Raw genomic sequence first — 45,643 nt, 5'->3', positions numbered from 1 at the left:
GTCGCCCGTGTCGGCGACCAGGGCGGCGGGGTAGCGGATCTTGGTGCGGCCCGCTTTGGTGAGGGTGACGGTCAGGGTGGCGGTCGTCGGTGTGGGGGTCGGCGTCGGCGTCGGCGTGGGGGTGGGTGTCGGTGTGGGGGTCGGCTCCGGCGGGCACGGCGGTGGAGGCGGCGGAGGGCAGTCGTGTCCGCCGTGGCCGTGGCCGTGTCCATGGCCGTGGCCGTGCCCCGGGTCGTGTCCGTGGCCGATGCCGTGGCCGTCGCCCCAGCCGACGGGTGGCCCGCCGCCGTGATGTCCGCCACCCCGGACGCTCGCGGTAGCGCCGGTTCCGGCGGTCGCGACCAGCCCGGGGGCGCTCGCGCCGTCCCCGGTGTCGATCGTCGCGTAGGCGCTGCTATCGGCCACGGCCGACGTGGCGGAGAGCGCCGCCCACAGCAGGACCGGGACCACCAGCAGGCGTCTGGTAGAGGCTCTGTTCACCCGGGGAGCATGGGCCCACGTGCGCCCGCGCACGCGGCGCTCGGCCGCGGTTCGCCTGAACGGATGGCACGAAGACCGTAGAGGTTTAAGCCACGGAATGACGAATTCCGATCATCTGCATGCGTATTGCCAAAAGCGACTTGTCGGTTTCGGTCATTCGCTGCGGGAGGGGTCTCGGAGGTCTTTGGTGTGTGATGAAGAACGGATCACCAATTTCCGCTTTTACTCGCTCCGTTGGGCAATGATCAGTACATTCGGCTCGGACAGGCGTCCGATCCCGGACGACCGCGCAGGATGACGGCTTGGAGACCCCGATGGAGCGCCCCGCCTGGGCCCCGCCAGGTATCGACATATCGGTGCCGAGCGTGTCCCGCATCTACGACTACTACCTGGGCGGCTCCCACAACTTCGAGGTCGACCGCCAGGCCGCCCGCCGCGCCATGGAGTTCCTGCCGGGCCTGCCCAAGATCATGCAGGCCAACCGGGCGTTCATGCGCCGCGCCGTCCGCTACGCCGTGGCCCAGGGCGTCACCCAGTTCCTCGACATCGGCTCCGGCATCCCGACCTTCGGCAACGTCCACGAGATCGCCCACGCCGCCAGCCCCGAGGCCCGCGTGGTCTACGTGGACCACGATCCGGTGGCCGTCGCGCACAGCCGGGCCGTCCTCGCGGGGGACGAGGGCACCGGCATCGTCGCCGCCGACCTGCGCAAGCCGCAGGACATCCTCGCCGCCCCCGAGGTCGCCCAGCTGCTCGACCTCGAACGCCCGGTCGCCCTGCTGCTCGTCGCCGTCCTGCACTTCCTGGAGGACGCGGACGATCCGTACACCGCCGTCGCCGAGCTGCGCGACGCGCTGGCCCCGGGCAGCCTCCTCGTGCTCACGCACGCCTCGTACGAGGGGATCCCGCTCTCCCAGGAGGTCGCGAGCGGCACCGTCGGCGTCTACCGGGACATCCGCAATCCGCTGGTCATGCGCAGCGGCGAGCAGATCGGCCGCTTCTTCGACGGGTTCGAGCTCGTCGAACCCGGCGTCGTGTCCATGCCGCTGTGGCGGCCCGAGGGCATCGAGGACCCGGAGGACGGCGAACAGCCCGAGGACCCGTACGCGTTCTCGGGCTTCGGCGGAGTGGGACGCAAGGCGTGAGATCCACGGCCGCGGTGCCCTCCGGCACACCGACCCCGAAGAACCAGGGGACCGCTCGGGCAGCGGAGCCCACCACTGCGCCGACAGGCCCGCCGACGACGGCGGGCCTGTCGGCGGGCGCGGGCCAGGCCGCACTGCGGACCGGGCTGGAGGACCGGATCGGGCGCTTCGCGACCATCTGGGGACGCGCGATCTTCCCCGTCACCGCGACCTCGCTGACCCGCGTCGAGTTCGAACAGCACCTCATCCCGCTCGCCCGGACCCTCGCCGAGGCACTGCACGCCCGGCCCTTCGACGCGGGCGTGGGCCAGGCGGTGGGGGCCGAACTCGTCGCCGTGCACTGCACCGACCCGGAGGCGCTCGCCGGCACGCTCGGCGTGGTCGAGTCGTACCTGGTGCTCTACTGCGGCCCGGACGGGATCGGCGTGGAAGGCACCGAGGAGTACCGCTCCCGCTGCGCCCGGCTCCAGCACGGGATCGCGGCAGGCTTCGCCCGCGCCCTGCGCGAGCGCACCCTCAAGGAGCAGGAGGCCATCGCCCGCTCCGCGCTGACCGCCCGCATCGACGCCCAGCAGGCGCTGCACGCGAGCGAGGAGCGCTTCAAGGCGGTCTTCGAGGGCGCGGCCGTCGGCATCGGCATCGCCGACCTCCAAGGCAACATCCTCGAGGTCAACGACGCGCTGCTGCAGATGTTCGGCGGCATGGGCGGGCACGTGCAGGGCCGCAACGTCAGCGAGTGGGGCCACCCCGACGACGCGCCCCACGTATGGCGGATGTACGGCGAACTCGTACGCGGGGAGCGCGAGAGCTACCGGGTGGAGAAGCCGTACTACCGCCACGACGGCACCGTGCTCTGGACCAACCTGACCGTGTCGCTGCTGCGCGACGCCGAGGGCGTGCCCCAGTACCAGCTGGCGTTGATGGAGGACACCACCGAGCGCCGGCTGCTGAACCTGCGCCTGCGCTACGAGGCCACCCACGACGCCCTGACCGGGCTGCCGAACCGGACGCTGTTCTTCGAACGCCTGGAGAAGGCCCTGAGCGGGGCCGGCGGAAGCCGCTTCGGCCTGTGCTACCTGGACCTGGACGGGTTCAAGGCGGTCAACGACAGCCTCGGCCACTCGGCGGGCGACCGGCTCCTGGTGGAGGTCGCCGACCGGCTGCAGAGCTGCGCGACGGGACCCGGCGAGGTCGTCGCACGCCTCGGCGGCGACGAGTTCGTCGCCCTGACCACCGGCTCGGACACCGAGGAGAAGGTGACCGAACTCGCCGTCCGGATCCTGTCCGCCCTGTCGGTGCCGATCCGCATCGAGGGCCGGGAGCTGTCGGTCCGCGGCAGCATCGGCATCGTGGAGGGTCCGGCCCGCGAGCGCACGCCGGCGGAGGTGCTGCGCAGCGCCGACATCACCATGTACCGGGCCAAGGCGGCCGGCGGCAACCGCTTCGAGTTCGCCGACGCCGAGGCCGACGCCCGTGCCATCACCCGGCACGGTCTCACCAACGCCCTCCCGGCGGCGCTGGAGCGCGGCGAGTTCTTCATCGAGTACCAGCCGCTGGTCCACCTCCACGACGGCAGCGTGCACGGCGCCGAGGCCCTCGTCCGCTGGTCGCACCCGCAGTACGGGGTACTCGGCCCGGACCGCTTCATCCCGCTCGCCGAACGGACCGGGCTGATCGTGCCGCTCGGCCGCTGGGTCCTGGAGGAAGCCGTCCGCCAGGCCCGCAACTGGCAGCGCCAGCACGGTGGGTCCGCCCTGCGCATCAACGTCAACCTCTCGCCGACCCAGCTGCACCACCCCGGCCTGGTCGCCGACACCGTCGCGGTGCTGGAGAACTCGGGCCTGGCCCCGGGCGCCCTGTGCCTGGAGGTCACCGAATCGGCCCTGATCGGCGCCGACGACGAACTCCTGGAACCGCTGCGCCGGCTCGCCGCCCTCGGCGTGGACATCGCGCTCGACGACTTCGGTACGGGCTACTCGAACCTGGCCAACCTGCGCCGCCTCCCGGTCAGCGTCCTGAAGCTGGACCGCTCCTTCACCAAGGGGATGCAGCAGCAGCCCGCCAACCCGGTCGACGTCAAGATCGTGGAAGGCATCGTCGCCCTGGCCCACAGCCTCGAACTCGCGGTCACCGTCGAGGGCGTGGAGACCGGCGCCCAGGCCGCCCAGCTCCGCGATCTCGGCTGCGACACCGCCCAGGGCTGGTACTACGCCCGTCCCGGCGCCCCCGACCGCATCCACACCCTCTCGCTCTCGGACGCCGTGCCCACCCCTTCCTGACGCCGGCCGTGCCGACCGCTCATTCCAGGCCGGCCTCCGTGCCGCGGCCCGGGGTCCGAACGGCGGCCAGGACCCGCTCGTAGCGCCGTGCCGTGTCGGCCACGACCTCGGCGGCCACCGGCAGCCGCTCGGCCTGGTACGCGTCGAGCACCCCGTCCCCGCCCGGCCCGGCGAGGGCGGCGGCCAGGGTGCGGCCCAGGGCGGCGGCGTCGTCGATGCCGGTGTTCATGCCCAGTCCGCCGGCTATGGGGTGGACGTGTGCCGCGTCCCCCGCGAGGAAGACCCGGCCCTCGCGCATCCGGGCGGCCACGCGCACATTGACCCGCCAGCTGGAGAGCCAGGTGGGGTCCGTGAGCCGGATCCCCGGTATCCGGGCGTAGCGGTCGAAGAGGCGTTGGAAGCCTTCCGGCGACGGCGGCAGGGGCACCCCCCGCCCGTCCAGCTCGGGTGAGGCCTGCAGCTGGAAGGAATCCGTCCCCGGCATCGGGCAGAGCATGATCCCGGTGCCTTCCGAGGTGAACCACTGGTGCCAGAACTCCCGGCTGAGCCCCTCGGCCCGGACGTCCCCGACCACCATCGCGGGCTCCTCCCGGGTGCTGCCCTCGAAGCGGATGCCGAGGAGCGTGCGGGTGGTACTGCGCCCCCCGTCGCACCCGGCGAGATAGCGGGCCTCGATCGCGGGGCCCCGCGCCGGCTCGGCTCGGACCCCGGACGCGTCCTGGGTGATCCCGGCCAGCCGGCACCCGTACTCGACCCGCACGCCCAGGCCGGCGAGCCGCTCGCGCAGCGCCTCCTCGACCTGCCACTGCCCTATCAGCAGCCCGGCGTCGGTCACGGGCGTGTCGCTGACGTGTGCCCCGTCGAAGTACTTGCGCAGGACCACCTCGCGGGCGCCGACGGCGGTCAGGGCACCGGCCACGCCGAGCCTCTCGAAGACCTCCAGGCTGCTCGGCCGCAGCCCCTTGCCCCGGGACTCGCGGTGCGGTCCGGTGCGCTGGTCGATCACGCGGACGGCGGCGCCGCGCAGGGCGAGCTCGCAGGCCAGGGTGAGCCCCGTGGGGCCTGAGCCCGCGATCAGTACGTCAGTCATCGGATGTCCCCTCCGGCCGGTCTCATGATCCGGCCGCTCTCGGTCCCGTCGATGCCTCAAGGAAAGCGTCTCCTCGAAGAAAAAGCAACCCGGTCAAGAAAATTACCCAGTCATGAATGCGTGCTATGCTCGGGACATGGGGAAGACGACGGGTCTGCGCGAGAACAAGAAGCTCCGTACGCGTCGCCAGTTGGCGGCCACGGCGCTGGAGCTCTTCATGGAGCGGGGCTTCGATGCCGTGTCGGTGGCCGATGTCGCCGCCGCGGCCGAGGTCTCCAAACCGACCCTGTTCCGGTACTTCCCGAGCAAGGAGGACCTGGTGCTCGACCGGTTCGCCGACCACCACGACGAGGCGGCGCGCATCGTGCGCGACCGGCCCGCCGGCCAGACGCCGGTGGGCGCGGTGCACGCGCACTTCCTGGGGGCCCTGGCCGATCGGGATCCGATCACCGGGCTCTGCGACCACCCCGGCGTGCTGGCGTTCCAGCGGCTGCTCTACTCCACCCCCAGCCTGGAGAGCCGGATGACCCACTACACCGACCGTGAGGTGGAGCTGCTCGCCGCCGTGCTGGAGGCGGAGTCGGTCCGGCCGCTCGCCGCGCGGCTGGCGGCCACGCACCTGGTGGCCGTCCGCCATGAGCTGGGCCGGGAGAACTACCGCCGCATGGACGGCGGCCAGAGCGCCGACGAGGCGCATCCGGCCGCCGTGGCCGACGCCGACCAGGCCTTCACGATGCTGGCCGACGGGCTCGACAGGACCCTCCCCGGAGCCCGGGCCTGACGGCCGCCCGCGCGGCCGCAGGAGCGCCCGCCGAGAGCGCCCCGCAGGAGCGGCCCCGCAAGGCCGCCCGCCCCGTAAGACGGGTCAGCCCAGGAGGATGCGCCTCAGCTCGCGGGCCGCGCGCGGGGGCGCGACGTCCGTACGGTGCGCCAGGGCGATGGTGCGGCGCAGCGGCGAGCCCGCCAGCGGAGTGGCACGCAGCCCCGGGCCGCCGTGGTCGACGACCATCGCCGGGACCACCGCCACGCCGAGCCCCGCGCGGACGAAGCCCAGTACCGCGTCCATCTCGCCGCCCTCCACCGTGAACACCGGCTCGAACCCCTCCGCGCGGCAGGCGGCCACCGTCAGATCCCGCAGGTCGTACCCGTGCCGGAACATCACCATCGGCTCGTCGCGCAGCGCGGACACCGTCAGCGGCCCGCCGCCAGCCGGCGGCGGCAGCTGCGCGGAAGAGACCACGACCAGGTCCTCCGTCAGCAGCTCCACCGTGGTCAGCGCCGGAGCCGAGGGCGGCAGCGGGAGCGCGATGAGCGCCAGGTCCAGCGCCCCGCGCGCGAGTTCCCGTACGAGGTCCAGCGAACCGCTCTCCTCGATCAGCAGCTCGATCCCCGGATGCGCCGTGTGGAAGGCGCGCAGCACGCCCGGCAGCAGACCCGTGCACACGCTCGGGGTCGCCCCCAGCCGGACCCGCCCCCGCCGCAGCTGCGCCAGCTCCTGCACCTCCAGCCGCGCCGTGTCGGCGTCCGCCAGGATCCGCCGGGCCAGCGGCAGCAGTGCCTCACCCGCGTCCGTCAGCGCGATGTTCCCCCGCGCCCGGCTGAAGAGTTCCGCCCCCAGCTCCCGTTCCAGCGCTTTGATCTGCTGTGACAGCGACGGCTGAGCGACGTGCACCCGCTCCGCGGCCCGGCTGAAGTGACGGGTTTCGGCGACGGCCACGAAGTACAGGAGCTGCTGGAACTGCATCGCCCCAGGATACGCCGCCCATAGTCAGCCCCTATTGACATAAGCGCCATCATGTCTTGGACCTCTGGGACTTTGGTCCTTACCGTCGGTGGCATGGCTCTGGCAACGCGGACGGGCCGACGGCCGTCCACCACGCGCACGCTTTGGGATTCCACCGTCGGCAAGAAGTCCGTGATGGCGGTGTCCGGGCTGATCATGCTCGGCTACCTGGTGGTCCACATGCTCGGCAACCTCAAGATCTTCTTCGGGGCGGACGAGTTCAACGGCTACGCCCACTGGCTGCGGACCCTCGGCTCGCCCTTCCTCCACCACGAGTGGGCCCTGTGGATCGTGCGCGTGGTGCTCCTCGCCGCCGTCGCCGGCCACGCCGTGTCCGCGTACCAGCTCAGCCGCCGCGACATCAAGGCCCGCCCGGTCAAGTACGCCCACAAGCGCCGCCGCGCGAGCTACGCCACGCGCACCATGCGCTGGGGCGGCATCATCCTGGCCCTGTTCATCGTCTGGCACCTGCTCGACCTCACCACGCTCACCGTCAACGAGCGCGCGTGGGCCGGCCACCCCTACCAGAACGTGCTGGCCACCTTCTCCACCTGGTACGGAAACACGATCTACATCGTGGCGATGGCCGCCGTCGGCCTGCACGTCCGGCACGGCTTCTGGAGCGCCGCCCAGACCCTCGGCGCCGGCAACGCCCGCCGCGACCGGACGCTGAAGTTCCTGGCCAACGCCCTCGCCCTCGTCCTCTTCGCGGGCTTCGTCTCCGTCCCCGTAGCCGTCATGACCGGAGTGGTGAGCTGACATGAGCACCGATTACGCCCACTACGCAACCGGCGAGCCGATCGCCGACACCAAGGCCCCCGAAGGCCCCATCGCCGAACGCTGGGACCGCCGCCGCTTCGAGGCCAAGCTCGTCAACCCGGCCAACCGCCGAAAGCACACGATCATCGTCGTCGGCACCGGCCTGGCCGGCGGGGCGGCCGGCGCCACCCTCGCCGAACAGGGCTACCACGTGGTCCAGTTCTGCTTCTCCGACTCCCCGCGCCGGGCCCACTCCATCGCCGCGCAGGGCGGCATCAACGCCGCCAAGAACTACCGCAACGACGGCGACTCCGTGCACCGCCTCTTCTACGACACCGTCAAGGGCGGCGACTTCCGCGCCCGCGAGTCCAACGTCCACCGCCTCGCCCAGATATCCGTCGAGATCATCGACCAGTGCGTGGCCCAGGGCGTCCCCTTCGCCCGCGAGTACGGAGGCCTCCTCGACACCCGCTCCTTCGGCGGTGTCCAGGTCTCCCGCACCTTCTACGCCCGCGGCCAGACGGGCCAGCAGCTCCTCCTCGGCGCCTACCAGGCACTGTCCCGGCAGATCGCCGCCGGCAACGTGGAGATGCACGCCCGCACCGAGATGCTCGACCTGATCACCGTCGACGGAGTGGCCCGCGGCATCGTCGCCCGCGACCTCGTCACCGGGAAGATCTCCACCCACTACGCGGACGCCGTCGTCCTCGCCTCCGGCGGCTACGGCAACGTCTTCTACCTCTCCACCAACGCCATGAACTCCAACGCGACCGCCGTCTGGCGGGCGCACCGGCGCGGCGCGTACTTCGCCAACCCGTGCTTCACCCAGATCCACCCCACCTGCATCCCGCGCACCGGCGAGCACCAGTCCAAGCTGACCCTGATGAGCGAGTCCCTGCGCAACGACGGCCGCATCTGGGTCCCCAAGGCCCAGGGCGACACCCGCCCCGCCGCCGAGATCCCCGAGGACGAGCGCGACTACTACCTGGAGCGGATCTACCCCTCCTTCGGCAACCTCGTGCCCCGCGACATCGCCTCCCGCGCGGCCAAGAACGTCTGCGACGAAGGCCGCGGCGTCGGCCCCGGAGGCCAGGGGGTCTACCTCGACTTCGCCGACGCCATCCGCCGCATGGGCCGGGACAAGGTCGCCGAGAAGTACGGCAACCTCTTCGAGATGTACGAGCGGATCACCGCGGAGAACCCGTACGAGGTCCCCATGCGGATCTACCCCGCCGTGCACTACACGATGGGCGGCCTGTGGGTCGACTACGACCTCCAGACCACCGTCCCCGGCCTCTTCGCGATCGGCGAGGCGAACTTCTCCGACCACGGAGCCAACCGCCTCGGCGCCTCCGCACTGATGCAGGGCCTCGGCGACGGCTACTTCGTGCTCCCCTCCACCATCAACGACTACCTGGCCCGCCACCCGCACCGGACCGCCGTCGACGACGGCCACCCCGAGGCCGCGGCCGCCGTACGGGAGGTCCGCGCCTGCCTCGCCAAGCTGCTCGCCGTCGACGGCGACCGCACCCCGGACTCCTTCCACCGCGAGATCGGCGAGCTCATGTGGGAGTACTGCGGGATGTCCCGCACCGAGGAGGGCCTGCGCAAGGCCCTCGCCCGGATCCCCGAGATCCGCGAGGAGTTCTGGCGGCGCATCAAGGTGCCGGGCCGCGGCGAGGAGTTCAACCAGTCGCTGGAGAAGGCCAACCGCATCGTCGACTACCTGGAGCTCGCCGAGCTGATGTGCCTCGACGCCCTCCACCGCGCCGAGTCCTGCGGAGGCCACTTCCGCGAGGAGTCCCAGACCCCGGACGGCGAGGCCGCCCGCCGCGACGAGGAGTTCGGCTACGCCGCCGCCTGGGAGTACCGGGGCACCGGCGCGGCCCCCGTCCTGCACAAGGAAGACCTCGTCTTCGAGTACGTCCACCCCACCCAGCGGAGCTACGCATGAGGCTCAACCTGCGCGTCTGGCGCCAGCAGAACCCCGACACCCCCGGCGCCATGGTCACGTACGAGGTCGACGGCATCTCCCGCGACATGTCGTTCCTGGAGATGCTCGACACCCTCAACGAGGACCTCATCCTGCGCGGCGAGGACCCGGTCGCCTTCGACCACGACTGCCGCGAGGGGATCTGCGGCGCGTGCAGCCTCGTGATCAACGGCGACGCCCACGGCCCCGAGCGCACCACCACCTGCCAGCTGCACATGCGGTCCTTCGCCGACGGCGACACCATCGACGTCGAGCCCTGGCGGGCGGCCGCCTTCCCGGTGGTCAAGGACCTCGTCGTGGACCGCGGCGCCTTCGACCGGATCATCCAGGCCGGCGGCTACATCACCGCCCCCACCGGCTCCGCCCCCGAGGCGCACGCCACCGCCGTGCCCAAGGCCGACGCCGACTCCGCCTTCGAACACGCCGAGTGCATCGGCTGCGGGGCCTGCGTGGCGGCCTGCCCCAACGGCTCCGCGATGCTCTTCACCTCCGCCAAGGTCAACCACCTCAACGTGCTGCCGCAGGGCTCGCCGGAGCGGGAGACCCGGGTGCTCGACATGGTGGCCGCCATGGACGACGAGGGGTTCGGCGGCTGCACCCTCACCGGCGAATGCGCCACGGCCTGTCCCAAGGGCATCCCGATGCCCTCCATCGCCGCCATGAACCGCGAATGGCTGCGGGCGGTCCGCAAGCACGGAGGAAGCTGACAAGCGCCCGGCGGGGCGAAGCTGAGAAGTGCCTGTGAGACGCGGATTACGGACTCCCGACCCTTGCGTGAAAAATGAACGAAGGGAAAGGTGGACGTGAACGAGGCATCCGCCCCTGCCTGCCGGACCGCACCGCACCCCCGCCGGGTACCGTCCGCATCCTCGGGTGCCGCACACCGGCGCCGTCTCGCGAGGTCGTATATGCAGGGCCTGTCCCGTCTCCCGCTCCCTGTCGGCCTGCGCCGGATCGTACGGACCCTGCGCAGGCCCGGCGGCGTACCGAGACAGCCGGACGCCACCCAGCGGGAGCGCACCGGGAACGGCGACGCCGCGCCACCGCCCGGCCGGGCCCGTGAGGACGAGCTCCTGGAGAACGTGCCGGGCCTGGTCCGCCACCGCGGCCGGCTCGCCCGGGTCCGCGACGACCTGCTGCCCGCCGGCGCCCGGGACGCCAACCTGAACGCGGTCGCCGACGCACTGGAGGCGGCCGCCGTCCCGTACGGGCTGGTCCCCGACGGGGAGCTGCGCCACCGGGTGGCCATCGCCCCGGGCGACCGCGAGGCCGCCCTGAAGGCCTGCGCCGCGGCCTTCACCGGGCTCCCGGTGTACGCCCGGCTCCTCGGCGACGGCGACGGCTACGACGGCGGCGGCTACGGCGGCAGCGGTCCCGCGGCGCCCTCGGAGGTCCTCGCCGCATCACTTCTCGAAGCGGTCGCGGCCCACGAGGGCCCGCCCACCGGCGCCGTCCGTCCGAAGATCAAGGGCGTCCGGCTCTTCCAGCCCGTCGTCACCTCCGGCCGGACCGTGGCCTACGGTGCCGAGAGCGGCTGCGACCTGGAGTTCTGGGAGGTCCCGGAGTCGGGCACCGGCGCGATCGCCGGACTGCGCGAGACCCCGTACGGCTGGTGGGTGCCCACCCTCGACGCCACGTCGACCACCCGCGTCGGCGATCGCGACCACCCCGTCGTCGACGCCTTCGCGGGCCGCTTCCCCGACGACATCGACTTCCCCGTCGACGCCGTGATCACCTGGGTGGACGCCGCCGACCCCGCCTGGCGCCGCCGCCGGGACCGCGCCGCGGCCTCCGAAGCTGCCGAAGCGGCCGCGGCGGGACCGGAAGCCGCCCGACGCACAGCCGTCGACCACGCCGAGAACCGCTACCGCGACCGCGGGGAACTGCGGTACTGCCTGCGCTCCATCGCCGCCCACGCGCCCTGGATCCGCCGCGTCTTCCTCGTCACCGACGACCAGATCCCGCCCTGGCTGGCCACCGACCACCCCCGGATCACCGTGGTCGACCACCGCGAACTGTTCGCCGACCCCGCCCACCCGGCCGTCTTCAACTCCCACGCCATCGAGAGCCGGCTGCACCACATCCCCGGCCTCGCCGAGCACTTCCTCTACTTCAACGACGACATCTTCCTCGGCCGCCCGCAGCGCCCCCAGAACTACTTCCTCTCCTCGGGACTGCCCAAGGTCTTCCACGACCAGCGCGCCGTGGCCCCCGGCGCCCCCGACACCGACTCCGGCGACGACGTCTTCACCGCCTCCCAGAAGGCCACCCGCCAGGCGGTGGAACAGGCCGTCGGCCGCACCTATCCGCACATCCTGGCCCACACCCCGTACCCGCTCAGCCGTTCCCTCTTCGCCCACGTCGAGGAGCGGCTGCCCGGCCGGCTGACCGGCATCAGCCGCTCGGTCTTCCGCAGCGCCGACGACCTCGCCCCCGTCACCCTGGCCTCACACCTCGCCCTCGCCGACGGCCGGGCGGTGGAGGGCGAACTGGACCACGCGTACGTCAGCACCGGCCGGACCGAGGAGATCGAACGGCTGCCGGTCCTGGCGGCCGAACGCCGCTCCGACGCGTTCTGCCTCGCCGACGACGACGCCGGAACCGGTCTGTCGCCCCAGGAGCAGCAGCGCGCGGTCGCCGCCTTCCTGGAGGCCTACTTCCCGGTGCCCTCTCCGTACGAGAGGTGAGCCCCGTACGGGGCGCGCCTCGGCCGATCGGCTGATCCGATCGGCCGACCGGGCGCTCCTGGCGGCCGTACGACGCGCCGCTGCGGGGAGCCGTCCGGCCGGTGCGCGACAGTGGGCCCCATGCCACAAGCCCCCGCCGGGTCCGGACCGCGCCGCCGCACCCTCCTGGCGGCAGCCGCCCTCACCCCGCTCGCGCTGGCCGGCTGTTCCTCGCAGGACCCGTCCGGGAACGCGGCCCGCGGCCCGCAAGCCGCCGCGAAGGACGCCCTGGTCATGGTGGTCCGGCACGCGGAGAAGCCGTACGCCGGCGACCTGGGCGAGGACGAGGACGGCAACGAGGACCCCGGATCCCTCGCCGGGCGCGGGCGCCGCCGGGCCGAGGAACTGCACCGCCTCTTCCCGCCCGCCGGTGGTTCGGCGCTGCCGCGCCCCGCCGTCGTCTTCGCGGCCGCCGGCCCGGCCGGCGCCGGAGGCCGGCCCCCCGCCCGCTGCCGCCAGACCGTCGAGCCGCTGACCACCGCCCTGCACATCCCCCTGCGCTCCGAATTCGGCATCGGCGCCGAAGAGGCCCTGGGGCGGGCCGTACTGGCCGCCCGGATGCCGGTCCTCGTCTGCTGGGAACACACCGGGATCCCCCGCCTGATCCACGCGCTCGGCGCCCACCAGGTCCTCGGCGTCCCCGCGAGCTGGCCCGACCGCTACGACCTGGTGTGGGAGTTCACCCGCCGCCAGGGCCGGTGGACCTTCCGCGAACTGGCGCAGCACCTGCTTCCCGGCGACGCGTAGCGGCCCGGAGCCCGGTCCCCGCCACGCTCGGCAGGACACGGTCCCCACCGGTGCACCGATGGACGTGTCACGCGGCTAGGACGCACCCAGCGCCCGCGCCAGGTAGCCCGCCGTCCGGCCCGCGCCCGCCGCCGCCACCTGCGCCGGGGTACCCGCCGCGACGATCCGGCCGCCGTCGGCGCCGCCGCCCGGACCCAGGTCGACGACCCAGTCCGCGCCCGCCACCACCTCCATGTCGTGCTCCACGACCACCACCGAGTGCCCGGCGTCCACCAGCCCGTGCAACTGCCGCAGCAGCACCCGCACGTCCGCCGGGTGCAGACCGGTCGTCGGCTCGTCCAGCAGGTACAGGGTGTGGTCGCGGCGCTGCCGCTGGAGCTCCGCCGCCAGCTTGATCCGCTGGGCTTCGCCGCCCGACAGCTCCGTGGCGGGCTGCCCCAGCCGCAGGTAGCCCAGCCCGATCTCCTCCAGCGCCCGCAAGCTGCGCGCCGCCGCCGGGACGGGCGCGAAGAAGGCCGCCGCGGACTCCACCGTCAGGCCCAGCACCTCGGCGATGTTCAGCCCCTCGTACCGCACCTCCAGGGTCTCCGTGTCGTACCGGGCCCCGCCGCACTCCGGGCACGGGGTGTACGTGCTCGGCAGGAACAGCAGCTCCACCGAGACGAACCCCTCGCCCTGGCAGGTCTCGCACCGGCCGTCCGTCACGTTGAAGGAGAACCGGCCCGCCTTCCAGCCGCGCGCCCGTGCCTGCGCAGTCGCCGCGAAGAGCTTGCGCACCACGTCGAACAGCCCCGTGTACGTGGCCAGGTTGGACCGCGGGGTCCGGCCGATCGGCTTCTGGTCCACCTCCACCAGCCGCCGCACGGGGAACACCGGATCCGCGATCCGCTCCCCGACCTCCTGCGCCAGCACCTGGCCCACCAGCGTGGACTTGCCCGACCCCGACACGCCGGTGACCGCCGTGAACACCCCGAGCGGGAACTCGGCGTCCACGCCCCGCAGGTTGTTCCGCTCGACCCCCGAGAGCCGCACCGATCCCCTCGCCGCCCGCACCGGGCGCCGTCCGGGCCCGGTCTGCGTCCCGGCCGGCCCGAACAGGTGCCGCGCCGTCGCCGACTCCGCGACGTCCGCCAGCCCCTGGGGCGGGCCGCTGTACAGCACCCGCCCGCCGTGCTCCCCGGCCAGCGGCCCCACGTCCACCAGCCAGTCCGCGTGCCGCACCACGTCCAGGTGGTGCTCGACCACGAACACCGTGTTCCCCGCCGCCCCCAGCCGGTCCAGCACGCCGAGCAGCGCTTCGGTGTCGGCCGGATGCAGCCCGGCCGACGGCTCGTCCAGTACGTACACCACCCCGAACAGCCCGGACCGCAGCTGCGTCGCCAGCCGCAGCCGCTGCAGCTCGCCCGCCGACAGGGTCGGCGCGGTGCGGTCCAGGCTCAGGTAGCCGAGCCCCAGCTCCACGACCGGGCCGATCCGGGCCCGCAGGTCCTCGGCGAGCACCCGCGCCGCCTCCCCGTCCAGGGGCGCGGAGGCCAGTACGGCGTCCAGGGCGGTCAGCGGCAGCGCCGCCAGCTCCGCGATCGTGCGGCCCGCGAACGTCACGGCCAGCGCCTCCGGCCGCAGCCGCCGGCCCTCGCACACCGGGCACGGGGAATGCGTGAGGAATCGCTCCGCGCGGGCCCGCAGCGTGGCGCTCCTGCTGTCCGAGAAGGTCCGCATGACATGGCGGTGGGCGCTCATGTACGTGCCCTGGTAGGGCCGTTGGATCCGGTCCGGGTCCCGCACCGGATGCACCGTGACCACCGGCTGCTCCTCGGTGAACAGGATCCACTCGCGGTCCTCCGCCGCCAGCTCCCGCCAGGGCGCGTCCACGTCGTGGCCGAGCGCCTCCAGGACGTCCCGGAGGTTCTTGCCCTGCCAGGCCCCCGGCCAGGCCGCGATGGCGCCCTGACGGATCGACAGCCCCGGGTCCGGAACCAGCAGTTCCTCGGTGGTGCGGTGGATGGTGCCGAGCCCCTGACAGGCGGGGCAGGCCCCCGCCGCGGTGTTGGGGGAGAACGCGTCGGAGTCGAGCCGCCGCTCGGCTCCCGGCGGGTAGGTGCCGGCGCGCGAGTACAGCATCCGCAGGGAGTTGGAGAGCAGGGTGACGGTGCCGACCGAGGACCGGGAGCCGGGGGAGGAGCGCCGCTGCTCCAGGGAGACCGCGGGCGGCAGCCCGGTGACTGAGTCCACCTTCGGGGCGCCGATCTGGTGGATCAGGCGGCGGGCGTACGGGGCGACCGACTCGAAGTACCGGCGCTGCGCCTCGGCGTAGAGCGTGCCGAAGGCCAGGGAGCTCTTGCCGGAGCCGGAGACGCCCGTGAACACGGTCAGGGCGTCGCGCGGGATGTCCACGTCGACCCCGCGCAGATTGTGCTCCCGGGCGCCTCTGACCCGTACGAAGGCGTCGGGCCGGGCATCGGACACGGTGGAATGGTGCATTCGCGCCAGTTTACGGGCCGCTTCCCGGGGACGCCCCCGGTCAGGGGCCGGTCAGCCCCGCCACCCGGGCCAGCCGCTCGAAGGAGTCCAGCAGCGCCGTGCGGTCGTACGTGGACGTGGTGACCAGCAGCTCGTCGGCGCCCGTCAGCTCCGCCACCTCGGCGAGCTGCGCCGCGACCTGCTCCTCGGTGCCGTGGACGTGCCCGTCGAGCCCGCGCTCGTACAGCTCCCGTTCCTTCCGCGTCATGGCGAGGGCCTCCACCTCCTGCGCCGGGCGCAGCGGCGGGAAGCTGCCTCGGGTGCGGGAGTACGCGAGGGACCAGGCCTCGGGGAGGAGGATGCGCCGGGCGGCCTCCGTGGTCTGTGCCACCGCCACCGTCCCGGAGACGATCACGTACGGCTCCGAGCGGTGCGCCGAGGGGCGGAACTGCGCGCGGTAGCGCTCGATGACCTCCGTGAGCCGGCCGCGGGAGCGCAGGTCGCCCACCACCAGCGGCAGCCCGGCCCGCGCCGCGATCCCGGCGCCCTCGCCGGTGGCCAGGACGTACGCCGGAATCCGCAGCCCCTCCGCGGGGCGGGCGTGCACCTCGGGATGGGCCTGCTGGGTGCCGTCCAGCCAGCCCAGCAGCTCCGCCAGCTGCTCCTCGAAGCGGTCGGCGTCCTCGGTGTCGCGGCCCAGCGCCCGCCGGATGCCGCCGGTGAAGCCGACCGAGCGGCCGAGGCCCATGTCGATCCGGCCGGGAAAGAGCGATTCCAGGACCCCGAACTGCTCCGCGACGACGAGCGGTTGGTGGTTGGGCAGCATGACCCCGCCCGTCCCGACGCGGATCCGCAGGGTGGCCCCGGCGACCGCCGCGGCCAGTACGGCGGGCGCGGAGCCCGCGACTCCGGGGACGCTGTGGTGCTCGGACACCCAGAAGCGGTGGTAGCCGAGCCGCTCCGCCGCGCGGGCGAGCTCCACGGTGTCCCGCAGGGCCTGCGGGGCCGGGTGCCCCTCACGGGTCCGGGACCGGTCGAGGATGGAGAGTCTGCGGATCACACAGACCTGTAACGCACGGGCGCCGAAAGGATTCCCTGCCTACTCTGGCCCGCATGAGTGACAGCAACGACCGCCGGCCGCTGGCCGTCTTCGACATCGACAACACCCTGGCCGACACCGACCACCGCCAGCACTTCCTGGAGGGCCGGCCCCGGGACTGGGACGGCTTCTTCGGCGCGGCCCCGGCCGACCCGCCGCTGGCGCGCGGGGTGGCGCTGGCGGTGGAGCAGGCGGCCGACTGCGAGGTCGTGTACCTGACCGGGCGCCCCGAGCGGTGCCGGGCCGACACGGAGGAGTGGCTGACGCGGCACGGACTGCCCGGGGGCCGGGTGTGGATGCGCGGGAACCAGGACCGCAGGCCTGCCCGGACCACCAAGCTGGAGGTGCTGCGGCGGATCGCGCGGGGGCGGGAGGTGCGGATGCTCGTGGACGACGACGAGCTCGTCTGCCAGGCGGCGCGCGCCGCGGGCTACCCGGTGGTCCTGGCGAACTGGGCGGCGGACGCGCCGGAGCTCAAGTCCGCCCAGGAGGGTGAGGGCCGCACCTGATCCGGCCCCGCCCGCCGGGCCCGTCCCCCCGCCGGGTCCCCGGCCCGTCCCCGTCCCGGCCCGGCCGGTTCAGTCCTCACCGTCGAGGCGGAACCCGACCTTGAGCCCCACCTGGTAGTGCGCCACCGTGCCGTTCTCGATGTGCCCGCGCACCTGCGTGACCTCGAACCAGTCCAGATTGCGCAGCGTCTCCCCGGCCCGGGTGATGCCGTTGCGGATGGCCTGATCGATGCCCTCGGGGGAGGTGCCGACGATCTCGGTCACGCGGTAGGTGTGGTTCGACATGGGTTCTCCCGACGCTGGGGGGCACTTGCCTCGTTCCACGGTGCCCCAGTAAGTCCGTCTCCGCGAACTTTGTGTGAACAGTCCCGAGTGAAAGGGTCTTGACCCACCCATTGGTCTATGCCAATTTCAAGCCATCTCCGAGACCGGACTCCAGAAGGTGACCTTCGTGAAGATGCGCTTCCTCGCCGTGTGCACGGCCCTCGCGGCCGCGACCGCCCTCACCGGTTGCAGTCAGCTGGCGGGATCGGCCGGAGGGGCGCAGAAGGTGACGCTGTGGCTGATGAAGGGCAGCGCCTCGGAGGACTTCATCGCGAAGTTCACCACCTCGTTCGAGAAGGAGCACCCGGGCGTCGACCTCGACGTCCGGATCCAGGAGTGGACGGGCATCGGCGAGAAGGTCAACGCGGTGCTGGCGGGCAAGGGCGCCGAGAGCGCCGACGTCATCGAGGTGGGCAACACCCAGGTCGCCCAGTACATCGAGACCGGCGGCCTGTCCGAACTCACCCTCGAGGGCCTGCGCGAATGGGGCAGCAGGGACTGGCTCAAGGGCCTCGCCGACCCGGCGAGCATCGACGGGGCCCAGTTCGGCGTCCCCTGGTACGCCGCCAACCGCGTGGTGATCTACAACAAGGACCTCTTCGCGAACGCCGGGATCAAGGCCCCGCCCAAGAACCGGCAGGAGTGGATCCAGGCCACCCAGAAGCTGGACAAGGGCGGTCGGCAGGGCATCTACCTGCCGGGCCAGAACTGGTACGTCCTCGCCGGGTTCATCTGGGACGAGGGCGGCGAGCTCGCCGTCGAGACGGGCAGCGAATGGGTCGGCACCCTCGACGACGACAAGGCCCTGGCCGGCATGGAGTTCTACAAGCAGCTCCAGGCCCTCGGCGACGGCCCCAAGAACGCCGACGAGGAGACGCCCCCGCAGTCCGAGGTCTTCGCGAGCGGCGAGGTCGCCCAGATCATCGCCCCGCCCGGCCAGGCCGCCGCCATCGAGGCCGCCAACCCGGCCCTCAAGGGCAAGCTGGGCTTCTTCCCGATCCCGGGCAAGACCTCGGACAGACCCGGAGCCGTCTTCACCGGCGGCTCCGACCTGATCATCCCGGAACGGACGGCGCACCGCCGCCAGGCCGTGGACGTGATCACCGCGCTGGTCAGCGAGACCTGGCAGACCGAGCTCGCCCGCACCATGAGCTACGTACCGAACAAGGCGTCCCTCGCGCACGTGGTCGACGGCAACGAGGGCGCGGCCAGCATGGCGCCCGGAGCCGCCCAGGGCCGCGCCACCCCGAAGTCCGCCCGCTGGGCCGAGGTCGAGGGCAAGAACCCGATCAAGCCCTACATGACCGCCGTACTCAACGGGGAGGACCCGCGCCGGGCCGCCAAGGAGGCCTCTGGCACGATCGGCAAGGTGCTCAACTCCGACCGCTGAGTCTCCGGGGCCGAGAGGCGGGGCGCGCTCCGGCACATCGAGCACCCCGGCGAGAGCCCGCGGACACCCGCGGGCGCCCCTCACGCGCCTCGGAGCCCGCCACGCTCCCCGCGAGCCCCTCGCGAGCGCCGTCCCGGCCTCCGTCGGGCAGGCGTCGAGCGGGTGTCCAGCCCCCTGCGAGCAGATGCCGAGTACCGCCGCGCCCGCCGAGTTCAGCGTTCGCACATCCAAGGGCCGCTGAGCGGTCATGTCGAATCCAGCCGGTCACGGAAGAAGTAAAGGAGCCAGGCCGCACCACCTGCCGGCCTGGCTCCCGTGCCCGGATCAGGAGCCGCCATGACCATCGCCCCCCTGTCCCCGTCCACCCTTCCCCCCACCGTGACCTCGCCCGTCACCCCCCTCCCCACCGCCGCCTCCGTCCCCGCGGCCGCACCCGTCACGGCACCCGCGCTCCTCCCCGACACCCCCCACTACACCGTCCGCCTCGCCCGCGACGAGGACGAGGTACGCGCCGCCCAGCGCCTGCGCCACCTGGTCTTCGCCGGGGAGCTCGGTGCCCGCCTCGACGGACCCGAGCCGGGTCTCGACACCGACGCCTTCGATGCCTACTGCGACCACCTCCTCGTCGTCGAGGAGGAGACCGGGCAGGTCGTCGGCACCTACCGGCTGCTGCCCCCGGAGCGCGCCGCCGTCGCCGGCCGCCTCTACTCCGAAGGCGAGTTCGACCTCCGCGCCCTCGCCCCGATCCGCCCCGACCTCGTCGAGGTCGGCCGCTCCTGCGTCCACCCCGACCACCGCAACGGCGCCGTCATCGCGCTGATCTGGGCCGGCCTCGCCCGCTACATGGACCGCTCCGGCCACAACTGGCTCGCCGGCTGCTGCTCGATCCCGCTCGCCGACGGCGGGGTCCTGGCCGCCGCCACCCGCGAGAGCGTCCTCACCCGCAACCTCGCCCCCGAGGAGTACCGGGTCACCCCGCACCTCCCCTGGAGCCCCGAGGGCATCACCTTCCCGCCGCGCGTCGAGCTGCCCCCGCTGCTGCGCGGCTACCTGCGCCTGGGCGCCTGGGTCTGCGGCGAACCCGCCCTCGACGCCGAGTTCGGCTGCGCCGACCTGTACGTCCTGCTCTCCCTGCGGCGCACCAACCCCCGCTACCTCAAGCACTTCCTCTCGCTCGTCCCGGCCGCATGAGCGTCTGGCTGCCCACCTCGCCCTGCACCCCCGAGGCCTGCGCCGGCCACGAGGGGGAGCGGGCGAGCCTCGTCCGCGCGGTGCTGCGGCTCACCGCCGCCGCCACCCTGATCCTGCTCGGGATCCTGGGCTTCCAGCCCGTACGGCTGCTCCCCGCCCGCCCCCGCCGCACCCTCGTGCGGGCCTGGGCGACCGCCCTGGTCGGGGCCTTCGGCATACGGCTCACCGTGCACGGGAGCCCCGGCCCGGCCGGCGGCCGCCTGATCGTCGCCAACCACGTCTCCTGGCTCGACATCCCGCTCGTCGCCGCCGCCGTGCCCTGCCGGATGCTGGCCAAGAGCGACATCGGCGACTGGCCGCTGCTCGGACCGCTCTCCCGGCAGAACGGGACGCTGTTCATCGAACGGGACCGGATCCGCGCCCTCCCCGCCACCGTCGAGGCAATGACCCGGGCCCTGCTGGCCGGCGACCGCGTCACCGTCTTCCCCGAGGGCAGCACCTGGTGCGGCCGCGCCCAGGGGACCTTCCGGCGGGCCGCCTTCCAGTCCGCCCTGGACGCGCGGGTACCCGTACAGCCCGTGCAGCTCGCCTACCTGCTGTGCGACGGGAGTCCCGCCGGGGCGCCCGCCTTCGTCGGGGACGATCCGCTGACCGCCTCCCTGTGGCGGATCGCCCGGGCCCGCGGGGTGCGCGCCGAGGTGCGGCTGCTGCCGCGGATCCCGCCGGGCCGGCACGCGGACCGGCGGGAGCTCGCGGCCGCGGCTCAGGCCGCCGTCGCCGTCTCGTCCGTGCCCGTCGTACCCGTCACCCGCGCCCTTCCCGCCTCCTCACTGCTGGCAGGCGTCCCGGCCCAGCCGGTCTCGCCGTCGGCCACCGCCAGGGACAGCGCGAAGCGGCCCTCCCCATCCGTCCACCACTGGGTCAACTGAAGGCCCGCCTCAGCGAGTTCCCTCCGTACGCCGTCCTGGCGGAACTTCGCGGAGACCTCCGTCAGGATCTCCTCGCCCGCCGCGAACGGCACCACCAGATCGAGCGCCCGTACCTTCACGACCAGATCCGACCGGGCCCGCAGCCGCATCTCGATCCACTCCTGCTCCCGGTTCCACACCGCGACGTGGGTGAAGTCGTCGGTGCGGAAGTCCGCGCCCAACTCCCGGTTGACGACGGCCAGCACGTTCTTGTTGAACTCGGCCGTCACCCCCTGCGCGTCGTCGTACGCGGCCACCAGCACGTCCTCGTCCTTCACCAGGTCCGTCCCCATCAGCAGGGCGTCCCCGGGCGACAGCATCGCCCGTACGGAGGCCAGGAACTCGGCGCGCTCAGGCGGCAGCAGGTTGCCGACCGTGCCGCCGAGGAACACCACCAGGCGGGGCCCGGGCGCCTCCGGCAGCCGCAGCGGCTTCGTGAAGTCGGCCACCAGCGCGTGCACCCGCAGCCCCGGGTGCTCGGCCTGCAAGGTCCGCGCCGCCCCCTCCAGGGCGCTCTCGCTCACGTCCACCGGAATGTAGGTGTCGAGCGCGGGCATGGCCTCGATCAGGTGCCGGGTCTTCTCCGAGGAGCCGGAACCCAGCTCCACGAGCGTGCGCGCGCCGCTCGCCGCCGCGATCTCACCGGCCCGCGCCAGCAGGATCTCCCGCTCGGCGCGCGTCGGATAGTACTCGGGCAGCCGCGTGATCTCCTCGAAGAGTTCACTGCCCCGGGCGTCGTAGAACCACTTGGGCGGCAGCACCTTGGGGGACGCGGTCAGCCCGTGCAGGACGTCGGCGCGCAGGGCGGTGTCGGCGGAGTGCTCGTCGAGGGTGCGGGTCAACTGGAAGTCGCTCACGGGGAGGTCTCCTTCAGCGGGGTCAGGTCGACCCGTGTGGCACGGGCGGTCAGCAGGGTCCGGTCGGGTACTTCGCGCCAGCGGGGATCGTCGTCGTAGGGCTCGGACGCCACCACCGTGCGCTGCGCCCGCGCGTCGGACAGGTACCAGAGCGAATCGCCCCAGGCCGTCGCGGCGATGTCGGCGCCGTCCGTCAGCAGCAGGTTGAGGCGGGAGCCCGGCGCCGCCGCCGCGAGCTCCCGCACGGGTTCGGCGAGCGCCGTGCCGAGGTCGTCCCCCTGCCGGAGCCGGTGCTGCACCAGCGCCCAGACCAGCGCCGAGTCCGTGCTCGCGGCCAGGGACAGCAGCTCCGCGGGGGGCAGCGAGGCGGCGAGCGGCGCCGCCGCGTCCGGCCAGTCCCGCACCGCGCCGTTGTGGCTGAACAGCCACGGCCCGGCGGCGAACGGCGCCGCGGCGGCCTCCCCGTCCGCCCCGAACACGGTCGCGTCCCGTACGGCGGCCAGCGCGGCCCGCGTACGGACGACCCGGGCCAGATCGGCGAAGTTGGCGTCCCCCCAAACGGGTCCGGACCGGCGGTAGCGCGCGGGGACCGGGTCTCCCTCCGCGTACCAGCCGACACCGAAGCCGTCGGCGTTGACCGTGCCGTGGCGCTGGCGGCGCGGCTCCCAGGACTGCCGGACGAGGCAGTGCTCGGGCTCGGTCAGCAGCCGGGCCAGGGGTATCTCCGGTCCCACGAAGGCGATGTGCCGGCACATCAGGCATCCCTCGCGGTCCGGAAGCCGGAGAAGATCTGCCGGCGTACCGGCAGGTCCCAGTTGCGGAAGGTGCCCCGGCAGGCCACCGGGTCCACGGCGAACGAGCCGCCGCGCAGCACCTTGTGCTCGGGGCCGAAGAACACCTCCGAGTACTCGCGGTAGGGGAAGGCCCTGAACCCCGGGTACGGCAGGAAGTCGGAGGAGGTCCACTCCCACACGTCGCCGATCAGCTGGCGCACCCCGAGCGGGGACGCCCCGGCCGGGTAGCTGCCCGCCGGGGCCGGGCGCAGGTGGCGCTGGCCGAGGTTGGCGCGCTCCGGGGTCGGGTCCGCGTCGCCCCAGGGGTACCGGGTGGAGCGGCCGGTGGCCGGGTCGTGCCGGGCGGCCTTCTCCCACTCCGCCTCCGTGGGCAGGCGGCGGCCCGCCCAGCGGGCGTAAGCGTCCGCCTCGTACCAGCTGACGTGCAGTACGGGCTCGTCGGCGGGGACCGGTTCGGTCACGCCGAAGCGGCGGCGCAGCCACTGGCCGGCCTCGCGGCGCCAGAACAGCGGGGCCTCGATCCCGTGCCGGTGGATCTGGTCCCAGCCCTCGGGGGCCCACCAGCGGTCGTCGCCGTAGCCGCCGTCCTCGATGAACGCCTGGTAGGCGGCGTTGGTCACCGGCGCCGTGTCGATCCGGAACGCCCCGACCTCCCGGGTGTGCGCGGGCCGCTCGTTGTCCAGGGACCAGGGCTCGGCCGAGGTGCCCATGGTGAACGGACCACCGGGCAACAGGACTTCGGTGACCGCGGGCGGCGGCCCCTGCGGGGGGTCCGGGTCGGGCGCCGTCAGTACCGGCTCGCCCGAGCGGAGCTGATGGGTGATCAGCATCGTCTCGTCGTGCTGCTGTTCGTGCTGGGCGATCATGCCGAACGCGAAACCGTCGTCCAGCAGCGCGGAGCCTTCGAGCGCCGTGCGCTCCAGCAGGTCGAAGACCCGGCCCCGCACCTCGGCAGCGTAGCGGCGGGCCTGCTCCGGACCCAGCAGGGGCAGCTTCGGCCGCTCGGCGCGGGGGTGCTGGAACGCGTCGTACAGCGGGTCGATCTCCGGGTGGAGGGAGTCGTGCCCGGCCACGTTGCGCAGCAGCCAGAGCTCCTCCTGGTTCCCGATGTGGGCGAGGTCCCAGACCAGGGGGGACATCAGGGGGGAGTGCTGGGCGATCAGGTCGCGATCGCTCACGGCATCGGTGAGCAGGGCCGTGCGCGCGCGGGCGGCGGTCAGGGCGGTGAAGGCCCGCTCGCGCAGGGCCGCGGGGCTCGGGCGGGCGGAATCGGCTGAAGGAGATGCGGTCATGAGCGGGCCCCCGTCCCGGTGAGCTGGAGGTATCCGTCGTCGGCCGGGCAGCGGCCGCGCAGCGGGAAGCGTTCGGTGAAGGCGCCGACCACGTCCTGGACGTGCCGGCTCGCGCCGAGGCGTGGCAGCGCCTGCGCGGCGGCCCGGAAGCACACGGCGGCGGCCGCACGCAGCTCCGGGTCGGCCAGGCCGTGCCGGGCGGCGGACTCCCACAGGGGATTGCGCGGCGAGGGCCGGGGCCCGTGGGCGTCGGCCAGGGCCTTCGCGGCCCGGTACGCGCTCTCTGCGGCCTCCGGGTCGTCGAAGAGCGCGTGCACGACGGCGACCGGCACCAGCCAGCCGTCGTCGCCCGGCTGGGCGTCGATCATCCGGAACTCCAGGTGCCCGCGCGGGCGCACCGGCGGGAACAGCGTGGTCAGGTGGTATTCCAGGTCCTCGGCGGTGGGAGCCCGCAGGCCGCGGCGGGCCCGGCCGCCGGTGGCCCTGCCGGCGCGCAGCCAGTCGCGGAACGTCATGCCGCGCGGCACCGGCCACGGCCCGTCGCCTTCCGACCGTACGCACATCACCTCGGTGTCCAGCGCGTGCCGGGTCCAGCCGGCCCGCGGTTCGGCGTCCAGGGGCGGGGCCAGCGAGCGCCGGGCGTCGAGGTCGTGCCAGATCCCCTGCCGGGAGCACCGCCATCCGGCGTACGGGCCCTCGTGCGCGGGGGAGTTGGCGAAGGCCGCCACGAACACGGCGCCCAGCAGGTGGGCCATCCGCCAGCGGCGGCCGTACCCGAGCGGGCCCGGTTCCTCGTAGCCGGCGTCCACGCAGACCTGGACGGAGGCGGAAGAGCGCATCATGGCCCGCCCGGCCGGGCCGGTGCGGTCGAAGTAGGTTTCCATCGCGTCGTAGCGCGGGCTGTACAGGAGGCGGCGCAACGGCCGGCGCGGATCGCGGCCGGTGCCGCGCAGGACCAGGCCCCGGGACCGCAGGGCGGCCCGTACGGCGGTCAGATCGGCCTGGAGGCCGTCCACGCAGCCGGAGAGGGAGGAGGCGGGAGCGGAGCTGAGTTCCAGCTGGCCGCCGGGCTCGATCGTGAAGCGGGAGTGCAGGGGCAGGGCGCGGGCCGCGTCGTGCGCGGCGGTCAGCCGGTCGGGCGGCAGTATCTCGCCGGGCCGCTCGGCGTCCAGCACGAGCCATTCGAGCTCGGCTCCGAGGGTGCGGGGCGGGCCCGTCTTGAAACAGATGCCGTGGACGAGGTCCTTGGCGGCGGTCTCGCCGAGAGCGGGCGCGTCGCCGGGGGCCAGGGGATCTGGTGGCGCGTACGAGTCCTGTGACATGGCAGGGTCTCCTGTCCGCGGGTGTGACCTGACCATGCCTACCTACCCGTCCTCGTCGGCCCGAAAAGGGGGGGAGCCGGCCACCGCGCGGAAATCCCTTGGCCGCGGGTGGTTCCTGCCGCCGATGATGGCGGCGTGAGCAGCAGATTGCGCGAGATCGCGCGGGAGAACGCGACCATCGTGGCGGCCGGCGGGTACCGGACGCGGTCGGGGCGGCAGGTCTCCCTCGCCGCCGCCCTGGCGGAATCCAGGGCCGCAACCAGGATATATGGGCCAAACCAGGTCATTCCAGACGGGAGACTTCCCGCGGGGCGGTACGAGACCGTCGTCGAGGTGACGGGGGAGAGCAGCACGGTCGCCGCGCGAAGGCTCGCGGCGGACGGCCCGGGCCCGGTCTGCGGCGCGGCGGTGGCCGCCTTGAACTTCGCCTCGGCCCGTAATCCCGGGGGCGGATACGTCCGCGGGGCCAAGGCCCAGGAGGAGGCGCTGTGCCGCGCTTCGGCCCTGTACGAGACCCTGCTGGAAGCCCCCGAGTACTACGAGGTCCACCGCGCGGGAAGAAGCACGTTCTACACCGACCGGGTGATTCACTCGCCCGGGGTGCCCGTCTTCCGTGACGACCGGGGCGAGCTGCTGGACACCCCCGTCCGGGTGGGTTTCCTGACCTCCCCGGCTCCCAACGCGGGCACCATCCGCCGCCAGGAGCCCGAGCGCGCCGCCGAGATCCCGGCGGCGCTGGCACGGCGCGCGGAGCGCGTCCTGGAGACGGCGGCGCTGCACGGGTATCCGCGGCTGGTGCTGGGGGCGTGGGGGTGCGGGGTGTTCCGCAACGACCCGGCGGAGGTCGCCGAGGCCTTCCGGGCCCTGCTGGCCGGTCGTTTCGCGGGGGTCTTCGAGCGGGTGGTGTTCGGGGTGCTGGACCGCGACCCGGCGCCGCGGGTGGCCTTCGAGCGGGCCTTCGCCGGATTCGGCGCGCAGGGGCCGCGGTGCGGGGCGTAGGGCACGGGGTGCCCGCCCGGCGCGGGCCGGGGCGCCCGCCCGCCTGGCTGACGGAGGGGCCGCCGGGCGGCTGGGAGGTCCGCCCGGCGGCTCCGTAAGCCTCCTACCGCCAGCCGTAGCGCTCGCGGAGCCGGTTCACGACCAGCTGGAACCTGCCCCGGTCCAGGGCGCAGGCCTCGCGCCGCATCCCGTCCTCGTGCACGCGCAGCACGCGGTCCACGTCGACCCAGGACTCGCGTCCGGCGCCGTCCCACGGTCCGGTCCCGATCGGCACCCACTCCCGGTCGTTGTCGTGCCGCTTGCTGGACAGCTGGACGGCGAGCAGCGTGCGCCCGCCCGCCTCCCGGGCGACGACCAGCACCGGGCGGTCCTTGCCGCGCCCGTCGTTCTCCTCGTACGGGACCCAGGTCCACACGATCTCGCCGGGGTCCGGATCGCCGTCCTTGTCGGGCGCGTACTCGGTGCGCACGGGCCCGATGGCGTGCGGATCGGCCTCGGTGGTGGCGGTGGCCCCGCCGCGGCCGGGCTGCTCGATGGGGTCGAAGCTGTGGTGGGAAAGTGCCGTCATGCGGCCGAGGTTAGTGGTTTCGGGCGGCCGCCCGGGGCGCGGCTCAGTCGGTGACGAGGGCCATGACGAGGCCGTCGTACCCCTTGCTGCCGACGGTCTGGAGGGCCGTGGCGGTCAACTTCGGGTTTTCCGCGATGAGTTCGGTGAACCGGCGGACGCCCTGGACGCGCGGATCGGTGCTGTCCGGGTCGACGACGGCGCCGTCGCGCACGACGTTGTCACCGATGATGACGCTGCCGGGCCGGGTCAGTTCGAGGGCCCACCTCAGGTAGTGCGGGTTGGACGGCTTGTCGGCGTCGATGAAGACCAGGTCGAACGGGGCGAGGTCCGTGAGCTGCGGCAGCAGGTCGAGGGCGGGGCCGCGCCGGATGTCGACCACGTCCGCCAGTCCGGCGCGGGCGACGTTCGCGGCGGCCACGTCGGCGCACGCCGGGTCGACCTCCAGGGTGACCAGCCGCCCGCCGGCCGGCAGGGCCCGGGCGAGCCAGATGGTGCTGTAACCGCCGAGCGTGCCGATTTCGAGGATGGTGCGAGCGCCGCGGATGCGGGCCAGCAGGTGCAGCAGCTTCCCCTGGTTCGGGGCCACTTGGTGCGCGGGGAGCCCGGCGGCCTCGGCATCCCTGGTGGCGGCGGCCAGCGCCTCGTCCTCCTCCACGAGCAGTCCGTCGAAGCCCCATGAGCTCTCCCGATCGCCTTGACCCACTAGTGAGTTCCCAAACGGAACTTACAGGAGGCCGCACCCCTTTCACCAGGTCGTCGCGGAGGTCTCCGCGGAGGCGCGCAGGCTTTCCCGGTACTCACGCGCCGTGCCCATCACCCCGTCGAGGGCGTCCCGGGTGCGCACGAGGTCGGCGATGTGCTCCGAGAGCCGGTCGCGCTCCTGCGCCATCCGCGCCAGCGCGGCATCGGAGGTCTCCTCGCTGGGCGAATCCACGCACGGCAGCAGTTCGGCGATGGTCCGGCTGGAGAGCCCGGCCGCGTACAGCCGCTGGATGAACGTGACCCGCTCCACCTCGTCCTGCGTGTAGTGCCGCTGCCCGCCGGCGCTGCGCGTGCTGTGGAGCAGGCCCTGCTCCTCGTAGTAGCGCACCGACCGGACGCTGACCCCGGCCCGCCTCGCGAGTTCCCCGATACGCATCTCGTCCTCCTGGCTGTGAGCCGCACCACAAAGCTTGCCTCTGACGTCAATGTCAGGTTTTAGCGTAGCTGCCGTGCCCGACACACGGGCGCTGCGGACAGCAAGGAGCTCTACGGTGACGACGCTTTTCGACAGCCATCGACTCGGCGACCTGGCCCTGCCCAACCGGGTGGTGATGGCCCCGATGTCCCGGGTCCGGGCCACCGCCGACGGTCTGGCGACACCGTCGATGGCCACGTACTACGCCCAGCGGGCCACCGCCGGGCTGATCGTGACCGAGGGGGTGCAGCCGAGCCTGATCGGCCAGTCCAGCCCGGGGACCCCGGGACTGCACACCGACGAGCAGGTCGGCGCGTGGCGCCCGGTCACCGCCGCGGTCCACGCCAACGGCGGACGGATCTTCGCCCAGATCATGCACGGCGGCCGCGTCTCGCACCCCGACACCACGGGCACGCAGCCGGTCGGGCCCTCGGCCGTCGCCGCCGTGGGCGACGTGTTCACCCCGGCCGGGCCCCGCCCCGCACCCGTACCGCGGGCCCTGGACACCGCCGAGGTGCCCGAGCACGCGCGCTCGTACGCCGAGGCCGCCCGGCGCGCCGTCGAGGCCGGCTTCGACGGCGTCGAACTGCACGGCGCCAACGGCTATCTGATCTCGCAGTTCCTCTCCGCCAACGCCAACCTGCGCACGGACCGCTACGGAGGTTCGGTGGCGGCCCGGATCCGCTTCGCCGTCGAGGCGACGGCCGCCACCGTCGACGCCATCGGCGGGGCCAGGACCGGCATCCGCCTCTCCCCGGGCGCCACGTTCTGGGGCGTCGCGGAAACCGATGTGCCCGAGCTGTACGCGGCGCTGCTCGCCGAACTCGCCCGCCTCGACCTGGCCTACGTCCACCTGGAAGCGACCGCCGAGGAGCCCGTGCTCCTGGGCCTGCGCCGTGCCTGGCCGGGCACCCTCATCGTGAACCCGACGCTCCCGATGGGACCGAAGCAGACCGGCCGCACCGAAGCGGACCACTGGCTCGGGCTCGGCGCCGACCTCGTCAGCTTCGGCCGTGCCTACATCGCCAATCCCGACCTGGTCGAGCGACTGCGGCTGGGACTGCCCATCGCCCCCGTGGACGAGGCCACGCTCTACCAGGGCGGCGACGCGGGCTACCTCACCTACGGGGCGTACCGGCACACGGACTGATCCCGCTCCCGGCCCCCGCGGGCAGACGGGCGAACCGGGCGCGGCGGGGGGTTTCCCTACGGGCGGCGGGTCGTTACGGGAACGAGGAAGGGAGGTCCGCCATGCCCGCACACGGACCCGAGAAGCACCCCACGGCCACCGAGCTCGACGCCCGCTACAGCTCCGCCCTCAACCCCCGCCCGGGCGCCGCGGATGCCACCGCCACCGACTGGGCCGAGGCCCTGCGGCAGTTGGAGACCGCCGAGATCTTCTGGGCGTCGACGGTGCGGGCCGACGGCAGGCTGCACGTCACTCCCGTGATCGCGGCCTGGCACGACGGGGTGCTGTACTTCTCGACGGGCCCGGGCGAGCAGAAGGCGAAGAACCTCGCCCACGACGGCCACTGCGCCCTCACCACCACCACCGGCCCGAACTCCCTCACCCAGGGGCTCGACCTCGTGATCGAGGGCACGGCCCGGCAGGTCGCCGATCCGGCGGTCCTGGAGGAGGTGATCACGGCGTACGAGACGAAGTACGGCCCCCACATGACCTCCTCCGAGGGCACCTTCCACGGCATGGCGGACGCGTTCCGCACGGGCGACGTGGTGGTCTTCGGGCTGCCCCCGTCCACGGCCTACGGCTTCGGCCGCGACAACGGCGTCTACACCCACACCCGCTGGACGTTCTGAGCCCCGCGGGCGTGCGGGACGCAGCGGACGGACGGGCACGGACGGACGGGAGCGGGCAGGGGGAGAGCCGTCGCCGTGTGCGCGGCGACGGCTCTCCGGTGGGGGCGTCAGGGCCGTCATGAGCGCGAAGCCGGCCTCGCTCAGGCCGACAGGGGTGGGCCGCGTACTCAGCGGGCGGCGGCCCCGAACCACTTGGGCAGGTGCGCCAGCAGATCCTGCTGGTCCTCGCCCGCCCACACGACGTGACCGTCCGGGCGCAGCAGTACCGCGGGCACCTCCAGTTCGTCGCTGACGTCGACGACGTGGTCGACCCGGTCCGACCAGCCGGCGGCCGAGAGCCGGCCCGTCTGATCGAGCAGGAGACCGCGGCCGCCGCGCGTCAGCTCGTAGAGGCGGCCGCGCCCCAGCGCCACGTCCCGCATCCGCCGGCCGAGCAGTTCACGACCGGCGCGGGCCCTGGCCGGGTCCTGTCCGTCGACCCGGCCGCCCTCACCGTCACCGTCACCTTCATCCTTGTCCTCGCCGATGTCGTAGCGGACGGAGATGGCGGTGATCTTCTCGATCAGGTACCGGTTCACCTCCTCGAAGTCCACCAGTTCCGCGAGCAGTCGGCGTACCGCCAGGGCACCCGGATCCGTCGACATCAGCTGGATCTGCGCGCGGGTGTTGTCCAGTACGTCGGCGGCCACCGGGTGGCGTTCCGAGTGGTAGCTGTCCAGCAGCCCCTCCGGTGCCCAGCCGGCGATCTCGGCGGCCAGCTTCCAACCGAGGTTGAACGCGTCCTGGATACCGAGGTTGAGCCCCTGCCCGCCGGTGGGCGGGTGGATGTGCGCCGCGTCGCCGGCCAGCAGCACGCGGCCGACGCGGTAGCGCTCGGCCAGCCGCGTCGCGTCGCCGAAGCGGGAAAGCCAGCGCGGCGAGTGCGCGCCGAAGTCCGTTCCCCCGAAGGCGCGCAGCTGCCGCTTGAACTCGTCGAGGGTCGGTGCGGTGGCGCGGTCCTCGGCCACCCCCTCGGCGGGCGTGACGACGCGGTAGAGCCCGTCGCCCAACGGCATGGCGCCGAACCGCAGCTGCGTCTTGCGCACTTCGGCCACGACGGAGGCCACCGTCTGCGCCGGCTCGGCCAGCTCCATCACGCCCAGCAGCGTCTCGACCCGGGAAGGCTCCCCGGGGAAGCCGACGCCGAGCAGTTTGCGGACCGTACTGCGCCCTCCGTCGCAGCCGACGACGTAGCGGGCGCGCAGCCGCGTGCCGTCGGCCAGCTCGACGCCCACCCCGTCGTCGTCCTGACGCAGCCCGACCACCTCGCAGCCGCGCCGGATCTCGACGCCGGCCTCGGCGGCGTGCTCGGTCAGCAGCCGCTCGGTGACCTCCTGCGGGATGTGGAGGACGTACGAGTGCGCCGTGTCCAGCCGCTCCGGCCAGGAGGTGCCGAGGCCGGCGAAGAAGCCGCCGACCCTGAACTGGCGGCCGAGCGGGAGGAACCGCTCCAGCAGGCCGCGCTGGTCCATCACCTCGATGCTGCGTGCGTGCAGACCTTGCGCCCGGGACTGACGGGTCGGTTCCGCCTCCTTCTCCAGCACGAGCACCCGCACGCCGTGCAGTCTCAGCTCACAGGCCAGCATCATGCCGGTCGGCCCGCCGCCGACCACGATCACGTCCATCGAGAAACCCCCGGATACCTCGGAAAAGTGCAGGTGGGCGACGATTGTGCGGGTCGGTGGGGGCCTTGCGGCAAGCCCCCCACTGCGCTATAAGTTGAGAGTGGCAAGGAGTGGGTTACTTCCTTGCCCTTTCTTTTTGTGGCACCGCGAGGCCGGCGCCGTCGCAGGAACACCCGGATCCCGACGCGCGGGAACTCCGCCGCCCGTCAGGGGCCGGCAGCGGTGGGAACCTCCCGGCGGGCCGCCTCGTTGATCCGGGGTCCACCGCTCTGCACCGCGTACCGCAGGAGTGACATGCCCGAGACCTCGCCCGGCCCCGTCGCGCCCTCTCTCCCGCCGCTCGCAGGCCAGGCCGAGCGTCTGATCGAGCTCGGGGTGCACGAGCTCGCCCGGATCCCGGCCGGCGAACTGCGCGCGTTCGCCTCCGCGCAGGACGCCGACGGCGGCCACGGCGACGAGGCCCTGCTCGCCGTCCACCCCGAGCGCGTCCCCGCCTCCGCCCTCGCGCCGCTGCTGCGCCGCGAGGGCAAACCCGGCTTCGTCGTCACCGACATGTCCGACGTCGACGGCTTCCGCCCGCTCGACACCATCGAGCTGACCGACGCCCCGCTGTACGTCGTCACGGGCGTCGACCGGGGCGACCACATGTCCAACTGGAGCCCCGAAGAGGCACTGCCGGCCCTCACGAAGGAGGAGCGCACCCCGCTGCTGCTCACCGAGGGCATCCACTGGGTGCTCCAGCAGCCGGCGGCCCTGGAGCGCGGCCGCTGCTTCATGACCGTCGGCTCCCGGCTGCGCAAGGCGGACGGAGCCCTGGACGCCCGTACCCCCGCCATCTGGATCAGCAACGGCACGGGCCGGGACGGCCGCGAGCGGCGCAACGCCCCCAAGGTCGGCTGGTGCTGGTGGGGCAACCGCCACACCTGGCTCGGCTTCGCCTCCGCGACGAGCCGCAGACCATGACGGACCGGGCGCGGCCGAAAGGGCCCGCTCGCCGCCGTCCACCCGAGTCCGTCCCGGTTGGCACCGACCGGCGTCGGCACCGTCCCGGCACCCGTACTGATCAGCCCGTGGCCGGCCAGTGGCTCGTCCAGCCTTCCGCGGCCTCCGCCTGGGCGGCCAGGGACAGGAGGAGGGGTTCCGAATCGGCGGGGCCCAGGAGTTGGGCCCCGAGGGGGAGGCCCTCGGAGGTGAAGCCCGCCGGAACGTTCACCCCCGGCCAGCCCAGGACGTTCCACGTCCAGGCGTACGGGCACGCCGCGATCATCGCCCGGTCCGTGGCCATCGCCCCGAGGCCCGCGAGGGCGCCGATCCGCAGCGGGGGAGTGGCCGTCGTCGGGGTCAGGACCACGTCGAACCGGCCGAAGATCTCCCCGACCCGCCTCCGCAGCAGGGTTTCCGCCCGGCGCGAGGCCCGCAGCGGCAGGCCGCCGAGGATCCGGCCGCCGCGTATCGCCTCGTGCGTGCGCGGGTCCAGCAGCCCGGGATCGGGCACCCGGGAGGCCCAGTCCCGTACGCCGCCGGTCGCGCGGGGTACGAAGGTCAGGCCGATCCGCCCGTAGCGCGGTTCCTGCGGCACCACCTCGTGACCCAGGGACTCCAGCCGCCCGGCGAGCCGCTCCACCGCCGAACGGACCTCCGGATCAAGGGACTTCGGCGTCGCCGTGAAGGCCATCGCGAACGACAGGGCGATGCGCAGCCGCCTCGGCGTGCGGCGGGCCGCCTCGACCGCCGATACGGGGGCCGGGCAGTGCCGGTCCCCGGGGTGGCGGCCGCTCGCCGCGTCCAGCAGGAGGGCCGCGTCGGCGACACTGCGGGCCAGCACGCCGTGGACGGTCAGCCCGTGGAAGGACTCCGGCTCCGGCCAGGTGGAGATGCGGCCGCGTTGCGGCTTGACGCCCACCAGATGGGTCCAGGCCGCGGGGATCCGTACGGAACCCGCCCCGTCGGATCCCAGCGCCGCCGGAACCAGACCCGCGGCCACGGCCGCCGCCGAACCCCCGGAGGAACCGCCGGGGGTGTGGGCCGGGTTCCACGGATTGCGGGTGTCGCCGAAGGCGGGGCCCTCGGTGAAAGGCCACTGGCCCAGCTCCGGCGTCTGGGTCTTGCCGATGACGATCGCGCCGGCCGCGCGCAGTCTGCGTACGGCCTCGCTGTCGGCCGCCTTCGGCGGGAACTCCCCGGCGCAGCCGAAGGCGGTCGGCTCCCCGGCCACGTCCATGTCGTCCTTCACGGCGACCGGTACGCCGAGCAGCGGGAGCCGCTCGCCGGCGGCCAGCCGCCGGTCGGCCGCGTCCGCCTCGGCGAGCGCGGCCTCGGTGCGCACGATCCGGAAGGCGTTGAGCACGGGCTGCGCGGCCGCGATCCGCTCCAGCGCCTCCTCGGTCGACCGGCGCGCGGAGACCGCGCCTTCGGCGAGCGCCCGCGCCGTTTCCACCAGCCCGCGCGAGACGGCCGGAGCCTTCGTACCTGACGACGTGACCGACATCGGACCTCCCCGTTACCGCTCGGTAGGCGTGAAGGTAGCGGGGCTGGCCCGAGGGCGGCTAGAGCGGTCGGAGCGGCTGGATCCAGCCCTCCAGCGAGGCCATGAACCCGTCGAAGTCGTCCCGGTGGATGGTGTGTCCGGCTCCGGCGACCGACCGCACCTCGAAACCTCGCTCCTCCAGCAGCGAGGCCCGCTCCGGGGAGATCAGGAAGCTGGGATCGGCGATCTGGACCAGCGAGGGGACCACCGGCGCCGCAGGCAGCAGGTCCGTACCGACGAGCCGTCCCAGGACGAGCGCCGTCGCCTCGTCCCACACGGCCAGGGTCTCCAGCTCGACGTCGACGTCCGCCTCCTCCCAGCGCGGGTTCATCGCCCGGATCCGCTCCCTGGGCGCGGACTTGAACCGGGCGAACAGCTCCGGGTCCATCCCCTCGGCGGGACCGGCCAGGTGCCAGGCCGGGTCGGAGAACACGGCGCGCTTCGGCCTGAGCCGGTCCACGGCCAGCGAGAGGGCCAGCCCGCCCAGCGAGTGGCCGAGGGCGAGGTCGGCGCCGGCCGGCAAGGTCTCGACGACGTCCTCGGCGAAGAGCGCCGGGTCGTACGCGCCCCGCCCGCTGGCGCCGTGGCCGCGCAGGTCGACGGCGATGACGCGGTAGCCGCGCGCGGCGAGGGCGGGGCCCACCCGGCGCCAGGTCCGGTGGTCGGCCATCATGCCGTGGATCAGGAGCGCGACGCGGTCGCCCTCGCCCCAGGTGTGGGTGTGCAACTGCACGGTGAAGCCTTTCTAGGAGGGTTCCGGAGGGTTCCGGAAGGGTCGTGGGAGGGGTCGGGGAGGTTCTCGGCGCTCGCACAGGCTCTCGGGCGGCTCATCGCACGCCGCGGATCGGCTTCACCGCAAGGGCGCCCGCCACCGCCAAGGCCGCCGCGACGACGAACAGCGCGGTGTAGCCGCCGCTCACCGAGACGATCACCGAGGCGATGAACGGCGCGATGATCTGCGGTCCCGCGTTGGCGATGTTGAGCACGCCCATGTCGCGGGCCGCGTCCCGCGCCGTCGGGAGCACCATCGTCACGAGCGCCGTGTCCACGGCCATGTACGAACCGAACGCGAGCCCGTTGACCGCCGCGAAGGCCAGCATCGCCGTCCAGCTGTCCGACACCGCCGGGATCGCGAGCGCGAGGGCCGACAGCAGGGCCGAGGCGCCCACGAAGAGCTTGCGCCGGTCGAGCCGGTCGGAGAGGTACCCGCCCAGGACCGTGGAGACCGCCATGGCGACGCCGGTCAGCGGCATCAGTACCGCCACGGCCTCCTCCGGTTCCATGCCGACGGGCAGCACGGTGTGGTCCTGGAGGATGTACAGCTGGTACCCGCTGACCGCGAAATACCCGAGGACGAGCAGCGCCCGGCCGACGAAGGCCCAGCGGAAGTCGTGGTCGCGCAGGGCGCCGGTGAACGCGGCCAGTTGGGCCCTGACCGGCAGTGCGGCGCGCGCCGGGAGACGCTCCTCGCGGGTGCAGGCGGTGAACAGGACCGCGGCGCCCGCCACGATCGCGCCGAAGACGAGGTAGCCGCTGCGGTAGTCCTCCGAGAACGCGGCGCCGGTCAGCGCCCCGAGGGTGGAGCCGATGGGCAGGCCGAGCCCGACGGCCGCGGAGGCCTTGCCGCGCGCGGAGACCGGCACCCGGTCGGGGACCACGGAGGTGAGGGCGGCCTGGTAGACGTTCATGACGGCCTGGCCGAGGCACCAGGCGATCGTGACCAGCAGGATCGTGTCGGCGGCGCCCAGCAGGAACATCGCCGGCAGCGCGGCGGCCGCGCCGCCCAGGATCCACGGGTTGCGCCGTCCGCTGCGGTCGGACAGGGCGCCGGCGACCGGGTTGAAGATCGTGGCGAAGATCGCCGAGACCCCTGCGATCAGGCCGAAGTGGGCGACCTTGTCCACCGGGTCGATGTCCTCGACCTGGAGGGCGAGCAGGACGCCGCCGACGCCGACGTAGAGCGTGTACATCGCACTGCTGCCGACGAGCAGCAGGGGGAACAGACCGCGTCCGGGGGCGCGCGCGGCGCCGGCGGCGGCCGGTGCGGCAGCCGCGTCGTCGGGGACGGCGCCGGTGGTTCCGGTGCCGGAGGAGGAAAGGGCCACGGCGCCCTCCTGGGCGGGTTCATCGTGCGGATGAGGGTGGGAGGAGCGGGCGCGGAGCTGAGAAGGGAGGTAGGGGCGGGGGTGTCGGGAAGACCCTCGCTTACACGTGTCAATGAATCGTGTAACCACTGTGTAGCATTCGTTTCCGGCCATCCGCCAGCCCTCGGGGGCACCGGGTCTGGAAAGATTCCACGGCAATGTCACAGTCATCGAAACCGCCGCAGCCGGCCCCCGTGCCGACCAGCGCCGACGTGGCCCGTCTCGCAGGCGTGTCCCGCGCGACCGTCAGTTACGTCCTCAACAACGCGGAAGCCGTCCGCATCAGCGAGCCGACCCGCCGCAAGGTCCGCAGGGCCGCCGAGGAGCTCGGGTACGTCCCGCACGCCGCCGCCCGCAGCCTGCGCGCCGGACACACCCGGATCGTGCTGCTGCCCACCTCCCACGTGCCCATAGGGCCGCTCTACAGCGCCTTCCTCAACGAGCTCCAGTGGTCGCTGCGCCGCCTCGACTACACCGTGGTCCAGTACGGCAGCCTCGGCCTCAGCGGCGACGAGGCGGCCCGCGCCTGGGCCGAACTGCGCCCGGTCGCGGTGATCTCGCTCGGCGAGATCACCCTCTCCGCGCACAACGTGGCCACGCTGAAGCGGGCCGGCGCCCGCGCGGTGATCACGATGGGCCCCGTCGGTGTCCCCGGGGCACACGCCCTGGTCATGGACCAGAGCGAGGTCGGCGCCCGGGCCGCCGCCCACCTCGTGGAGCGCGGGCACCGGCGGATCGGCGTGGTCGTCCCGCAGGAGGAGGGGCTGGAACTCTTCTCCACCCCCCGGCTGGAGGGTGCCCGCTCGGTGGCGGGCGCAGGGATCGAAGCGCTGCCGATGGCCTACTCGGAGGAGTCGGCCGCCGCGCTCGCCGCCCGCTGGCGCTCGCTCGGCCTGGACGCGGTGTTCGCGTACAACGACGAGTACGCGATGCTGCTGATGCGCGCGCTGCTGGACGAGGGGCTGCGGATCCCCGGGGACGTCGCCGTCATGGGCGCGGACGACCTGCTCATCGGCCGTCTGCTGCGGCCCCGGCTGAGCACGGTGCAGATCGAGCTGCCGACGGGGGACCACCTGGCCGAGCTGGTGGACCGGGCGGTGCGCGAACCGTCCGAGATCACGCAGCGGCAGGACCTGATCTCGGCGGTGGCCGTCCGGCGGGAGTCGACCTGAGAGTCGTCGGGGCTGTGACGGCGTGACGGCCATGACGGTTGTACGGCTGCTGCCCGCGAGGCGGCCATGGCGGCTGTACGGCCGTTGCCCCCGAGGCGGCCATGGCGGCGGTACGGCCGTTGCCGCCCCGGCGGCCGTGGCGGCGGCGGGCGTGGCCGGCGGAGGGCCGTTGACAGCCGGTGACCTGCGGACGGAGACTTCGGGCGCGCCCCACCGGGCGCGCCCGGCGCCCGACCGGGTGCCGACCCCGGCACCACCCGGCGCCGCCCGTACGGATCCGCCCAGGAGAGCCCCCATGAGCATCCGCACCGCCCGCGACGGACGCACCGTCCGCGACGTCTACGTCGTCGACGCCGTCCGCACCCCGATCGGCAAGTTCGGCGGAGCGTACGCCGGGGTCCGCCCCGACGACCTCGCCGCGCACGTCGTCCGCGCGCTGGTGGACCGTACGCCCGACCTGGACCCCGCCCGCATCGACGACGTGGTCTTCGGCGACGCCAACGGCGCGGGCGAGGACAACCGCGACGTGGCCCGCATGGCCGTCCTGCTCGCCGGCCTCCCGGTGTCCGTCCCCGGGGTCACCGTCAACCGGCTCTGCGGTTCCGGCCTCGAAGCCGTGATCCAGGCCGCCCGGGCCATCGCGCTGGGCGACGCCTCCGTGGCCATCGCGGGCGGCGTGGAGTCGATGAGCCGGGCCCCCTGGGTGGTGCAGAAGCCCGAGCGGCCCTTCCCGGCCGGCCACCAGCAGATGTGGTCCACCACCCTGGGCTGGCGGATGACCAACCCGCGCATGCCCGCGCCGTGGACGGGCTCCCTCGGCGAGGGCGCCGAACTCATCGCGGAGAAGCACGGGATCACCCGTGAGGCCCAGGACCTGTTCGCGCTGGAGAGCCACCGCAAGGCCGCGGCCGCCTGGGCCGCCGGGCAGTACGGGGACGAGGTCGTCGCGTACCCCGGCGTGGACCTCGCCCGCGACGAATGCGTCCGCGAGGGCTCCACCCCCGAGGCCCTGGCCCGCCTGAAGCCCGCCTTCCGCACGGACGGCACGGGTACGGTCACGGCCGCGAACGCCTCCCCGCTGAACGACGGCGCCGCGGCCCTGCTGCTGACCGACGAGGAGGGCCTCGCGGCCACCGGCCGCGAGCCGCTGGCCCGGATCAGCGCCTCCGCGGTCACCGGCATCGAGCCGCAGCTCTTCGGCTTGGGCCCGGTCGACGCCGTGCAGCGGGCGCTCGCGAAGGCCGGCCGGAGCCTGGCCGACCTGACGACCGTCGAGCTCAACGAGGCGTTCGCGGCGCAGGCGCTGGGCTGTGTCGCGGCCTGGCCGGAGCTGGACCCGGCCAGGCTCAACCCGCGCGGCGGCGCCATCGCCATCGGGCACCCGCTGGGCGCCTCCGGGGCCCGGCTGGCCGGTTCGGTGGCACACCAACTGGCCGCGGCCGGCTCCGGTACGGGCCTGGCGACGCTGTGCATCGGCGTCGGACAGGGCATCGCACTCGTCCTGGAGCGCTGAACCGGCACCCGGAACTCCCGCACGCTGGCGCGCCGTCGATCGTTTCCGGTCACGGCGGCGCGTCAACTGCCCAATAACAGAACAGATGTGGTGCCTCCGGTCTGGCACGATGGCGCGTGCTGCCGCCCCCCGCCCCACCCATCCCCACCGGAGGCCCCGCGCCATGCCGCTCCTCGAACCGACGCTCTGGCAGGACGGACCGACCCTCACCGGGGGGCCCGCCCCGGTCGTAGAGCCCGCCACCGGCCGCACCCTGGCCACCCTCGCCCTGGCCGCGCCCGCCGACGTCGCGGAGGCCGCCGTACGGGCCCGGGCCGCCCAGGAGTCCTGGGCGCGGACCGGCCACATGGAGCGGGCCGCGGTCCTGCGCCGCGCCGGAGACCTGTTCGCCGCCCACGCCGGGGAACTGCGGGACTGGCTGGTGCGCGAATCGGGCTCGATACCCGGCAAGGCCGACTTCGAACTGCACGTGGCCGCCCAGGAGTGCTACGAGGCCGCCGCGCTGGCCTCCCGCCCGGCAGGGCAGGTGCTGCCGAGCGAGGAGCCGCGGCTCTCCTTCACCCGCCGGGTCCCGGCGGGCGTGGTGGGGGTGGTGGCCCCCTTCAACGCGCCGCTGATCCTGTCGATCCGCTCGGTCGCCCCGGCGCTCGCCCTCGGCAACGCGGTGCTGCTCAAGCCCGACCGGCGGACCGCCGTCTGCGGCGGTCTCGCGCTCGCCGCCGTCCTCGCGGCAGCGGGACTGCCGGCCGGCCTGCTGCACGTACTGCCCGGGGGCGCGGAGACCGGGGCGGCCGTCGTCGCCGATCCGCTGGTCCGCGTGGTGTCGTTCACCGGTTCCACGGCGGCCGGGCGGCTCGTCGGGGAGCTGGCGGGCCGCCATCTCAAGCGCGCCCACCTGGAGTTGGGAGGCAACTCGGCGCTCGTCGTCCTCAAGGACGCCGACGTGGAGGCCGCCGTGGCGCAGGCCTCCTGGGGCTCGTTCTTCCACCAGGGCCAGATCTGCATGACGGCCGGGCGTCACCTCGTCCACGCCTCGCTCTACGACGAGTACGTCGAGCGGCTCGCCGCGCGGGCCGAGGCGCTGGCGGTGGGGGACCCGTACCGCGAGCGGGTGCACCTGGGACCGCTGATCGACCGCGGCCAGCTGGAGCGGGTGCACGCCCTGGTCGAGGCGAGCACGGAGCAGGGGGCCAAGCTCGTCGTCGGCGGAACGTACGAGGAACTCTTCTACCGGCCGACCGTGCTGGCGGGCGTCGCCGACGACACCCCCGCCTACGCCGAGGAGGTCTTCGGCCCGGTGGCGCCGGTACGGCCCTTCACCACGGAGGACGAGGCGGTGGCCCTGGCCTCGGCCGGCCCGTACGGGCTCTCCCTCGGGATCGTGACCCGCGACGCGGCGCGCGGGCTGGAGCTGGCCGGACGGATCCCGACCGGGATCGCGCACGTCAACGACCAGACGGTGAACGACGAGGCGGTGGCCCCCTTCGGCGGGGTCGGTGCCTCCGGCACCGGGGCGCGGTTCGGCGGTGAGGCGAACCTGGACGCGTTCACGGAGCTGCGCTGGACGACGCTCCGCCCGACTCCGCCGGGGCACCCTTTCTGATACGGCCCGCCCGGGCGGCGGCCGCTCGGGCGGCTCCGTACCGCCCGCGCGCCGTGGCGGAATGCACGGGGCGAGCCGATCGTTCAAGGTGCATACAAGGCAATCAGGAGGTCTGGAACCGTGGCTACTGTCGAGCTCACCAAGGAGAACTTCGACCAGACGGTCAGCGAGAACCCGTTCGTGCTGATCGATTTCTGGGCGGGCTGGTGCCGGCCCTGCCTGCAGTTCGCCCCGGTCTACGAGAAGGCCTCGGAGGCCAATCCGGACCTGGTGTTCGCCAAGGTGGACACGGAGGCGCAGCAGGAGCTGGCCGCGGCGTTCGAGATCACCTCGATCCCGACGCTGATGATCGTCCGGGACCAGGTCGCCATCTTCTCGCAGCCCGGCGCGCTGCCGGAGGCAGCGCTGACCGACCTGATCGGGCAGGCGCGGGCGCTGGACATGGAAGAGGTGCGCGCCAAGATCGCCGCCTCGCCGCAGGACGGCCAGGCGGGCACGGCGCAGGCCTGAGCGCCACCGCGCCGCGTCGGCGCCCCGCTGACCTGCCGATCCGCAGACCCGCTGATCCGCAGAGCGCGCCGCCGTGCCTCTCCCGCGTGCCCCGCCGTGCCCACGTAAGGTGACAGGGAAACAAGGGCCCCTGGAACCACGGATGGTGACTGTGTCGGAAGCGGTGGAGTACGACGTCGTGGTGCTCGGCGGGGGACCGGCCGGAGAGAACATCGTGGACCGGACCCGCGCCGCCGGGCTGACCACGGCCCTGGTGGAGGCCGAGCTCGTCGGCGGCGAGTGCTCGTACTGGGCCTGCATCCCCAGCAAGGCACTGCTGCGTCCGGCCCTGGCCAGGGCCGACGCCCGCCGGGTGCCGGGGCTGGCGGGCTCCGTCCAGGGCCCGCTGGACACGGCGGCCGTGCTGGCGCACCGCGACTACTGGACCTCCAGCTGGAAGGACGACGGCCAGGTCGACTGGCTCGACTCGATCGGCGCCCACCTCTACCGCGGTCACGGCCGCCTCTACGGGGTCCGCAAGGTCGCCGTCACCAGCCCCGAGGGCGAACACCACGTACTGTCCGCGCGGCACGCCGTCGTCGTCGCCACCGGCACCCGCGCCGTGATCCCGGACGTCCCCGGGCTCGCCGGGGCGCGGCCGTGGACCAGCCGCGAGGCCACCTCCGCCCAGCACGCGCCGGGCCGGCTGCTGGTCGTGGGCGGCTCGGTGGTGGCCGCCGAGATGGCCACGGCCTGGCAGGCCCTGGGCTCCCAGGTCACGATGCTCGTACGCGGCTCCGGTCTGCTGCCACGGATGGAGCCCTTCGCCGGTGAGCTGGTCGCCGAGGCCCTGCGCGAGGCCGGCGCGGTGGTCCGTACGGACGTCTCGGTGGAGGCGGTCGTACGGGACGGCTCGACCGGCCCCGTCCAGGTCGTCCTGGAGGGCGGCGAGATCCTGGAGGGCGACGAGCTCCTGATGGCGACCGGCCGCTCGCCGCACACCGAGGACATCGGGCTGGAGACCGTCGGTCTGACGCCCGGGGACTGGATCCCGGTCGACGACAGCTGCCGGGTCGAGGGCCACGACTGGCTGTACGCCGTCGGCGATGTGAACCACCGCGCGCTGCTGACCCACCAGGGCAAGTACCAGGCCCGGATCGCGGGGGGCGTCATCGCCGCCCGCGCGGCGGGCGTCCCCGAGCTCGACACCGGCCGCTGGGGCGCGCACGTGGCGAGCGCCGATACGCAGGCCATGCCGCAGGCGGTGTTCACCGACCCGGAGGCGGCAGCCGTGGGCCTCACCCTGGCGGAGGCCGAGCGGGCGGGCCACCGGGTCCGCGCCGTCGACTACGACCTCGGCAAGGTCTCGGGCGCCGGACTGTACGCGGACGGGTACCGGGGGCGGGCCCGGCTGGTCGTCGACCTGGACCGGGAGGTCCTCCTCGGGGCCACCTTCGTCGGCCCGGGCGCGGCGGAGCTGCTGCACGCGGCGACGGTCGCGGTCGCGGGGGAGGTCCCCATCGCACGGCTGTGGCACGCGGTCCCGGCGTTCCCGACGGTCAGCGAGATCTGGCTCAGGCTGCTGGAGACGTACCGGGGATAGCCGCCCCCACCCGGTCGGCGCGGCGGTAGCTGCGGCCGTCCCGGGTCCGGGTCAGCAGGCCCGAGGTGATCAGGTAGCGCCGCAGCGCCGAGCAGTCCTCGTGCACGGTGCGCAGCGCGTCGTTCACCTCGGGCTCGGTGTACGCCCGGCCCTCCTCGAAGAGGGTCGCGGCGAGGTGGGCGAGCAGCTGCTCGCGGCGGGCGACCTTGCGCGGGATGGCGATGAGCCGGCCACCGGAGAACAGGTCGGCGACGGGGCGGGCGGTCTGGGGCAGGGGGGTCTGGGACATGACAGCGAGCCTGTCCGACATCCCGCAGGTCCGGCAACGGATTTTCCCGACCTCGTCCGTGTCCGGCGCCAACTCCCCTGAAAAGTGACGGTCGTTCATCTTACTGAGCGGTAGACCTCGCCAGTACCCTCCCCCGTGACCGCTTCCCGCCCCACGGAGGAGCACGCATGCGACGTCCCACCGCTCGCCTGAGAACCGCCGTAGCCGCCGGGGTGATCGCCCTCGGCGCCGCCCTGCTCACCCCGCTCGCGCCCGCCGCGGCCGCCGATCCCGTACCGCTGCCCGTGGCCGACTACTGCGGCGGCCGGTGCGCGGACATCCTGCCCCCCGGCCAGAACGGCAACGCGACCCTCGCCCAGATCCTCCTGCACAAGGCGTTCGGCACCATGCCCGCCCACGCCTCGGACCAACTGGCCCGCTATGACTCGCTGGTGGCCGGATATCCGGGGCTCACCGACGCCAAGGTCAACGACTTCTTCAACGACGCCTCCTTCGGGGTCCCGCCCGACCAGGTCGAGTCGACCACCAGCCCGCGCGCCGACGTCACCATCACCCGCGACAAGAAGACCGGCGTTCCCCACATCAAGGGCACCACCCGCTACGGGACCTCCTACGGCGCCGGCTTCGCCGCCGCCCAGGACCGCCTCTGGCAGATGGACCTCTTCCGCCACGTCGGCCGCGGCGACCTGACCCCGTTCGCCGGCGGCGCCCTCGCCAACCAGGGCCTGGAGCAGCAGTTCTGGCCGCAGGCCCCGTACACCGAGGCCGATCTCCAGGCGCAGGTGGACCGGATCCGCACCACCGAGGGCGACCGGGGCCGGCTCGCGATGGAGGACGCGCAGGCGTACGTCGACGGGATCAACGCCTACCGCGTCCAGTCCAAGAACGGCCGCTACTTCCCCGGGGAATACGTGCTCACCGGCCACATCGACTCGATCACGAACGCCGGCGAGATCCAGCCCTTCAAGATCACCGACCTGATCGCCCTCGCCTCCGTCGTGGGCGGGCTCTTCGGCGGCGGAGGCGGCGGCGAGGTGCAGGCCGCGCTCTCCCTGCTCGCCGCGCAGCAGAAGTACGGCCTGGAGGAGGGCACCCGGGTCTGGGAGTCCTTCCGCGAGCGCGACGACCCCGAGGCCGTGCTCACCGTCCACGACGGCAGCAGCTTCCCGTACGCGCAGAAGCCCGCGAACCCGCAGGGCGCCGCGCTCCCGGACCCCGGCTCCGTCACCGCCGAGCCGCTCGTCCACGACCGCACCGGCGCGGCGGCCACCGCGGCCGCCGCGAACCCGCCCAGACCGGTCAAGCAGAGCATGTCCAACGCCCTGCTCGTCTCGGGGGCGAAGACCGCGAGCGGCCACCCCGTCGCCGTCTTCGGGCCGCAGACCGGCTACCTCGCGCCCCAGCTCCTCATGCTCCAGGAGATCCAGGGCCCCGGCATCAGCGCCCGCGGCGCCTCCTTCGCCGGGGTGAGCATGTACGTCCAGCTCGGCCGCGGCCAGGACTACGCCTGGAGCGCCACCTCCGCCGGGCAGGACATCACCGACACCTTCGCCGTCGAACTGTGCGAGCCGGGCGGGGGCGCGCCGACCACCGCGAGCGCCTCGTACCTCTATCGGGGCACCTGCACCCCCATGGAGAAGCTGGAGCGCACCAACGCCTGGAAGTCCTCGGTGGCCGACCCGACGCCGAACGGCTCGTACCGGATGCAGGTCTGGCGGACGAACTACGGCATCGTCACCCACCGGGCCACCGTCGCGGGCAAGCCCGTGGCCTACACCGCGCTGCGCTCCACGTACCGGCACGAGGCCGACTCGATCATCGGCTTCCAGATGCTCAACGACCCCTCGTACGTGACGGACGCGCGGACCTTCCAGCAGGCCGCCGCACACATCGGCTACGCCTTCAACTGGTTCTACGCCGACGCGCGCGAAGCGGCCTACTACAACAGCGGTTTGAACCCGGTCCGGCCGGCCGGGGTCGACGCGGCGCTCCCGATCGCGGGCAGGCAGCAGTACGAGTGGCAGGGCTTCGACCCGGCCGCCAACACCGCCGCCTACACGCCGCCCTCCGAGCACCCGCAGTCCATCGGGCAGGACTACTACATCAGTTGGAACAACAAGCAGGCCAAGGACTACGGCGCGGCCGGCTTCGGCATGGGATCGGTGCACCGCGCGGACCTCCTCGACCAGCGGGTCAAGCCCCTCGTCGCCGCGGGCGGGGTCACCCGCGCCAAGCTCACCCAGGCCATGGCGGACGCGGCCGTCACGGACCTGCGGGCCGAGAACCTGCTGCCCGAGCTGCTCGCGGTGCTGCGCAGCGTGCCGCTCAGCGATCCGGCCGTGTCCGCCGCGGTCGACAAGCTGGCCGCGTGGCAGGCGGCGGGGACCGAGCGCAAGGAGACGGCGCAGGGCTCGAAGGCGTACGCCCACGCCGACGCCATCCGGATCATGGACGCCTGGTGGCCGCTGCTGATCGAGGCCGAGTTCCAACCGGGCCTCGGCACACCGCTGTACGACGCCCTGCGGGCCTCCCTGACCGTGGACGAGGCCCCCAACGCGGGCCACGGGCCCACCGGTTCGCACGCCGGATCGGCGTTCCAGTACGGCTGGTGGAGCTACGCGGACAAGGACCTGCGGACGGTGCTCGGGCGTCCGGTGGCCGGTCCGCTGGCCAAGGCGTACTGCGGCGGCGGCTCGCTGTCCGCCTGCCGCGACGCGATGGCGGCCACGCTCAAGCAGGCGGCCGCCGCCGCGCCGGCTTCGGTGTACCCGGCCGACGGGACCTGCGCGGCAGGCAACCAGTGGTGCGCGGACTCGATCGTGCAGCGTCCGGTGGGCGGCCTGAGCCACCCGCAGATCAACTGGCAGAA

At 73.5% G+C, this 45,643-nt stretch carries 38 protein-coding genes and 2 pseudogenes; 22 read left to right on the top strand and 18 right to left on the bottom strand.

What is annotated here, in order from left to right; all coding sequences use genetic code 11:
* A pseudogene (locus tag ACS04_RS38975) lies at positions 1-81 on the bottom strand (DUF402 domain-containing protein); the annotation flags it as partial.
* 713 nt (positions 82-794) lie between these two features.
* Here ACS04_RS38975 and ACS04_RS24515 point away from each other — a divergent pair.
* Positions 795-1,625 carry an SAM-dependent methyltransferase gene (locus ACS04_RS24515; protein WP_048478875.1) on the top strand — a complete coding sequence of 277 codons (831 nt, stop codon included), beginning with the start codon at positions 795-797 and terminating at the stop codon, positions 1,623-1,625.
* A 107-nt stretch (positions 1,626-1,732) separates the two neighbouring features.
* Positions 1,733-3,904 (top strand): putative bifunctional diguanylate cyclase/phosphodiesterase, encoded by a 2,172-nt coding sequence (locus ACS04_RS24510; protein WP_048478917.1) that lies wholly within the window; start codon positions 1,733-1,735, stop codon positions 3,902-3,904.
* A gap of 19 nt (positions 3,905-3,923) precedes the next feature.
* On the opposite strand, the gene ACS04_RS24505 is transcribed toward ACS04_RS24510, so the two are convergent.
* Positions 3,924-4,994: an FAD-dependent monooxygenase gene (locus ACS04_RS24505; protein ID WP_048478916.1), complete on the bottom strand. Its 1,071-nt coding sequence runs from the start codon at positions 4,992-4,994 to the stop codon at positions 3,924-3,926.
* 136 nt (positions 4,995-5,130) lie between these two features.
* Between ACS04_RS24505 and ACS04_RS24500 the strand changes: the two genes are divergently transcribed.
* The gene (locus ACS04_RS24500; RefSeq protein ID WP_048478874.1) at positions 5,131-5,775 is read left to right on the top strand and encodes a TetR/AcrR family transcriptional regulator; all 645 of its coding nucleotides are present in this window, start codon (positions 5,131-5,133) and stop codon (positions 5,773-5,775) included.
* Between the two features lie 84 nt (positions 5,776-5,859).
* On the opposite strand, the gene ACS04_RS24495 is transcribed toward ACS04_RS24500, so the two are convergent.
* Positions 5,860-6,738: a LysR family transcriptional regulator gene (locus ACS04_RS24495; protein ID WP_048478873.1), complete on the bottom strand. Its 879-nt coding sequence runs from the start codon at positions 6,736-6,738 to the stop codon at positions 5,860-5,862.
* A 93-nt stretch (positions 6,739-6,831) separates the two neighbouring features.
* Between ACS04_RS24495 and ACS04_RS24490 the strand changes: the two genes are divergently transcribed.
* From ACS04_RS24490 to ACS04_RS24470, 5 genes are all read left to right on the top strand, one after another.
* A complete protein-coding gene (locus ACS04_RS24490; RefSeq protein ID WP_048478872.1) occupies positions 6,832-7,536 on the top strand; it encodes a succinate dehydrogenase cytochrome b subunit in 705 nt (234 codons plus the stop codon).
* A 1-nt stretch (position 7,537) separates the two neighbouring features.
* A complete protein-coding gene (locus tag ACS04_RS24485; protein ID WP_048478871.1) occupies positions 7,538-9,490 on the top strand; it encodes a fumarate reductase/succinate dehydrogenase flavoprotein subunit in 1,953 nt (650 codons plus the stop codon).
* Positions 9,487-10,236: a succinate dehydrogenase/fumarate reductase iron-sulfur subunit gene (locus tag ACS04_RS24480; RefSeq protein WP_048478870.1), complete on the top strand. Its 750-nt coding sequence runs from the start codon at positions 9,487-9,489 to the stop codon at positions 10,234-10,236. Before ACS04_RS24485 ends, ACS04_RS24480 begins: the two co-directional genes overlap by 4 nt.
* A 201-nt stretch (positions 10,237-10,437) precedes the next feature.
* Positions 10,438-12,216 carry a Stealth CR1 domain-containing protein gene (locus tag ACS04_RS24475; RefSeq protein WP_053080929.1) on the top strand — a complete coding sequence of 593 codons (1,779 nt, stop codon included), beginning with the start codon at positions 10,438-10,440 and terminating at the stop codon, positions 12,214-12,216.
* A gap of 120 nt (positions 12,217-12,336) precedes the next feature.
* The gene (locus ACS04_RS24470) at positions 12,337-13,002 is read left to right on the top strand and encodes a hypothetical protein (protein WP_245236520.1); all 666 of its coding nucleotides are present in this window, start codon (positions 12,337-12,339) and stop codon (positions 13,000-13,002) included.
* Positions 13,003-13,077: 75 nt separating this feature from the next.
* On the opposite strand, the gene ACS04_RS24465 is transcribed toward ACS04_RS24470, so the two are convergent.
* Together ACS04_RS24465 and ACS04_RS24460 are read right to left on the bottom strand one after the other, a co-directional pair.
* Positions 13,078-15,483, bottom strand: coding sequence for an excinuclease ABC subunit UvrA (locus ACS04_RS24465; RefSeq protein ID WP_048478869.1), 2,406 nt, complete (start codon positions 15,481-15,483; stop codon positions 13,078-13,080).
* A 40-nt stretch (positions 15,484-15,523) separates the two neighbouring features.
* The gene (locus ACS04_RS24460) at positions 15,524-16,522 is read right to left on the bottom strand and encodes an LLM class flavin-dependent oxidoreductase (RefSeq protein WP_048478868.1); all 999 of its coding nucleotides are present in this window, start codon (positions 16,520-16,522) and stop codon (positions 15,524-15,526) included.
* Positions 16,523-16,575: 53 nt separating this feature from the next.
* Here ACS04_RS24460 and ACS04_RS24455 point away from each other — a divergent pair, with 53 nt between their 5' ends.
* On the top strand, positions 16,576-17,070 hold the full coding sequence (locus ACS04_RS24455; RefSeq protein ID WP_048478867.1) for a phosphatase domain-containing protein: 495 nt from the start codon (positions 16,576-16,578) through the stop codon (positions 17,068-17,070).
* A 69-nt stretch (positions 17,071-17,139) separates the two neighbouring features.
* On the opposite strand, the gene ACS04_RS24450 is transcribed toward ACS04_RS24455, so the two are convergent.
* Positions 17,140-17,355 carry a dodecin gene (locus ACS04_RS24450; protein ID WP_048478866.1) on the bottom strand — a complete coding sequence of 72 codons (216 nt, stop codon included), beginning with the start codon at positions 17,353-17,355 and terminating at the stop codon, positions 17,140-17,142.
* Between the two features lie 166 nt (positions 17,356-17,521).
* Between ACS04_RS24450 and ACS04_RS24445 the strand changes: the two genes are divergently transcribed.
* From ACS04_RS24445 to ACS04_RS40305, 3 genes and pseudogenes are all read left to right on the top strand, one after another.
* Entirely contained in the window at positions 17,522-18,784 is a 1,263-nt protein-coding gene (locus ACS04_RS24445) for an extracellular solute-binding protein (RefSeq protein ID WP_048478913.1), read from the top strand.
* A 336-nt stretch (positions 18,785-19,120) separates the two neighbouring features.
* Positions 19,121-19,975, top strand: a complete 855-nt coding sequence (locus ACS04_RS24440) for a GNAT family N-acetyltransferase (RefSeq protein WP_209441764.1) — start codon at positions 19,121-19,123, stop codon at positions 19,973-19,975.
* Positions 19,972-20,499: pseudogene (locus ACS04_RS40305) on the top strand (lysophospholipid acyltransferase family protein); the annotation flags it as partial. The gene ACS04_RS24440 and the pseudogene ACS04_RS40305, both read left to right, overlap by 4 nt.
* A 239-nt stretch (positions 20,500-20,738) precedes the next feature.
* On the opposite strand, the gene egtD reads toward ACS04_RS40305, so the two are convergent.
* The 4 genes from egtD to egtA are packed head-to-tail and all read right to left on the bottom strand — an operon-like array spanning position 20,739 to position 25,208.
* Entirely contained in the window at positions 20,739-21,800 is a 1,062-nt protein-coding gene (gene egtD / locus ACS04_RS24430; protein WP_048478864.1) for an L-histidine N(alpha)-methyltransferase, read from the bottom strand.
* Positions 21,797-22,555 carry an ergothioneine biosynthesis protein EgtC gene (gene egtC, locus ACS04_RS24425; RefSeq protein ID WP_048478863.1) on the bottom strand — a complete coding sequence of 253 codons (759 nt, stop codon included), beginning with the start codon at positions 22,553-22,555 and terminating at the stop codon, positions 21,797-21,799. Before egtC ends, egtD begins: the two co-directional genes overlap by 4 nt.
* Positions 22,555-23,886: an ergothioneine biosynthesis protein EgtB gene (gene egtB / locus ACS04_RS24420; RefSeq protein WP_048478862.1), complete on the bottom strand. Its 1,332-nt coding sequence runs from the start codon at positions 23,884-23,886 to the stop codon at positions 22,555-22,557. Before egtB ends, egtC begins: the two co-directional genes overlap by 1 nt.
* Positions 23,883-25,208: an ergothioneine biosynthesis glutamate--cysteine ligase EgtA gene (gene egtA / locus ACS04_RS24415; protein ID WP_048478861.1), complete on the bottom strand. Its 1,326-nt coding sequence runs from the start codon at positions 25,206-25,208 to the stop codon at positions 23,883-23,885. The genes egtB and egtA overlap by 4 nt, the downstream gene beginning before the upstream one ends.
* Positions 25,209-25,343: 135 nt before the next feature.
* Between egtA and ACS04_RS24410 the strand changes: the two genes are divergently transcribed.
* Positions 25,344-26,207 (top strand): TIGR02452 family protein, encoded by an 864-nt coding sequence (locus tag ACS04_RS24410; protein ID WP_048478860.1) that lies wholly within the window; start codon positions 25,344-25,346, stop codon positions 26,205-26,207.
* 103 nt (positions 26,208-26,310) lie between these two features.
* On the opposite strand, the gene ACS04_RS24405 is transcribed toward ACS04_RS24410, so the two are convergent.
* From ACS04_RS24405 to ACS04_RS24395, 3 genes are read right to left on the bottom strand one after another with little or no spacing between them, the layout of a single operon-like run.
* On the bottom strand, positions 26,311-26,775 hold the full coding sequence (locus ACS04_RS24405) for a type II toxin-antitoxin system PemK/MazF family toxin (RefSeq protein ID WP_048478859.1): 465 nt from the start codon (positions 26,773-26,775) through the stop codon (positions 26,311-26,313).
* A 43-nt stretch (positions 26,776-26,818) separates the two neighbouring features.
* Positions 26,819-27,478: an O-methyltransferase gene (locus ACS04_RS24400; RefSeq protein ID WP_048478858.1), complete on the bottom strand. Its 660-nt coding sequence runs from the start codon at positions 27,476-27,478 to the stop codon at positions 26,819-26,821.
* 42 nt (positions 27,479-27,520) lie between these two features.
* Entirely contained in the window at positions 27,521-27,913 is a 393-nt protein-coding gene (locus ACS04_RS24395) for a MerR family transcriptional regulator (protein WP_048478857.1), read from the bottom strand.
* Positions 27,914-28,028: 115 nt separating this feature from the next.
* Here ACS04_RS24395 and ACS04_RS24390 point away from each other — a divergent pair, with 115 nt between their 5' ends.
* Both ACS04_RS24390 and ACS04_RS24385 read left to right on the top strand, forming a co-directional pair.
* Positions 28,029-29,102, top strand: coding sequence for an alkene reductase (locus tag ACS04_RS24390; protein ID WP_048478856.1), 1,074 nt, complete (start codon positions 28,029-28,031; stop codon positions 29,100-29,102).
* 101 nt (positions 29,103-29,203) lie between these two features.
* Positions 29,204-29,770, top strand: coding sequence for a pyridoxamine 5'-phosphate oxidase family protein (locus ACS04_RS24385; RefSeq protein ID WP_048478855.1), 567 nt, complete (start codon positions 29,204-29,206; stop codon positions 29,768-29,770).
* A 167-nt stretch (positions 29,771-29,937) separates the two neighbouring features.
* On the opposite strand, the gene ACS04_RS24380 is transcribed toward ACS04_RS24385, so the two are convergent.
* Positions 29,938-31,434 (bottom strand): FAD-dependent monooxygenase, encoded by a 1,497-nt coding sequence (locus ACS04_RS24380; RefSeq protein ID WP_048478854.1) that lies wholly within the window; start codon positions 31,432-31,434, stop codon positions 29,938-29,940.
* A gap of 294 nt (positions 31,435-31,728) precedes the next feature.
* Here ACS04_RS24380 and ACS04_RS24375 point away from each other — a divergent pair, with 294 nt between their 5' ends.
* Positions 31,729-32,397, top strand: a complete 669-nt coding sequence (locus ACS04_RS24375; RefSeq protein WP_048478853.1) for a DUF5701 family protein — start codon at positions 31,729-31,731, stop codon at positions 32,395-32,397.
* 100 nt (positions 32,398-32,497) lie between these two features.
* On the opposite strand, the gene ACS04_RS24370 is transcribed toward ACS04_RS24375, so the two are convergent.
* The 3 genes from ACS04_RS24370 to ACS04_RS24360 form a co-directional block, all read right to left on the bottom strand.
* Positions 32,498-33,922: an amidase gene (locus tag ACS04_RS24370; RefSeq protein ID WP_048478852.1), complete on the bottom strand. Its 1,425-nt coding sequence runs from the start codon at positions 33,920-33,922 to the stop codon at positions 32,498-32,500.
* 58 nt (positions 33,923-33,980) lie between these two features.
* Positions 33,981-34,694: an alpha/beta fold hydrolase gene (locus ACS04_RS24365; RefSeq protein WP_048478851.1), complete on the bottom strand. Its 714-nt coding sequence runs from the start codon at positions 34,692-34,694 to the stop codon at positions 33,981-33,983.
* A 94-nt stretch (positions 34,695-34,788) separates the two neighbouring features.
* The gene (locus ACS04_RS24360; RefSeq protein WP_048478850.1) at positions 34,789-36,066 is read right to left on the bottom strand and encodes an MFS transporter; all 1,278 of its coding nucleotides are present in this window, start codon (positions 36,064-36,066) and stop codon (positions 34,789-34,791) included.
* A gap of 197 nt (positions 36,067-36,263) precedes the next feature.
* On the opposite strand from ACS04_RS24360, the gene ACS04_RS24355 reads away from it, so the two are divergent.
* The 5 genes from ACS04_RS24355 (at position 36,264) to ACS04_RS24335 (ending at position 42,485) form a co-directional block, all read left to right on the top strand.
* Complete coding sequence (locus ACS04_RS24355; protein ID WP_048478849.1) at positions 36,264-37,277, top strand: LacI family DNA-binding transcriptional regulator; 1,014 nt, start codon at positions 36,264-36,266, stop codon at positions 37,275-37,277.
* Positions 37,278-37,572: 295 nt separating this feature from the next.
* A complete protein-coding gene (locus ACS04_RS24350; protein WP_048478848.1) occupies positions 37,573-38,790 on the top strand; it encodes a thiolase family protein in 1,218 nt (405 codons plus the stop codon).
* A gap of 163 nt (positions 38,791-38,953) precedes the next feature.
* On the top strand, positions 38,954-40,393 hold the full coding sequence (locus ACS04_RS24345; protein WP_048478847.1) for an aldehyde dehydrogenase family protein: 1,440 nt from the start codon (positions 38,954-38,956) through the stop codon (positions 40,391-40,393).
* 120 nt (positions 40,394-40,513) lie between these two features.
* Positions 40,514-40,903 (top strand): thioredoxin family protein, encoded by a 390-nt coding sequence (locus ACS04_RS24340; RefSeq protein WP_048478846.1) that lies wholly within the window; start codon positions 40,514-40,516, stop codon positions 40,901-40,903.
* Positions 40,904-41,045: 142 nt separating this feature from the next.
* Positions 41,046-42,485 carry a dihydrolipoyl dehydrogenase family protein gene (locus ACS04_RS24335; RefSeq protein WP_048478845.1) on the top strand — a complete coding sequence of 480 codons (1,440 nt, stop codon included), beginning with the start codon at positions 41,046-41,048 and terminating at the stop codon, positions 42,483-42,485.
* Here ACS04_RS24335 and ACS04_RS24330 read toward each other — a convergent pair.
* Positions 42,457-42,774 carry a DUF2087 domain-containing protein gene (locus tag ACS04_RS24330; protein WP_048478844.1) on the bottom strand — a complete coding sequence of 106 codons (318 nt, stop codon included), beginning with the start codon at positions 42,772-42,774 and terminating at the stop codon, positions 42,457-42,459. The genes ACS04_RS24335 and ACS04_RS24330 overlap by 29 nt on opposite strands.
* A 167-nt stretch (positions 42,775-42,941) precedes the next feature.
* Here ACS04_RS24330 and ACS04_RS24325 point away from each other — a divergent pair.
* On the top strand, positions 42,942-45,643 hold a 2,702-nt coding region (locus tag ACS04_RS24325), incomplete at its 3' end, for a penicillin acylase family protein (RefSeq protein WP_048478843.1).

Origin of the sequence: Streptomyces roseus, assembly GCF_001044425.1 — a bacterium.
GTDB classification, from domain to species: domain Bacteria; phylum Actinomycetota; class Actinomycetes; order Streptomycetales; family Streptomycetaceae; genus Streptomyces; species Streptomyces roseus.
Note: the sequence above shows the minus strand (reverse complement) of the source record. Positions and strands in the feature narration are given on the sequence as shown.

Coding starts and splice junctions, on each gene's coding strand:
- ACS04_RS24515 (WP_048478875.1), top strand. CDS start 795: ATGGAGCGCCCCGCCTGGGCCCCGCCAGGTATCGACATATCGGTGCCG.
- ACS04_RS24505 (WP_048478916.1), bottom strand. CDS start 4,994: ATGACTGACGTACTGATCGCGGGCTCAGGCCCCACGGGGCTCACCCTG.
- ACS04_RS24500 (WP_048478874.1), top strand. CDS start 5,131: ATGGGGAAGACGACGGGTCTGCGCGAGAACAAGAAGCTCCGTACGCGT.
- ACS04_RS24495 (WP_048478873.1), bottom strand. CDS start 6,738: ATGCAGTTCCAGCAGCTCCTGTACTTCGTGGCCGTCGCCGAAACCCGT.
- ACS04_RS24490 (WP_048478872.1), top strand. CDS start 6,832: ATGGCTCTGGCAACGCGGACGGGCCGACGGCCGTCCACCACGCGCACG.
- ACS04_RS24485 (WP_048478871.1), top strand. CDS start 7,538: ATGAGCACCGATTACGCCCACTACGCAACCGGCGAGCCGATCGCCGAC.
- ACS04_RS24480 (WP_048478870.1), top strand. CDS start 9,487: ATGAGGCTCAACCTGCGCGTCTGGCGCCAGCAGAACCCCGACACCCCC.
- ACS04_RS24475 (WP_053080929.1), top strand. CDS start 10,438: ATGCAGGGCCTGTCCCGTCTCCCGCTCCCTGTCGGCCTGCGCCGGATC.
- ACS04_RS24470 (WP_245236520.1), top strand. CDS start 12,337: ATGCCACAAGCCCCCGCCGGGTCCGGACCGCGCCGCCGCACCCTCCTG.
- ACS04_RS24465 (WP_048478869.1), bottom strand. CDS start 15,483: ATGCACCATTCCACCGTGTCCGATGCCCGGCCCGACGCCTTCGTACGG.
- ACS04_RS24455 (WP_048478867.1), top strand. CDS start 16,576: ATGAGTGACAGCAACGACCGCCGGCCGCTGGCCGTCTTCGACATCGAC.
- ACS04_RS24450 (WP_048478866.1), bottom strand. CDS start 17,355: ATGTCGAACCACACCTACCGCGTGACCGAGATCGTCGGCACCTCCCCC.
- ACS04_RS24440 (WP_209441764.1), top strand. CDS start 19,121: ATGACCATCGCCCCCCTGTCCCCGTCCACCCTTCCCCCCACCGTGACC.
- egtC (WP_048478863.1), bottom strand. CDS start 22,555: ATGTGCCGGCACATCGCCTTCGTGGGACCGGAGATACCCCTGGCCCGG.
- egtB (WP_048478862.1), bottom strand. CDS start 23,886: ATGACCGCATCTCCTTCAGCCGATTCCGCCCGCCCGAGCCCCGCGGCC.
- egtA (WP_048478861.1), bottom strand. CDS start 25,208: ATGTCACAGGACTCGTACGCGCCACCAGATCCCCTGGCCCCCGGCGAC.
- ACS04_RS24405 (WP_048478859.1), bottom strand. CDS start 26,775: ATGACGGCACTTTCCCACCACAGCTTCGACCCCATCGAGCAGCCCGGC.
- ACS04_RS24395 (WP_048478857.1), bottom strand. CDS start 27,913: ATGCGTATCGGGGAACTCGCGAGGCGGGCCGGGGTCAGCGTCCGGTCG.
- ACS04_RS24385 (WP_048478855.1), top strand. CDS start 29,204: ATGCCCGCACACGGACCCGAGAAGCACCCCACGGCCACCGAGCTCGAC.
- ACS04_RS24380 (WP_048478854.1), bottom strand. CDS start 31,434: ATGGACGTGATCGTGGTCGGCGGCGGGCCGACCGGCATGATGCTGGCC.
- ACS04_RS24375 (WP_048478853.1), top strand. CDS start 31,729: ATGCCCGAGACCTCGCCCGGCCCCGTCGCGCCCTCTCTCCCGCCGCTC.
- ACS04_RS24370 (WP_048478852.1), bottom strand. CDS start 33,922: ATGTCGGTCACGTCGTCAGGTACGAAGGCTCCGGCCGTCTCGCGCGGG.
- ACS04_RS24355 (WP_048478849.1), top strand. CDS start 36,264: ATGTCACAGTCATCGAAACCGCCGCAGCCGGCCCCCGTGCCGACCAGC.
- ACS04_RS24350 (WP_048478848.1), top strand. CDS start 37,573: ATGAGCATCCGCACCGCCCGCGACGGACGCACCGTCCGCGACGTCTAC.
- ACS04_RS24345 (WP_048478847.1), top strand. CDS start 38,954: ATGCCGCTCCTCGAACCGACGCTCTGGCAGGACGGACCGACCCTCACC.
- ACS04_RS24335 (WP_048478845.1), top strand. CDS start 41,046: ATGGTGACTGTGTCGGAAGCGGTGGAGTACGACGTCGTGGTGCTCGGC.
- ACS04_RS24330 (WP_048478844.1), bottom strand. CDS start 42,774: ATGTCCCAGACCCCCCTGCCCCAGACCGCCCGCCCCGTCGCCGACCTG.